The organism is Aeromonas sp. 55A, assembly GCF_051919665.1.
GTDB classification, from domain to species: Bacteria; Pseudomonadota; Gammaproteobacteria; order Enterobacterales; family Aeromonadaceae; genus Aeromonas; species Aeromonas veronii.
On sequence record NZ_JBQBEH010000008.1, the window covers coordinates 3963318 to 4020988 of the forward strand.

Genomic DNA, 57671 nt, shown 5'->3' on the forward strand with positions numbered 1-57671 from the left:
CGTGACCCAGTACAAATCCCACAGCCTGTTGCGCCATCTCCAATCGGGCTGGTCTTTCCTGCGCTACCAGATGAACGAGTTTATCGATCTGCTCCCTGCCCAGCAGCGGGTGGATGAGGTGAACTGGTATCGGGGTACCGCCGATGCGGTCTACCAGAATCTGGATATCATCCGCGATCACGCCCCCAAATATGTGGTGGTGCTGGCAGGCGATCACATCTACAAGATGGATTACGCCGCCATGCTGCTCGACCACGTCAATATGGGCGCCAAGGTGACCGTTGCCTGCATCGAGGTGCCACGCAGTGAAGCAAGCGCCTTCGGGGTAATGGCGGTGGATGATGATCGCAAGATCAATGCCTTCGTCGAAAAGCCTGCCAACCCGCCCGCCATGCCGGGCAAGGCCGACACCGCGCTGGCCTCCATGGGCGTCTATATCTTCGATGCGGAGTATCTCTATCAGCTGCTGGAAGAGGACATTGCCAACGAGCAGTCCCATCACGATTTCGGCATGGACGTGATCCCCCGCGTGGTGAAAGAGGGCACCGCATTCGCTCACCCGTTTGGCATGTCCTGTGTCGGCTGCTGTCCGGATCGCCGCCCCTACTGGCGCGATGTGGGTACCGTGGACTCCTTCTGGGAGGCCAATATGGATCTTGCTTCCGTCACGCCTGAGCTGGATATCTACGATCAGGACTGGCCCATCTGGACCAGTCAGAACATGACTCCTCCCGCCAAGTTCGTGCAGGACCGAAACGGCCAGCACGGCATGACCATCAACTCCATGTTTGCCGGGGGGACCATCGTCAGTGGCTCTTTCATCCTGAGTTCGGTGCTCTTCACCAATGTGCGGGTCGACTCCTTCTGCACCCTGGATCAGGCCGTGATCTTCCCAGGTGTGGAGATAGGTGCCGGTTGCCGACTGCGCCGGGTGGTGATCGATAAAGGGTGCAAACTACCGGAAGGCACGGTGATAGGTGAAAACGCCGATGAAGATGCACGTCGCTTCCACCGCTCCGAGCAGGGCATAGTGCTGGTCACCCAGGGGATGCTCACTCGCCTGAACAAAGAGCTGCAGGGAAAACAGAAGCGCTGATCCGCAGCCAGACGGGATCCCCGTTCCTACCGCAAAGGGAGCCACTATGGCTCCCTCTTTCTATGGCTGACCAGATAGCCACCTCACACCATCATTGCCATCGCGTTGCAGTCTCCCAGAGATACCATTTACTGTGGGTAAACAGCTGGGCAACGCAGCCCTAAATTCGTAAACATTAAATTACACAAAAACCATTAACCCTCCGAAAACCTCTCTGTATTATTCCTGTTCGCGCTATATAGCAGCTCCTTTATCTGACTTTTTAGCGGTAAACCCGCTAGTTTCACTTGATTGTTTGTTTTTCCTTGGTAAGGTGAGGGCGGTTGCGTAACAAAGCAGGTACCAACGTAAACATATCGGTACAATCGCTTTTAGCTTAATACAGTAGAGAGAATGAAATCATGCAAAGAGACCCCCTGAACAACATCCATATCCAGTCCGAACAAGTGATGATCACGCCTGCCCAGCTCAAGGAGAAGTTACCCATCTCCGACAAGGCGCTGGCATTCGTGCAAGGGGCCCGTAATACCATCGCCGATATCATTCACCGCCGCGATCACCGGCTGCTGGTGATCTGTGGTCCCTGCTCCATCCACGATATGGACGCCGCCAAAGAGTACGCAACCAGACTCAAAGCGCTGCATGATGCCTATCAGGACTCTCTCTACATTGTCATGCGGGTCTACTTTGAGAAGCCGCGCACCACGGTCGGCTGGAAAGGCTTTATCAACGACCCCAATCTGGATGGCACCTTCGATGTGGAGCTGGGGCTGCATCGTGCCCGCGAGCTGCTCTGCTGGCTGGCGGAGCTGGAGTTGCCGCTGGCCACCGAAGCGCTCGACCCCATCAGCCCGCAATACCTGGCCGAGCTCTTCTCCTGGTCAGCCATCGGCGCACGCACCACCGAATCCCAGACCCACAGGGAGATGGCATCCGGCCTCTCCATGCCGGTCGGCTTCAAGAACGGCACCGACGGCAACCTGGGGACTGCCATCAATGCGTTGCAGGCGGCTTCCTCCCCTCACGCCTTTATGGGGATCAACCAGCAGGGCCAGGTTGCGCTGCTGCAGACCCAGGGCAACCCGGATGGCCACGTGATCCTGCGCGGCGGCAAACATCCCAACTATGACTCGGTCAACGTGTCGCTGGCGGAAGAGGCGCTGGAGAAAGCGGGCCTGCTGCCGAGCCTGGTGGTGGATTGCAGCCACGGCAACTCCAGCAAGGATCACCGTTTGCAGCCCAAGGTGGCCGACAACGTCATCCACCAGATCCAGGAGGGCAACCGCTCCATCATCGGGGTGATGCTCGAATCCAACCTGTTTGAGGGTAACCAGTCCAGCGAGCAGCCCAAGCAGCAGATGCGCTACGGGGTCTCCATCACAGATGCCTGCATCGACTGGGACACCACCGCCACCCTGCTGGCCCGCTGCCACAACCAGCTGGCTGACCCCCTCAAGGGCAGAACTGCGCGGTAACCCGTGGTATCTTGTCGTAACCTATTGAACAATCGAGGTATCACTAGTGGTGGCATCAAACCGCTCATGCCGTGATACCTTGTTGCATCTTGATTTTCAGGGCGCCGCTGCGGCGCCAGCAGGGACTGGATATGGCTGAAGAGTTGAATGTACTCAGGGACAAGATAGATGCGGTGGACAAGCAGCTGATCGATCTGCTGGCCGCCCGTCTGGCCCTGGTGGGAGAAGTGGGTGAAGTAAAGAGCCGCCACGGCCTGCCCATCTATGCACCGGATCGGGAAGCGAGCATGCTGGCCCGCCGCCGCGCCGAGGCCGAGCAGTTGGGGGTGCCCGGCGATCTCATCGAAGACGTGCTGCGCCGGGTGATGCGTGAATCTTATGCCAGCGAGAAAGATACCGGCTTCAAATGCATAAAGCCGGATCTTGGCAAGGTGGTCATCATCGGCGGTCAGGGCCAGCTTGGCCGCTTGTTCGGCCATATGTTCAGCCTCTCAGGCTATCGCGTCGAGACGCTGGAACAAGCCGACTGGCCGCGCGCTGACGAGATCCTCGCCGGAGCCGGTCTGGTGATGGTGGCGGTGCCCATCGATATCACCTGCCAGATCATCGACCGCCTCGGCAACCTGTCCGCCCACTGCCTGCTGGTCGATGTCACCAGCGTGAAAGCGGTGCCGCTCGAACATATGCTGGCGGCGCACCAAGGGCCGGTACTGGGACTGCACCCCATGTTCGGGCCTGATGTGGCGAGTCTCGCCAAGCAGGTGATCGTCTGCTGCCAGGGTCGTGACCCCGCCGCCAGCCAATGGCTGCTGGATCAGATGACCATCTGGGGCGCCCGCTTGCAACAGGTGGAAGCCAAGGCCCACGATGAGGCGATGACCCTCATTCAGGCACTGCGTCACTTCGCCACCTTTGCCTATGGCTGGCACCTCTCCCGGGAGCAGGCCAATCTGGATCGCCTGCTGAGTTTGAGCTCCCCCATCTACCGGCTGGAGCTCGCCATGGTGGGGCGGCTGTTCGCCCAGGATCCCCACCTCTATGCCGACATCATTTTGTCGTCACCGCAGAATCTGGCGATGATCCGTCGCTACTACCAAAACTTCGGCGAAGCGCTGGGGCTGCTGGAGCGGGGGGACAGAGCCGGATTTATCGACGCCTTCTCGCAGGTCTCCGGTTTCTTCGGCGAACATGCCGACCAGTTCCTGCGTGAAAGCCGCATGCTACTGGCCCAGGCCAACGACCGCCGCCAACACGGCTGATCCTGCAAAAGCCGCTAACTCATATCGCCAGAATGGGAAGATGCCTGGGCATCTTCCCATTTTATTTGTTACCGATTTAAACACTGACGTCAGTCACGTTCGGCCTTACGTCGCCCCCCCCTGACTGGCCTCAATATCCTACTCTGGCGCGGCCTCACATCCAGCAAGTATGCCTCCTCAATATCCACGCAATCCGCGCAAATAGCACCGACCCTTGCAAGGGCTGCCAGATACTCACGGTCAAACCAAGCTGCTGCGAGCAAGGCTGTACGAGGCAAAAGAAAACAAGTGCCTCCCATCAAAGAGATAAGCAGGAAGCAGGAAGCAGGAAGCAGGAAGCAGGAAGCAGGAAGCAGGAAGCAGGAAGCAGGAAGCAGGAGAGATTAATCGAGACAGATGGTTTGCCAAATATCACGTAACACAGCAATCCGGCGATTCATCATGGCGCCAGTACGTAGTCGCCAAAAAAGAAAATGGCCGAGATATCATCTCGGCCATTCGTAGCTTGGTCAAAGACTCAAGCCTGGATATTACTCATGTGCAACTTATTAGAAGTTGTACTGCAGAGCAACAGTCCACTCGTCGTCTTGCTTGTCGATGCCCTGGATCTTGTACTCGGTGTAAGCTTTCAGCTTCGGAGTGAAGGCATACTGAACACCCAGCAGGGTCTCGTCAACCAGATCCTTGTAAGTAGAACCGGCAGCTTGAGCGTTAGCCTTGCCTTCTTTGAAGTTGTAGCCAGCCAGGAAGGTCCAAGCGTCTACGTTGTAAGAAGCAGCCAGCTCGTAACCACGGCCGTCATCTTTCATGCCCAAGCTCTTGTTCTTCACTTCGCCTTCAGTGTAAACACCAGCGAAGTAGAAACCATTGATAGCGTAGTGCGCGCCCACAGCCCACTCGTCTTTCTTACCAGTATGGCCATTAACTTTGTTTTGCAGGTCAGAGTAGGCATAACCGGCATTGAAGCCCAGACCGAAGTCAAAGTCATAACCAGCAGCTACGCCGTAAGCTTTCTTACGCTTAACGTCGGAACCAAAGATGGCATCTTCTTTGACCTTCTGACCAACGTCAGTGATCTTGACCGCTACGTCATCGTTGGTTTGGTAGGAAACTTTACCTTTGAAACCACCGAAGGTGTTGGAGTAGATGATTTGACCTTCTTGACGACCGTCATAGAAGTTACCGGCATCGCCCCACTCGTTGAAAATATCGGTCGGCTCGAGTACGTCGTAGAAAGCGGTGTCGGTCTGACCGAAGATGATTTTACCGTACTGGGAACCATCAAAACCGGCATAGATGTGACGCGGATCGATGTCGCTGGTATTGCTACCAGAGTTTTCAGCAGCTACTTGCCACTCGGTTTTAGCAATGGCAGACCAAGTGTTGTTCAGAGCTACTTTACCAGACCAGCCCAGACGGGTTGCACCAACCAGTTCTGCTGATTTGTCGTTAGCTTCGCCGTAGTAGTTAGCCTGTACACGGCCGTACACGTCGAAAGTGGTACCGTCTTTGTCATAGATCACTGCGGCGTTAGCGGCGGATGCAAACAGAGCCGGAATAGCAATAGCCAGAATTGTCTTTTTCATAGTTTCCAATGCCTACTGTAATTAAACACTAAGTTGTTGTTATTCCCTGTGTTAGCGATGTTCTTTGCATCACTATGCCGCCGAGACTAGCACCGGATTTTTTGAACCGCAATGAAAAAACTTGGAACTTTTTACGCAAACCATAGTCACGGAGGCAAAAATGTGAGCCAAGTCTCACCTGACGGCAAGGCAAAAGGAAAACGTTTACAATGAATCCTGCTGATTATTTGGACTCAAATAGTCTATTTTGCATGCAAATGACGCTAACTACCTGATAAACAACCAAAGTGGTCTGATCAGCGTAAAACTGCCGTGATAATGGCTGTTGCCTCGACCTCACCGAGGGGTTGCGGGTATCCTTGTTTTTCGATTAACCCCTAACTGGCCTTCTCTTCATGCTCTCTACTCGCCTTAAAACCACCATTCGTCAAACCTATCGCCAGATTTCGGATGGATTACCCGGTTTTGTGCCGCGCAAAGAGCAGAACTTTCTGGTGGCTGAGATAGCAAAAACCCTGACCGGCGAGTACGACAAACAGCGCCGTATTCTGGTGGCCGAAGCGGGCACCGGTATCGGCAAATCTCTTTCTTATGCGCAAGGAGCCATCCCGGTGGCGCGGCTCACCCAGAAGAAGCTGGTGATCTCCACCGCCACCGTGGCCCTGCAAGAGCAGCTGATCCACAAAGACCTCCCTTTTTACCATCGCCACAGCGAGCTGCCGTTTCGTTTTATGCTGGTCAAGGGGCGTCAGCGTTACTGCTGCGAACATCTGCTGGAACAGGCAGCCAGTGGCGCCGAGATGGCCAACTTCGAGCTCGACTTTGGCAGTCTGAGCAAAACCAAACCATCTGACAGCGACAAAGCTCGCTACCAGGCCATGTGGCAGGCCTACACCAATGGCAAATGGGACGGGGATCGGGACAACTGGCCGGAGCCCATTCCCGACACTTGCTGGGATCGCATCGCCGCCGACCGTCACACCTGCAACAAGGCGCTGAGCCATCACCAGCACTGCCCCTTTCATCGCGCCCGCAACGATATGGAAAGCGCCGATGTGCTGGTGGTGAACCATGCGCTACTGCTCTCCGATCTCACCATGGGCGGTGGCATCATTCTGCCTCCCCCCGATGAGTGCATCTATGTGCTGGATGAGGCCCATCACCTGCCCACCATCGCCCGGGATCACGGCGCGGCGTCGGCCAGCGTCAAAGGCTCACGTCGCTGGCTGGAGAAGCTGGTACAAAGTGCAGGCAAGCTGGCGCGGACTCTTAATAAGGAGAGCCTGCTCGACCCCCAACTCAAACTGCAGGATGCGCTGGCCTCCATCCAGCCCGACCTGAAGGCGGTCGAGCAGTGGCTCAGCGCCAACGATCGGCTGTTTGGCGCGGAACCCCACTACCGCTTCGCCGAAGGGGTATTGCCTGATCCCCTGCCCATGCTGGCGGAGAATCTCAAGGAGTCGAGCAAGAAGGCGCTGCGAGCGCTGGATCGGATGCAAGGGGCCATAGGTGAAGCGCTGAAAGATGGCGAGATCCGCCGCAAGGAGGCCGAACCCCTGCTGGCAGAGAGCGGTTTTCATCTGCAACGGCTGGAGAGTTTCTGCGCCCTCTGGGAGATGCTGGGGCGCCATGTGCCGACCGGTAAAACCCCGCTCGCCCGCTGGATGGCCAAGAGCGATGACGGCGATATCTGGCTGCACGCCTCACCGATTGAGGTAGGCTATCTGCTGGAGGAGTGGCTCTGGTCGAAATGTCTGGGAGCCGTTCTGGTCTCTGCGACCCTCACCGCCCTCTCTTCCTTTAGTTATTTTCGCCATCAGGTGGGGCTCAAGGAGCACGACGGTACCCGCTATCTGCGCCTGCGCTCCCCCTTTGATTATCAGAAAGCCGAGCTCTATCTGCCCAAGATGGAGCACGAACCCAACTCGCCGGCCTTTACCAACGAACTCATCAGCGTGCTACCACGTATTCTTGCGGGCAAGGAGGCGAGTCTGGTGCTCTTCTCCTCCTACCGCCAGATGAATGAGGTGGCTGTTGGCTTGCGAGCCAAGGGACTGTCACTGCTGGTGCAGGGGGAAGCCTCCCGCAATGCCCTGCTCACCCTGCACAAACAAAAATGCGATGGCGGTCAGGCCAGCATCCTGTTTGGTACCGGCAGCTTCTCGGAGGGGCTGGATCTGCCGGGTCACTACCTTACCAATCTGGTCATCACCAAGCTCCCCTTTGCGGTGCCCAACTCGCCGGTCGAGGAGGCTACTGCCGAGTGGGTGGAGCAACGAGGCGGCAACCCCTTCCTGCAACTGACGGTCCCGGAGGCATCGCGCAAGCTTATCCAGGCCTGTGGCCGCCTCATCCGCAAAGAGGCTGATCGGGGACGGGTCACCATTCTCGACCGCCGCCTGCTGACCAAACGTTATGGCAAGGGGTTGCTCGACGCCCTCCCCCCGTTTACACGGCGGATCGAATAAATAAGTCGGTCGCTATTGATAAACAAACTGACAGCAGCGCGAACATCGACCACCAGAAAGAGCCATTGCCGCAGTAGGCCAAACCTGTAAAAATGAGCCCCTGTTTTCAGTGGGCAATCGCCTGACTGTTCAAGGAGATGAAATGAAACTGACTGTTCTGGTACCGGCGCTGGCTGGTCTGTTGTGGGCCGGTAGCGCTCTGGCTGATGCCCAATTGGAAGTGACCACCCCTTATGTCGTCCAGCTGATCGATGGTCAATCCATCAACCCCAAGCTGCTCGACAAAACCAGCACCTTCCCCCTCTCTGCCGGCAAACACCAGTTGGTCGTCGCCTTTGAAGGCAACTACTCCAGCCGTAACGAAATCAAGCTGGTGACCGCCGAGCCGCTGGTGCTGAACTTCACCGCCGCCGACAATCAGCAGCTGGTGCTGGACTATAAAAAGCCCCGCAACGAAGCCGAAGCCAAGCAGTTTGTCAAAGATCAAAAAGTGGCGCTGAAAGACAAGGTCAGTGGTCAGCAAGTGAGCAGCGAACAGTTCGTGATGCCGAAAGTAGAGGGCTTCCAGCTGACCCGTGACTATCAGCAAGAGCTGATCAACATGGGGAAAGCCTTCAACCAGCCCAAAGCAGTGGCCGTCTCTTCTGCTGCCGTGATGGCTGCCGCCAGCGCACCGGTTCAGGTTGCCCCCAGCAAGGCTCAAAGCAATCCGGAAGCGCTGACCCAGTTGCAAAACTGGTACAACAAGGCCGATGCGGAAACCCGCAAAGCCTTCCAGATCTGGGTTATCCAGCAGCAATAAGCCGGGCTGGGATATTGACTGAAAGGGGAGCCAAGCTCCCCTTTTCCACATCTTGCGGTCTTACTCACGACGCGTCTTGATTTATGCGCTGCCACTTCCCCTTTATATAGGGAGTACATATATGGATTCATCTGCTGATTTCATATATAGAAAGCGCCACCTTGCCAGGGAGAATGGCACCATGTCGTTGCGCATTTTCTATCACCCTCTCTACTCCTCCCTGACGCTACCCGAGCGCCATCGCTTCCCGCTGGCCAAGTATCAGGGGCTGTTTGAGCGCCTGCAGGTGCAGGGTTACCCCCTTGGCGAAGCGCCATCGGCCACCCGGGAGCAAATCTGTCGCATTCACGATGCCGATTATGTCGCGGCGGCCCTGAGCGGCCAGCTTGAAGAGCGCGCCATCCGCAAGATCGGTTTTCCCTGGTCACCCATGCTGATGGAGCGCACCTTGCGCTCAGTCGGAGCCACTATTGCTGCCAGCCGCTATGCACTTGAGCAGGGCTGCGGCTTGCAGATCTCCGGCGGCTATCACCACGCCCATCGCGATCACGGCAGCGGTTTTTGCCTGTTCAACGATCTGGTGATTGCGGCGCAGGCTTGCCTCGACGAAAAGCATTGTGAACAGGTGCTGATCATCGATCTCGATGTGCATCAGGGAGATGGCAGTGCGACCCTGTGCGCCGGACGGCGCGATATCATCACCCTCTCCCTCCATGAGGAGCACAACTTTCCCCATCACAAAGCCGCCTCTCACCTCGACTTTCCACTGCCAAGCGGCATGACGGACGATGCCTATCTCACCACACTGCAACAGGCACTATCGCTGGCGCTGCGGCTCTATTCGCCAGATCTCATCCTCTATCAGGCGGGGGTCGATGTGCATCATGCCGACGAGCTTGGCTATCTCTCCCTGAGCGATGAAGGGGTTCGCCTGCGCGATGCCATGGTATTTGACTGTGCAATCAAGCATGGGTTACCCATCGCGGCGGTGCCCGGTGGCGGCTATCGCCGCGACTGGCGACAGCTGATCCCGCTTCATATGTCGCTGTTTGAGACGGCGCGCCACCGTTTTGGCTGATGGCATGGCTTTATATGGCGCGGACACGCCATCAGAGTGGGAGGAGATTTCTCTAGATAAAACAGAAGAGGCGACCCCTGGGGCCGCCTCTTCATGTTTCGTCATCTGGGTCACACAAGCTCGCTCGTTGTCAGGCAAGCTCGGGACGCCTGAGGATAACTATTTCTGACGCTTGCGGGCGTACTTGCGACGGGCGCGGGCCTGACGCTCCTCTTCCCGCTCGGCCTTCTCTTTGGCTTTTTGCTCGGCTTCTGCGGCGGCTTCGACAATCTCGACGCTCACCATCTCCGGCGTCTCCAGCGAGATGCGGCCAAGCAAACCGGAGCGGAACTCGTTAATCAGGATCTCGGACGCCTTGTGCAAGTCGGCCAGCCCCCCTTTGCGCATAAACGCTCGCTGGCGGGCGATCATCTCCAGCAGCTCGATCTCGGTCTCGGGCAGCTCGTCAATCTGGTAGCGCGCCTTGATCCGCTCCGGATAGGCCTTGATGAAGTAGTCAGCGGCAAACATGGCGATATCGGCATAGTCGAACACAGTGTCTTTAATGGCTGCTGTGATGGCCAGACGATAACCACAGGAGGGCGGGTTGAGCTTGGGCCAGAGAAAACCCGGGGTATCGGTCAGGATAACGTTGTTATCCAGCTTGATCCGCTGCTGGGACTTGGTCACCCCCGCCTCGTTGCCGGTACGGGCGATGATGCGCCCCGCCAGAGTATTGATCAGAGTGGACTTGCCCACGTTGGGGATCCCCATGATCATGGCGCGCACGCCGCGCAGCTCCAGATTGCGCTCCGGCAGCATCTCGTGGCAGAGGGTCAGCAGTTGCTTGATCTTCTCGGGCTCCTGCTGGGTCAGGGGCAGCGCCTTGATCCCCTTCTCTTTTTCCATGTGCGCCACCCACAGATCGGTGATCGCCGGATCGGCCAGGTCCGCCTTGTTCAGCACCTTGATCACCGGGGTATCACCACGCAGCTCGGGCACCAGCGGGTTTTCGCTGGAGAAGGGGATGCGGGCATCGAGCATCTCGATGATCACATCGACCTGGGGCATGACCTCGGCAATCTCTTTGCGGGCCTTGTGCATGTGACCGGGGAACCAGTTGATGGACATATCCGTTACTCTCTGTGGGGGCTGCGGGCGCGCGCATGGAACAACAGGCGCTCTGCCGCGGGCATCGAACGAAGGGGGCGCATTTTACCTGCTGCGGGCCTCTTTTGACAGGTCATTCTAACCATCACCTCATCAAATCAGCAAACCGCCGAGGCGGAGCAACCTTGCCGGAAGCGACCGGACCAACTGGCTCAATTGATAGATAACATATTGATATAGTGTAACATTTTTATCACTTTTTCACACAACCGTCACCGATAGTCAGTAAAAGTGTCATCTGCCCCCTCTAGGCTGCGCTCAGGTTTTACAAGGAGCGAACCCCAATGAGAAAAATGGCAGGACTTGCAGTGATGATCGGCGCCGCCCTGGCTGCTGGCTGCAAATCAGACAATGACACGGTGGCGACCAAGCCCGCAGCCCAACCCACCAACGTCATCTTCTTCCTCGGTGACGGCATGGGCCTCAACACCCTGACGGCCGCCCGCATCTACGGTGTCGGCGAAGAGGGTGATCTCACCATCGATACCCTGCCAGAGACGGCCTTTATCAAGACCTTCTCCCACGATGCCCAGGTCACTGACTCGGCCCCCTCCATGGCGGCCTACATGACCGGGGTCAAGAGCAACAACGGCGTCATCAGCATGGACGGCGACGCCACCTATGAGAGCGACTGCAGCAAGAGCGCCGGCAAGCCGGTGACTACCCTGCTGGAGCTGGCCAAAGCCGATGGCCGCGGTACCGGCGTGGTAACCAGTACCCGGGTGACCCACGCCACCCCGGCGGCTACCTATGCCCATATCTGCAACCGGGATCTGGAAGCGGATATCGCCGTCCAGCTGGTACCGGACGGCAAAGGCTACAACAGCGCCCTCAAGGAGGGACTGGATGTGGTGCTCGGTGGCGGCAGCAGCTTCTTCCTGCCCAAAGCCGACAAGGGCAAGCGGGAGGATGGCCGCAACCTCATCAGCGAAATGCAGGCCAAGGGCTACCAGTTTGCCAGCAATCTGGATGAGCTGAACAAGGCCGATGCGGGCAAGCCGCTGCTGGGTCTGTTTGGTTCCAGCCATATGAAATATGACCTGGACCGCCCCGCCAGCGAGCCGTCACTGGCCCAGATGACCCTGGCCGCCATCAAGCAGCTCAAGGGCAAGGAGAAGGGTTACTTCCTGATGGTGGAAGGGGGCCGCATCGACCACGCACTGCACGACACCAACGCCAAGCGTGCGCTGCAAGACACCATCGCCTTCGACAACGCCATCAAGGCCGCCATCGACGAGGTGAAAAAGAGCGACCCCGAGCTGAAAAACACCCTGATCGTGGTCACCGCCGACCACGACCACACGCTCGTGCTCAACGGCTATGCCAAGCGCACCGGCAAGACCACTGCCGACAACCCCGGCGTACTCGGGCTGGTGAAGAACTACGAGACTGGCGAGCCAAGCAAGGATAGCGAGGGCATGCCCTACACCATCATAGGTTTTGGCAACGGCTACAACCGGGTGGATGGCCCGCGCAGCAGCGTCGCCCCGCTCGACGATGCCACCGTCTCCGCCAATGACTACCACCAGGAAGTAGTGGTCAAGGTAGGCGAGATCGGCAACGAGACCCACGGCGGCACCGATGTCTTCCTCGGCGCCATCGGCAAGGGGGCTGACAGCTTCCATGGCTCACTCGATAACACCGCCGTGTTCGGCAAGATCAAGGCTGCGGCCAAGCTGTAAGGAGCACTTTCATGAGCAAACAGATGAACACATCCATCAAGCACACGCTGGTCTGCGCAGCCCTGTTCAGTGCGCTGGGCGCAACCTCCCAGGCACAGGCCGCTGATGCCAAAAACGTCATTCTCTTTATCGGTGATGGCATGGGGCCCACCGTGCTCACCGCCACCCGCCTGTTCAAGGTGGGAGAAGAGGGCAATCTGGAGATGATGAAACTGCCGCGCAGTGCCCGCATCAAGACCTTCTCCAACGATGCCCAGACCACCGACTCGGCCCCCTCCATGGCGGCCTACACCACCGGGGTCAAGATGAACAACGAGGTGATCGCAATGAGCAGTGACACCAAAGCCGTCGCCCCCGGCAAAGACGTCAATGGCAACAAAACCGTCAACAATTGCAGCAGCGATAACGGCAAGCCGGTGCCCACCATCCTGGAGCTGGCCAAGGCGGCAGGCAAATCGGTCGGAGCCGTCACCACCACCGAGCTGACCCACGCCACCCCGGCGGCCACCTACGCCCACATCTGCCATCGGGATGCTGCCTATGACATCGCCGCACAGGCCGTCCCGGGGGGCGCTGGTTTCAACCAGGCGCTGGGGGATGGGGTCGATGTGCTGATGGGCGGTGGTGCCAACCACTGGACCCCCTACAGCGCCAGCAACAAGGGCGGTCGCAATGACAACCGCGACCTGACCGCCGAGATGAAGGCGCAGGGATACAGCTATGTCACCACCCAAAGTGAACTGGCCAAGGTCACCAGCGGCAAGGTGCTCGGTCTGTTCAGCAGCAAATCCCACCTGGACTACGAGCTGGATCGGGTCGCCAAGGGGGCTGCCAATACCCAGCCGTCCCTCTCCGAAATGACCGCCAAGGCGATCGACCTGCTGAGCAAGAACAGTCAGGGTTACTTCCTGATGGTAGAGGGTGGCCGTATCGATCACGCCCTGCACGGCACCAATGCCAAGCGCTCGCTCACCGACGCAGTGGCTCTGGATGAGGCGGTCAAGACGGCGCTGGGTAAAGTGGATCTCAACAATACCCTGATCGTGGTCACCGCCGACCATGACCACACCATGACCATTAACGGCTACTCCGCCAAGGGCAATCCGGTGCTGGATCTGGTGAAAAATGGCGATGGCTCGACCCAGAACGACGTGGATGGCAAGCCCTTCACCACCCTGGTGTTCGGTAACGGCCCCAACCGCCCCGATGTGCGTCCCGTCCTCACCAGCGATCAGGTGATGGCCAATGACTATCTGCAGGAGACCGGCGTCAAACTGACATCGGAAACCCACGGCGGCGGCGATGTGATGCTGTTTGCCGATGGCGCCGGCAGCAACCGCTTCAAAGGCACGCTGGATAACACCAAGGTGTTTGGCAAACTGCGGGAGGCGCTCGGCCTGTAAGCAGCAGGGGCCCGGGTGCATCTGAGCAATGGACTCAGCGGCCCGGGCCCCGGCTCTTTCGAGCGACAGATGATGATGCGACTTTTGCTTTCGTTATGGCTGCTTGGCAGCACCCTCGCCTTCCCCCTGCATGCTGACGACACGCCCCCGGATCTCGCCGCCCGGATCAGCTATCACGACCGGAACACCGGCAGCGATGGCATCGCCAGAGAGAGTGTCTGGCAAGAGAAGTGGCTGCGGGTGGGCAATCAGGTGTGGAGCCAGCGGCTCATTCCCCTCCCCCTTGCCCGTGCCTATCACGCCACTCACGATGCCACCCCCGGCCACAAGCACTTTACCCACCAGATGGCAGCCCGCTGGGTCAGTCGCAGTGATGAAGGTGAGTTGCAACTGCGTTATGCCGACAGCTGGCACAACCAGCTGGTTGAGGTGCCGGTGGAAGAGTATGGCCAGGTGGCCTTCAAACCCGACTGGCCACGGATCCGCCATCTCGTCAACCCGGCGCTGATCGAGGGGATGACCCCGCTGGATGAGGCCGCCCCCGAGCAGGCCCGCTGGTATGAGAAGCGCGAAGGGCAGCAACGAACCCGCATTCTCTGGTCGAGTCAGTGGCAGCTCCCGCTGGTGGTCGAATCGGCCAGTCTCGACGGCTATCGCAGCTACCGGATGGAGGTGACCCTGCGCAAGCTGCCTGCTCAGCTCCCCTGGCAGCAACTCGCTGATTACGAAGTGCGCGATCTGCGCGATTTCTTCGACTGAGATCCCAACCCCTCAGCGAGCCCAACGACAACGCAGGCAGGAATGTTACACTCTGCATATTCGACTCTGGCTCACGACCTTGATGCGCGCTCTCTGCCTGCCCTTTTTTGCACTGCTGTTGTTGCTGGTACACACCGGTGCCCAGGCTATTGTGCTGGTGGCGGCCGAGCTGCCCCCTTACGTCATTCGCTCCTCTCACGGCAAACCAAGCGGTGTCGCCATCGAGATCATGGAAGAGGCCGCGCGACGCCTTAAAGAACCGCTCACCATCGAGTTGATGCCGCTGGCCCGAGCCCTCACCCAAACCGCCCATCGCAAGGATGTACTGCTGATACCGCCAGTACGCAGCTCTCAACGGGAGCATCTCTACTACTGGGTTTCCCCCATCCTTGATGAAGAGTTCCTCATTGTCAGCAATCGCCACAAGCATACCACCCCGCTCATGATAAACGCGCTTCCTTCACTCAAGGTGGGCACCTTGCGTCACTCCTTCGGCCAGTATCTGCTCAAGCAGAGGCTGAATCTCGCCAGCCAAACCGTCGCCACCGAAGACCTCAATGCCCTCAAACTGCAACGAGGACGCATCGATGCCTGGGTCGCAGCCTGGAACGTCATCCTCTACAACCAGCAGACGGGCGGATTTTCCATCGATGAGATAGTAAAAGGCGAATCCTTGATGCGTACCCAGTTATTTATCGCGGCCAGCAAGGATTTTCCCTTCACCGAAGGGCGTCGCTGGCAAGCCGTGATTGACGAGATGCGCCATGATGGCACACTGGCGCGGATCATCCGTCAGTACAACTATCAGGTTCCTGAGTAGTCACTCAATCACGGTTGCCAAGGCCGGCCAGAATGGTTATGGTAGCCCCATGAAAATACTCGCTATTTCCTCGCATTTGCTCACACCCTGCTGAGCCCCCGCCTCGCTCCTTCGGCCGCGAGTCGCTTGGGGGCATGGCATTTTCAATCGATTGAACCTGTTGAATCCATTTTTGTAACACTTTGCGTGATGGCCAACCTGCACCCGCCGGTATGGGCCTATCCGCTATTGATAAGGAATATCTTATGAAACAACCTCATCTGGTTATCTCCAGCCTTGATCTGGACCGTATCGAACAACTGCTCGGCAACCATCCGCAGCATCTGGCCCTGCAAGAGGAGCTGGACCGCGCCGAGATCCGCGAACCGGCCGACATGCCGCCGGACGTGGTCACCATGAACAGCAAGGTACGCTTCAAGATGCAGAGCAGCGGCAACGAGTTCTGCCTCACCCTGGTCTACCCGCGCGATGCCAAGGGCGACGAGAGCAACATCTCTGTACTGGCGCCGGTAGGCAGCGCCCTGCTCGGCCTGAAAGTGGGCGACAGCATCGCCTGGCCGGGCCCGGCCGGTCGCACCATCGAGGTAGAAATTCTGGAAGTGGTCTATCAGCCGGAGCGCGCCGGCGAACTGCACCGCTGAGTCCCCCGGGCTGGTCATCTCCCTGTTGATCAGCCCGCTTGCTCGCTCTTGCCAGCTGATCCCGATCAAGCTTTGCGCACCTTGCCCCCCGGTTTTTAGCCCCTTTTCCTGCTGCTGCTTGAGCCTGACTCGGGGGGCAGGTATCTTGTTGGCCGCGTCATGGTCATGACGCACCGAATTTCAGGCTGACATCATGATAAAAATTGCCCTTATCGACGATCACCAGATCGTCCGATCCGGTTTTGCCCAACTGCTCAATCTGGAGCCCGACCTGCAGGTGGTCGCCGAATTCGGCTCCGCCAGCGATGCCCTTGCCGGCCTGCCCGGCAGCGGGGCGCGGGTCTGCGTCTGCGACATCTCGATGCCCGACCAATCGGGGCTGGATCTGCTCAAGCAGCTCCCCTCCGGTCTCGCGGTGGTGATGCTCTCGGTACACGACAGCCCCGCCCTCATCGAGCAGGCACTGCAGACCGGTGCCAAGGGATTTCTCTCCAAGCGCTGCAGTCCGGACGAGCTGATCGCCGCCGTGCGCACCGCCGCACAGGGGGGGTGTTATCTGACGCCGGACATCGCCCAGAAACTGGCCAGCAGCAGCCGGGATCCCCTCACCAATCGGGAGCGGGAGATTGCCCAGTTGCTGGCACAGGGGCTGGAGGTGAAAGCCATCGCCGAGCAGCTTGGACTCTCCCCCAAGACGGTTCACGTCCATCGCGCCAACCTGATGGACAAGCTCAAGGTCAGCAACAACGTCGAGCTGGCCCACCGCATGCTGGATAGCTGGTGATCTCCCGTCTTGCCAGCTATGTCGCCATCGCGCTGGCGGCCTGCTTCATCTTTGCCGCCGGCTGGTTTTGCCTCTGGAGCATCAGCCTGCATCTGGCGGGTGGCCCAGCGCTGGCGGTGCTGCTGTTCCCCTTCGGCCTGCGCCTCGGGTTGCTGCTGCAAAGTCCCGGCCACTACTGGCCGCCGCTGTTGCTGTGCGAAGGGCTGCTGCTCTACTGGCTCAATCTGGAAGTGGGGCTGCCCCACTGGCCTTGGCTGGTCGCGGGCAGTCTGCTGACCCTGCTACCGCTGCTGATTGCCCGTCACCGGCAGGTGCGCAACGACTGGCAGCAACTGTTGCTGCTGCTCGCCACCGTCACGGCGGCGGCGCTGCTGCAAGCCCTGCTCTGGCATCTGGCCGGGGAAGATGGCCTCTCGGCCCTGCTGCTCAGCCTGACCGGCGGGCTGACGCTGACCTCCACCTGTATGCTGATCTGGCACTACCTCACCCGCGCCACCTGGGTGCCGCTGGGGCCTGCGCTGGTGGATCAACCGGTGGAGTGGCGCTTTCGCCATCTGGTCTGGTATCTGCTGCTGTTCGTATTGAGCCTCTGGCTGCAACTGGGATTGCCCAACTCGCTGGTACGCTTCACCCCGTTTTGTCTGGCCATCCCCATCATCGCCATGGCGTGGCGCTACGGCTGGCAAGGGGCGCTGCTCGCCACCCTGATGAACACCATCGCCCTGCTGGCCAGTCAGGCCTGGCATGATCACCCGCTGGATCTGCTGCTCTCCCTGCTGGCCCAGAGCCTCACCGGCCTGCTGCTGGGTGCCGGGATCCAGCGCCAGCGGGAACTCAATCAGGCGCTGACCCGCCAGCTCGCCCACAATCGCCAGCTCACCGAGCGGCTGCTGGAGACCGAGGAGAGCATCCGCAAGGAGGTGGCGCGCGAGCTGCACGACGACATCGGCCAGACCATCACAGCAATTCGAACCCAGGCAGGGATCGTGCGCCGCCTCGCCCCCGATAATGCCGGGGTGGGCCAGAGCAGTGCCCTGATCGACACGCTATCGCTCGGGATCTATGACGCGGTGCGCGGTCTGCTCGGGCGGCTGCGCCCGCGCCAGCTCGACGACATGACTCTTGAACAGGCGGTACGGGCACTGCTGCGGGAGCTGGAGCTGGAGCGTCACGGCATCGTCACCCGTCTGGAATGGCAACTGGCAGATGGCGATCTCTCCGATGCCCAGCGGGTCACCCTGTTTCGGGTCTGTCAGGAGGGGCTCAACAACGTGGTCAAACATGCCAACGCCCACTCGGTCACCATTCGCGCCCGGGCCAGCGGCGAGCAGTTGCAACTGGTGCTGGAAGATGATGGCCGCGGTCTGCCGGAAAGCCGCCCGCAGCAGGGCTATGGCCTGCTCGGCATTCGCGAGCGGGTACAGGCCCTAGGGGGCAGTCTGCAACTCTCCTGCATCCACGGCACCCAGCTGACGGTCAATCTGCCCAGTCGCAGACGGGAAGAGAGTCATGGCTAATCACCACCAGAGGGCCTGCCTGTGCTGAGTTTTATGAGAAGCGCGCCGCCCCGGCCCCTTATCCGGGATCAGGCCGAGATCGATGCCACCTATCGCCACTGGCGGCTGCACCTGCTGCTGACCATGTATCTGGGCTATGCGGTCTTCTACTTCACCCGCAAGAGCTTCAACTTCGCCATGCCGGACATGCTGGCGAGCGGCATGCTGGACAAGTCCGATATCGGCATGCTCTGGACCCTGTTCTACATCACCTACGGCTGCTCCAAGTTCTTCTCCGGCATCATCAGTGACCGCGCCAACCCGCGCTACTTTATGGGTGTCGGACTGATAGCCACCGGCGTTATCAACATACTGTTCGGCCTCTCGTCGGCACTCTGGATGTTTGCCGCCCTCTGGGTCGCCAACGCCTTCTTCCAGGGCTGGGGCTGGCCCCCCTGCTCCAAGCTGCTCACCAGCTGGTATTCGCGCACCGAACGCGGGGTCTGGTGGTCGGCCTGGAACACCGCCCACAACGTCGGCGGCGCGCTCATCCCTCTTATCGTCAGCACCATCGCCCTGCAGCATGGCTGGCGCTACGGCATGATAGTGCCCGGCCTTATCGCCATCATCGCGGGATTGTTCCTCTGCTGGCGACTGCGGGATACCCCGAGCGCCATGGGATTGCCAACGGTGGGCGAGTGGCGCAAGGATGCCATGGAGCTGGCCCAGCAGACCCAGGATGCGGGGCTCTCCCACCGCCAGATCCTGCGCAAATATGTGCTGGGCAACCCCTATATCTGGCTGCTCGCCTGCTGTTACGTACTGGTCTATGTGGTGCGCACCGCCATCAATGACTGGGGCAATCTCTATATGACCGAGCAGCGCGGCTTCAATCTGATGAGCGCCAACTCGGCCATCTCCATGTTCGAGGTGGGGGGCTTTATCGGTGCGCTGGTGGCGGGCTGGGGATCGGACAAGCTGTTCAACGGCAACCGTGGCCCGATGAACCTCATCTTTGCGGTGGGGATCCTGCTGGCGGTGGGGTCGCTCTGGCTGATGCCCTTCTTCAGCTATGTGATGCAGGCGGCCTGCTTCTTTACCATCGGCTTTTTCGTGTTTGGCCCGCAGATGCTGATCGGCATGGCAGCGGCGGAGTGCTCCCACAAAAACTCGGCGGGGGCGGCCACCGGCTTTGTTGGTCTCTTTGCCTACATGGGGGCGGCGCTGTCAGGCTATCCGCTGGCCAAGGTGATGGAGATCTGGCACTGGAACGGCTTCTTCGTGGTGATCTCGGTGGCGGCAGGCGTCTCGGCCCTGCTGCTGCTCCCCTTCCTCAAGGCGCAGGCACCGAGAACAGCTCAAGCTCCGTCAGAGTAATGGACGGCAGCTGACGAGCTATATCCGGCAAGCAGAAACAAACAGGGCGCGGATCACCGCGCCCTGCTGTTATTCCTGAACCTATTCCGGCATCAGGCAGCCTGACAGACCCGGTTCTTTCCTTCCCGCTTAGCCCGATAGAGAGCGTCATCCGCACGGCTGAACAGGCTGTCAAAGTGCCACTCCCCCTGCCAGTGAGCAACACCCATGCTGACGGTGATATGGATCCCCTCCACCTCGCTGGCCGCAAGCTGAACCCGCAGTGACTGGCACCGGGCGATCGCCTCTTCTGCGGTGGCATGGCGAAATAGCAGCACAAACTCCTCGCCCCCAAAGCGACTGGCCAATACTCCTTCCAGCTCGCGCAGTGCCAACCCGACCCGCTCCAGCACCCGATCCCCCACCTCATGACCATGCCGATCGTTGATCTGCTTGAAGTCATCCAGATCGAGCACCGCCAGCGCCCCCTGCTGTGCAGGGCGTCCCCGGGCCAGACGCTCCATAAAACCACGGCGATTGAACAAGCCGGTCAACGGATCATGACTGGCCTGATAGCGCAGCTCCAGCGCCCGGTGCTGGTTGCAGAGCAGCAGCACCCCGAAGGTGAGCATGGAGCTACCCACCAGCATGGAGACATAGGGCAACACGTTGAACAGCTGACGCTGGAACGGGCTTTCGATCACCTCGCCCCACACGGTAAAAATCCGCATCAGGGTCATGGCAATCAGCACCAGATTGAGGCCAATCAGCACCCATACCGCCACCTGATAATCGGGTCGACCATGACGCCAGAGCTGCCAGATGATGAGCGTACTGAGCACGATGAAGGTGGCGCTGCTTATCATCACCCGTACCGCAATCCGGCCATCGATGGCGACCGACCAGGTCATGACGGCGGCAAACAGCAGGATGAATCCCCAGCAGGCAGGCCAGCCCGGCGATTGACGGAAGAAACAGCGTTGGGCGACCAGCAATAACGACACATGAAAAATCAGGAAGACATTGCCCACCCAGGAGCCATAGGGGGTGGGTGTCAGCAGCAGACTGGCAAATCCCGCCTGACCCAGCATGGCAAACAGACTGGACCACCACCAGACCCCGACGCCGGGAATATCGTTGTGGGTAACGCGAATGATGGTGAGAGTGAGGAAACCGAGACAATAGCCGCACAAGGCCATGATCATCAAGGTAAAAATATCCAGCTTAAGCAGTAGTGAGGCGTCCATACCAAAGCCATGCAGAGAGGGTAACTGAGTATATGAGAAGCGTTTGCCAAGACCCAGTGCGACTTGATGGTTTTCACAATAAAGCCCGTTCGTTTGCTGACAAACAGAGCAATGCGTGTGATATCCCACCAATGCGTATTCGTATCAGCCCCACAAAAAGCCTCTTACGGAGCCCAATAACTCAATAAGAGTCGCAAGCGGCGCCCTGAGTTTGTAACAAAATGTCTTGGGGATAATTTGGGCTTGAACCCACCCCATTAGATAGATATGTTGTTTTCGTGTGATTTTATGAATGAAGCCATGAGCAATAAATGTCTCTAACCTGTTGAGTCTTCTGACACAATCTGTTTTTGGTACATTTTTCACTCAACCACTATTCATAGCATCTCATATGGGGCTTTTGTCCCGCTCAAGACATTCATCCTGTCTTGCCTGTTGCCGGATGCAGCAGTCTCTTGTGCCACGGAGTCGCACGGGATCAGGTTCAAGGCCGAACACACCACCGACAGAGACGTCACTTATGATCAAAAAACTGATTCTTTCTACCCTGCTGTTTTGCGGGATCGCCACGGCGGCCCCGACCCCAGCCCCTACCTCCACCCTGGATGCCGTGCTCGAACGCGGCGTGCTGCGAGTCGGTTTCGATGCCGGCTATCAACCCTTCGAGATGACCAACAAGCAGGGCCAATACATCGGCTTTGACGTGGATCTCGCCAAGATGGTCGCCAAAGAGATGGGCGTGAAGGTCGAGTTCGTCAACACCGCCTGGGATGGCATCATTCCGGCGCTGCTGACCAACAAGTTCGACGTCATCATGGGCGGCATGACCGTCACTCCCCAGCGCAACCTGCGGGTCAACTTCGCCGATCCCTACATCGTGGTCGGCCAGACCATAGTCCTGCGCAAAGAGAAGGCGGGCGAAATCAAATCCTTCACCGACCTCAACGACCCGAAATACAAGATCGCGGTCAAGCTCGGTACCACCGGCGAGCAGGCAGTCAAGCGCCTGATCCCCAAAGCTACCCTGCTGCAGTTTGAAACCCAGGATGACGCCAAGCTGGAAGTGATCAACGGCAAGGTCGATGCGTTCGTCTATGACCTGCCCTACAACGCTATTTTTGCCTCCCAGAATCAGGGCGCCGTAGTACACCTCGACAAGCCGTTCACCTTCGAGCCGCTGGCCTGGGCCATCCGCAAAGGGGATCAGGACACCCTCAACTGGTTCAACAACTACCTGCGCCAGATCAAGGGCGATGGCAGCTACGACCGTCTCTACAAGAAGTGGTTCGAATCCAACGCCTGGCTGAATCAGCTCAAATAACCTCCGGGGGGCGGCACATGCCGCCCCTGCACCACGCAGCTCCCCACACAATAACGAGAAGAGGTTGTGACTGTGCACACACCCAAACCGACAAGACAGATGGAAAAACAGCCCAATCAGCTGCTCTGGCATGGGGTTTTCCTGCTGATGCTGCTGGTTGCCGTATTCGGCATCTACAAGGCTGTCCAGTCAGTGGATTACACCTGGCGCTGGGAACGCATTCCCCAATACATCGCCTATCAGGCGGAGCAGAAGAATGTCGCCGAATTTGACGGCACCGTGATGGCGGGCACCAGCGAGGCCGAGAAGGGCAAGCTGTTCCTGCAAGACGATCTCGACCCCAATGTGCGGCAAGCCATCGCCAGCACCGGCGTACAAGTCGCCGAAGGGGATACCGTTTTTCGTGGCGATACCCTCGACACCCAACTAAGCTGGACCGCAGGCCCCATCGCATGGGGCGTCTGGGTCACCGTCAAGCTCTCGCTGGTAGCAGGCATCTTCGCCATCCTGCTCGGCACCCTGGCCGGACTGGCCCGCCTCTCCCCCAATCCGGCCCTGCGCAATCTGGCGGTCACCTACGTTGAGCTCATCCGCGGCACGCCGCTGCTGGTGCAGATCTTCATCGTCTACTTCTTTATCGGCACCGTGCTGAACCTCGACCGCTTCACCGCCGGGGTCGCCGCGCTGGCCGTCTTTACCGGGGCCTATGTGGCGGAGATCGTCCGCGCCGGTATCAGCTCCATCCACAAGGGGCAGATGGAGGCTGGCCGCAGCCTGGGTATGACCTCCGCCCAGACCATGCGCTATGTCATTCTGCCGCAGGCGTTCAAGCGGGTACTGCCACCGCTGGCAGGCCAATTCATCAACCTGATCAAGGACTCCTCGCTGGTCTCGGTCATCTCCATCACCGACCTGACCAAGGCGGGTCGCGAGGTGGTGAGCTCCACCTTCAGTCCCTTCGAGGTGTGGTTTACCGTCGCCCTGCTCTATCTGGTGCTGACCGGCACCCTCTCCTTCCTGGTACGCCGTCTCGAGGTGAAATATGCGAAAAGCAACTGATCCCATCATCAAAGCGACCGGCGTAGAGAAGTTCTACGGTAGCGAAGTGCACGCCCTGAAAAATGTCAGCACCGAGGTGGCCGAAGGGGAAGTGGTGGTGATCGTCGGCCCCAGCGGCTCGGGCAAATCCACCTTCCTGCGCACCCTCAACCAGCTGGAGACCATCAACGACGGCAATATCGTGGTCGACGGCATCTGCCTGACCGAGCCGGGCGATGTCAACAAGCTGCGGGAAGAGGTAGGTATGGTGTTCCAGTCCTTCAACCTCTTTCCCCACCTGACGGTGCTGGATAATATCTGCCTCGCCCCTCAGAAGGTGCGTGGCCTGTCGCGCCGTGAGGCCGAAGACAGAGCCAAGGCGCTGCTGCTGAAAGTGGGGCTGTCGGTGAAAGCGGCCAGCTATCCCTCCCAACTCTCCGGCGGTCAGCAACAGCGGGTGGCCATCGCCCGGGCGCTCGCCATGCAGCCACGCATCATGCTGTTTGACGAGCCCACCAGTGCGCTCGACCCCGAGATGGTGGGGGAAGTGCTGGATGTGATGAAGGGGCTGGCTCGTGAGGGGATGACCATGGTGGTGGTGACCCACGAGATGGGCTTTGCCCGTGAGGTAGCGGATCGGGTGCTTTTTATGGAGAGTGGCGAACTGCTGGTGGATGAAAAACCGGCCGATTTCTTCGACAATCCCCCCTCCCCACGCCTGCGCCAGTTCCTGAGTCAGGTACTGTAGCCAACACGCTCTGCTGGATAAACGAAGAGGGACCGCAAGGTCCCTCTTCTTGTGCGTCACGCTGAGCAGGCTTAACCCAGCTGAACCCGAGTGCCCCTCTCATCGGCTCAGCGCGGGGACTTTCCCAGATAGCGCTCCACGATCACTTTCACTCCGTCACGTTTTTTGAGCTGATAGAGCTCCTTGTCAAACTGGTCGATAAAGGCCTGTTTGTAGGGATACTCTCCCTTGCGGCTGTAGCCGAGAAACCCCTGCTCCTTGCTGAGCACCGGCCCCTGTTTGAGCAGGGACATATCGGCCACCGCCAGCTGATCGGCCTTTATCATGTTGAGCAACTCATAGAGCAGGGAGAGGCGATCATTGATGGTGCAATCGACCCGGCCGCGAACAATCTTGAGCAGGTTCTCCCGATTGCTTTTCACCTCCTCCACGTCGATCTGCTTCTCTTTTACCGCCAGCCAAAAGGCATCGCCGCCGACGGCAAAACCGGCGTTCATGCCAAAGCGTAAACCATGATAGTCGAGCGGAAATCTGGCCTGCGGGGTATTGGCCGCCACACTGGCGCCGCACATCACCACCAGCTCTTCATCCAGCATCGGCTGGGAGTAGGGCCACATATAAGGGCGGGTATCGGGCATGTAGTAGGGTGGAAAGATGGCGAAGGCGGCCCCCTGTTCCACCATGCTCAGACCGCGCCGCCACGGCATGGGCTTGAGCACCACCTCATAGTCAGGCATGGCAGAGGTCACCTCGCGGATGATGTCAGCATAGATCCCCCTGACCTCCTCCCCTTCCTGCCAGGAGTAGGGGGGATAGGCGGCATCCGCCAGGATCTCGACCCGGGTCTTGGCGTGCGCCATCATGCACAACCCCAACAACAAGCAACACCAGACGCGCATAAGCCAGCACCTCCTGAAAAAGCCTGCATCAAGCATAGCCATCCACTGCGCCTTCCTCTGCTGGCGCGCCATATTTCATGCCATCTCTTCGTTGGCTGAAAAATGTTAATGAAATATTAAAACCATCCTTTATGCTGGAGAGCAATTGCTCTGAATGGATGGCCGCATATGGATGTGCAACTGCTTTTGCTCTACCTCTCCCCGATTTTTCTGGCCTTTATCGGCTGGGAGATGCTCTACCTGCGCAAACATGGCTCGGCCTTTCCCACCGCCACCTACCAGTGGCGGGATCTGTTCGCCAACGCCACGCTGGCCCTGATGCACCAAGGGGGCGATGCCCTGGCGGCCATCGCCATTGCTTATCTGTATGACACCCTCTGGGGCTGGCGACTGTTCGATATCGAGCTGAATCTCTGGAGTGTGCTACTGCTGTTCCTGTTGCAGGATCTCTGCTACTGGCTGTTCCACTTCACCAGCCACCATGTGCGCTGGCTGTGGGCTTCCCACGTGGTACATCACAGTTCGGAGCGGCTCAATCTCTCCACCGCTTTTCGCCAGAGCCTGATGTATCCAATCTCCGGCATGTGGCTGTTCTGGATCCCGATGATTGTCATCGGCTTCCCGCCCGAGGCGGTGGTCGCCACCGTGCTGCTGAGTCTGGGTTTCCAGTTCTTCGTCCACACTCAGGTGGTGGGCAAGCTCGGCTGGCTTGAGTGGATCTTCAACACCCCCTCCCACCACAGGGTGCACCACGCCAGCAACGCCAAGTACATAGACCGCAACTTTGCCGGCGTGCTGATTATCTGGGATCGACTGTTCGGCACCTTTGTCGAGGAGGATCCTGCCGAGCCATGCCGCTTCGGCATCACCAAGCCGATCCACAGCTTTAACCCCCTCACTCTCACCTTCCATGAGTGGCGCGACATGCTGCGTGACGCCCGTGGCCTGCCATGGCGACAAAAACTCGCGGTGCTGTTTGGCAAACCGGCCGGACCTGCCAGCAGCTGAGCCTTCGCCCCGGATAGCAAGCCACTGATAACCAGTCCCTGATAATAAGAGAGCGCCACAGTGGCGCTCTCTTTTATGGTCAGTCATATCTTCGATATCAGAGATGGGCGAACGACCAGACGGCGGGGATCAGGCTCAGCAAGGTCACGCCGGCCAATAGCCGTTCGCGACCACTCAGGCAAAGACCTGCGCCCAGCTGGCGGCGGCTGTAGAGAAACAGCAGCAGACCCGGCCCGTAGAGCAGCAAGGAGAGCAGCAGATACTCCACCCCGGCAGCATAGAGCAGCCAGAAGCCGTAACCGCTCGACACCAGCGCCACTGCCCGCATCAGACCGCTGCCCTGCCCACTCTCCCCCTCCTTGCTGAACGAAAGCTTGAGCAAAAACAGCCCGATCAACAGGTAAGGCACCAAAATCATCGAGGTCGATATAAGCAGCAGACTGGTGTAGCCCTTGCCGAGCAGCCACACCAGCAGCAGGCATGTTTGCACCGTCAGGCTGGTGAGCCAGAGCGAGGCGATAGGCGTCCCGTTGCGGTTCTGGCGCCGGAAGATGGCGGGAAACGCACCGTGGCGGGCCGCGCTGAACGGCACCTCGGCCGAGAAGAGGGTCCAGCTCACATAGGAGGCGAGCACCGAGACGATAAGACCGAGGCTGATGAGCAGCTTGCCCCAGGAGCCGGTCATCTGGGCCATCAGCCCTGCCATGGAGGGGTTGGGTAGCGCCGCCAGCTCGGGCCGACTCAATATCCCCAGCGCCAGCACCGAGATAAGCACATAGAGCAGCAGCGCCAGCACCACCCCAAGCACGGTGGCAGTGCCCACATCCTGCCGGTTTCGAGCGCGGGCCGACAGCACCGCTGCCCCCTCGATACCGGTGAAGACCCAGAGGGTGATGAGCATGGTGTTGCGCACCTGCTCGGAGACCGGCACCGCCAGGGTGCTGCCCTGCTGATCCGCCACGAAGGTGACCGGATCGAACCAGTAGCAGGCAAACAGAATAAACAGCAGCAGCGGCAGGCTCTTGGCCAGGGTCGCCACCAGATTGAACAACGCCGCCTGCTGCACGCCGCGGGCCACCAGCAGGTGCACAGCCCAGAGGATGCAGGACTCGCCGACAAACGCCGCCAGGGTATTGCCGTCACCAAACCAGATCTGCTCCGGCGTATCGACGAAGCTGCCCAGCGCCGCAAAGGCAATGACCAGATAACCCACCACGCCGATGGTGGCGCAGAGCCAGTACCCCCAGGCGGAGAAGAAGCCCACCAGATCGCCAAAACCGGCGCGGGCGTAGCTGTAGATGCCGCCGTCGAGATCCGGTCTGAGTCGCGACAGATAGAGAAAACTCATGGCGAGCGCCAGGATGCCCACACCCGTCACACCCCAGCCGATCAGCACGGCGCGGGCGCCTGCCACCTCGGCCATATTCTGGGGCAGGCTGAAAATCCCCGCCCCCACCATGGAGCTGAACACCAGCGCGGTGAGAGACCAGAGCCCAATCTTGTTCTCTTTCATGAAAGCTCCTTAGCGCAACCGGCTGCTCAGCGCCTGAATATGCTCGGGGCCGATACCGCAGCAACCGCCGATCAAGTTCGCACCGGCCGCGCGCCAGCGCTCGGCCCAGCCGAGATAATCCAGCGGCCCCAGATCGGCGCGGATCTCGTCCAGCCCATCGTTGGCGGTGGCCTCTTTGGGTTGCGGCGGGAAGGCGTTGGCGTAAGCACCGAGGCGAATGTCTGCGCGGCCCAGCGCCTGCAATCGGGCGCGAGCAACCTCGAGGGCACCCTCGATCACCTCGGGCTGACAGCAGTTGAACAGGATGGCATCGACCTCGGCCGCCACTAACGTGGTCACCGCATCAGCCACCTGCTCGCCGGAACGCAGTCGCGGTTCGTTGCCCGGCGCCTCATCTTCCAGCGTGAAGGAGACCCAGAACGGCTTGCCGTCATCAGGCAGCAGCGCTTTCAGGGCCAGTGGCTCGGCAATCAGGCTCATGGTCTCGGCCAGCCAGATATCCACATAAGGGGATAGCGCCCGAATAAGCGGCATCGCCAGCTCGCTCACCCGGTCCGCCTTGAACAGGTCGGCACGGTAGGAGCCAAACAGCGGTGGCAGAGAACCCGCCACCTGCACGGCGCCCTTCTGCGCGTCAGCCACCTCACGGGCCAGTTGTCCGGCCAGCGCTGCCAGCCCCTCCCCGTCGGCAAAGAAACGCTCATCGCCGATATGAAACGGCACCAGCGCATAGCTATTGGTAGTAATGACCCGGGCTCCGCTCGCCACATAGGCCTGATGCACGTCGCGCACCGTCTCTGGCGCCTCCATCAGGGCCAGCGCCGACCACTCCGGCTGACGAAACGGTGCACCCCGCCGTGCCAGCTCGCGCCCCATACCCCCATCCAGCACCCACAATTCCCTGGTTTCCATCTGTCGTGTCTCTTAGTTATGTGCGTTGTTTATTTGCGTATTTATCTGTTTGTTTTGTTGATCTGCGGTTTCGCATCGAATCGCTGCAGATCGTCCCGCTTCATCCTGGGAAGCCCTTTTATTATGCAGCCATAAAAACATATAGATGTTTAGATGGCCAAAGCAAGATAAAACAAAGTGCCACGGGCGGCAATCAGTATCAGCAGAAATCAGCGTGCAAACGGCGAGGCAAACGCAGAAATGCAAGAGGCCACCCTAAGGTGGCCTCATCACAATCTTGATCCGCTGGCAGCTTAACGCCCGGCCAGCACGCGCTTGATCTGTTTGACCCAGTCGGAGACCCGACCCTGCTGCGGCAAACCGCGCCAGATCTGCTCCCACTGGGCAGGGCTGAGCGGACGACCGAGGCGACGTTGCACACCCGCATAGAGGTAGTCATGGGCCGTGGTGGCCGCATGCTCGGAGGTGAGGAATTTGGAGACCGGATCGGTCAACCGCACATCCCGCATGCCGAGCAGCGGATAGTCGTTGTGCACCGCCGCCAGCATGGTCTCGCGCATGGCGGACTCGATGTAACCTCGGGCAAACAGGGCGGTCACCGACTCCAGCGACCCCTGATCCGGGCCGTGGTACTGCTCATCAAAGACCGGGCTCGGCTCTGCCATGCCGCTTTGTACCACCGCATCGGGATCCGGCTGCGGCACCACCACAGCAGGCTTGGGGGCAACCGGCTTGGCTGCCACTGTGGCTTTGCGCGGCGCACTCTGGCTACAGGCACCCAGTGCCAGGGCGAGCGCGACACAGGCCAGCGCACGGGAATGAGACTGCATCTTCATGACTCTTATGTCGCTCCTTTTACGATTCCTGAGCTGGCTTCTCGGCCACAGCCGGTTCGACCCGGGTAACCAGCAGCTGATCAATCTTGTAACTGTCGATATCCACCACTTCGAACTTGTAACCGGCATATTTGACCGAGTCAGTACGCTTGGGGATCTTGCGCAGCATATACATGATAAAGCCGGCGATGGTCTCGTAGTTCTGGTTCTCGGGGAACTCTTCGATATCGAAGGCGCGCATCACGTCGGAGATGGGGGTGACCCCGTCTACCAGCCAGGAGTTCTCGTCGCGCTGGACGATCTGCTCTTCCACCACGTGGGTCGCCCACTCGCCCATGACTGTGCTCATCAGGTCGTTCATGGTGACAATCCCCACCACCAGCGCGTACTCGTTCATCACCACGGCAAAGTCACCACGATGATTCTTGAAGTACTCCATCGCCTCATAGAGGTTCAGGGTATCGGGGATGATGATGACGTTCTGTACCAGGTTGCCACCGATCAGGTCGATGCTCTGGCCACCGATAACGCGGATCAGCAGCTCTTTGGCATCGACAAAGCCCTTGATGCTGTCGAGGTTGTGGTCACAGACCAGAAACTTGTTGTGGGGATGTTCGGCGATCTTCGCCTTGATGCTCTCTTCACTCTCTTGCAGGGTGAAATAGATCAGGCTCTCGCGGGCCGTCATGGCAGAGGTGACACCAAGGGACTGCAACTCGAACACGTTCTCGATGAGCTGATGCTCCTCGCGCTGGATAACCCCCGCCTCGGCACCGGCATCCATCACCGCATAGATATCGTCGGAGGTGATCTCGTCGTTACGCACCGTGGAGACGCGCATCAGACGGAACAGGGAGTTCGCCAATCCGTTGAAGACCCACACCAGCGGCATCAACACGGTGACGAAGAAGAGCATGGGGCGCACCACCACCACGGCAATCTGCTCGGGCATGGTCATGGCCAGACGCTTGGGCATCAGATCGGCGATCAGGATAAACATGCCGGTGACGAACACGAAGGAGGCACCGGAGCTGATCTCGCCAAGCCAGGGCCCTTGGTAGAACTGGGAGACAATCCCCTTGATGGCGGGGTTGAGGGCAGACTCACCCAGGATACCGCCCAGAATGGCGACGGTATTGAGGCCAATCTGCACCACAGTGAAAAAGTTGCCCGGCTGGGCCTGCAGGGCCAGCACCTTTTCGGCCTGGCGATTACCTTCATCCGCCATTACCTGCAATTTGATTTTGCGAGACGCGGCGAGAGAGATCTCGGAGAGGGAGAAGAACACACTGCCGCCAACCAGCAGCATTAAAAAGAACAAACTATCGGCAAAACTCATGATTAACCTATTGCTACACCCGCCTTAGCACAAGACGGCAAACTGGGCCCGGGAGACCGGACCGTGAGCCCATCCGGGACTCACACAGGGGGAGTATTCTATCAGAAAACAGCCAGTTGGGGGCTTTATCTTACTCCGACCAGTTATGCAACAAAAAAGGCGCTTCACGCGCCTTTTTATTCACTTCCGGTTAGCCCTTGCCCAGCAAGGTGCCCAGATCGTCCGCCTTGGTGTGGCGCACATCCTTGCCTTTCACGTAGTAGACGATGTACTCGCAGATGTGCTGGCAACGATCGCCGACCCGCTCGATGGCCCGCGCCGCCCACAGCACGTTGAGCACCTGGGGGATGGTGCGGGGATCTTCCATCATATAGGTCATCAGCTCGCGGATGATGGACTCATACTCGCGGTCTACCTTGTCATCTTCCTTGTAGACCGCCAGCGCTGCATCCAGATCCATGCGGGCGAAGGCGTCGAGCACATCGTGCAGCATCTTGATGGTGCGACGGCCCATGTTCTCCAGCGACACCAACGGCGGCTGCGGCTTGTTGGCGTTGTCGGTCAGCATGCGGGCGATCTTGTCGGCCACATCGCCAATGCGCTCCAGATCGGTGATGGTCTTGATAATGGCCATCACCAGTCGCAGGTCGGAGGCAGTCGGCTGACGCTTGGCGATGATGCGGGTGCACTCCTCGTCGATCGCCACTTCCATGGCGTTGACCTTGTGGTCGTTGGCCACGATCTTGCGCGCCGCATCGAGATCCTGATCGTGGATCGCCGCAATGGCGTCGGTGAGCTGCTGCTCTACCAGACCGCCCATCACCAGCACCTGGTTGCGCACGCTCTCTAGCTCGGCATTGAACTGACCGGAGATGTGTTTATTGAGGTTCATATTGTCCATACAAATAATCCTTGATTGCTCCGATTATGCCTTAGCCGTTGAACCGACTGCCAATCTGTTTGCTGAGATTCATCCTCTCCTCTCCTTAGCCGTAACGACCGGTAATGTAATCTTCGGTCTTTTTCTTGGCCGGGGTGGTGAAAATGGTGTTGGTATCCGAGTACTCGATAAGCTCGCCCATATACATGAAGGCGGTCTGATCCGACACTCGCGCAGCCTGTTGCATGTTGTGGGTCACGATCACCACGGTGAACTGGCTCTTGAGCTCGTTGATCAGCTCCTCGATGGTGAGGGTGGAGATGGGGTCGAGCGCCGAGGTCGGTTCATCGAGCAGCAACACTTCCGGCTCGATGGCGATGGCACGGGCGATCACCAGACGCTGCTGCTGACCACCGGAGAGACCGAAGGCGTTGTCATGCAGACGATCCTTCACCTCGTCCCACAAGGCCGCACCGCGCAGGGAGCGCTCGGCGGCCTCATCCAGAGTGCGACGATCGTTGATCCCCTGCAGGCGCAGACCATAGACCACGTTCTCGTAGATGGACTTGGGGAACGGGTTCGGACGCTGGAACACCATGCCCACCTGACGGCGCAGGGCGGAAACATCGACGTTCTTGTCATAGATGTTGTGGCCGTGCAGCTGGATTTCCCCCTCGATGCGGCAGATCTCCACCAGATCGTTCATCCGGTTGATGCAGCGCAGCAGGGTCGATTTGCCACAGCCTGACGGGCCGATAAAGGCGGTCACCTGCCCTTTGGGGATCTTCATGTTGACGTTGAACAACGCCTGCTTGCTGCCGTAGTACAGGTTGAGATCCTTCACCTCCAGCGCGGTCTGCTCCGGGCTCAGGTTAAGCAGGTCCAGCGCGGTGTGCTGGGTAGACGTGGTCGTTACGTTGATCATCTGTTACCTCAAAATCTGTCGGTGGCGGCGGGCAATCTCATCGCCCGCGGCCGGAACGCTTGGCTGGCAGGGAACCCTGTCCCCTGCCCGTCTCTGTGGTGGCTGGCCTATCAATGTTCCAGCGACCGGAATTTCTCGCGCAAGTGGTTACGAATACCGATAGCGGTCAGGTTCAGACCCACGATCACCGTCACCAGCAGGAAGGAGGTGGCATAGACCAGCGGGCGGGCCGCCTCGACGTTGGGGCTCTGGAAGCCGACGTCATAGATGTGGAAGCCCAGGTGCATGAACTTGCGCTCCACATGCAGATACGGGAAGTTGCCATCCATCGGCAGGGTCGGTGCCAGTTTCACCACCCCCACCAGCATCAGTGGCGCCACTTCACCGGCTGCACGGGCAATCGCCAGAATAAGGCCGGTCATGATGGCCGGGCTCGCCATCGGCAGCACGATGCGCCACAGGGTCTCGGCCTGGGTGGCGCCCAGTGCCAACGAGCCCTGACGGATGGTGCTCGGGATCCGCGCCAGCCCCTCTTCGGTGGAGACGATCACCACCGGCAGGGTCAGGATGGCCAGGGTCAGCGCCGACCAGATCACGCCGGGTGAACCAAAAGTCGGGCTCGGCAGCGCTTCCGGGTAGAACAGCTGGTCTAACGAACCGCCGAGTGTGTAGACGAAGAAGCCCAAACCAAACACGCCATAGACGATGGAGGGTACACCCGCCAGGTTGATCACCGCGATGCGGATGATCTTGGTCAAGCTGTTTTTGCCCGCATACTCGTGCAGGTAGACCGCTGCCACCACCCCCAGCGGGGTGACGATGATCGCCATCAGGAACACCATGAAGACGGTGCCGAAGATAGCCGGGAACACCCCGCCCTCGGTATTGGCCTCACGGGGATCGTCGGAGACAAACTTGCCGATCTGGTGGAACCAGTGACCCACCTTGGCCAGCAGGCTCATGTCGTTGGGCCATACCACATCCAGTACCCTGGACATGGGCATGGTCACCAGCTCGCCACGCATATCCTTGACGGTGATGCTGTCCCGGTCAGCCTGACTGCGCAGGGAGAAGAGCTCTTTTTCCAGCACCAGATAACGATCGTTGAGGGCCTGACGTTCACGCTCCAGCTGAGCTTTCAGCTGATCGGTCAGCTTCTCTTCCAGCTCGGCTTTGCGCTCTTTCAGGCGCAGCCGCTCCAGCTGATAGTTGATGCTGCCGATGTCCCCTTTTTGCAGATCGTTGGCCTGTTCGGAGAGGGCATTGGCTCGCGCCAGCACCCGCTGCAGGGCAGGATGCAGATCCGAAGTCAGCTCGCGGCCATCCTCTTTTACCCCGACGATGTAACCGTAGAAGTTACCGTTGGTGGCACGCTCAACCATGGCCAGCTCGGCTGGCTGGCTCTGGGACTTGATGTCCGTCTCCAGTACCCAGCGAAAATCGAGGTCGACGAACTCACGGTTGCCGGTCTTGACCAGATAGCGGGTCAGCAGCTCGCGCTCTTCCCCCTCCAGCGGCAGACCTGCGGCGCGCAGCCGCTCCACCGGCACCAGCTCGCGATCGTTGATCTCGCCGATCAACACGCTCTTGTTGCCACTGGCGTCCTCCAGCTGCCACTCATAGATTGGGTGCGGCCAGAAGTAGACCAGACCACGCCAGCCGATCAGCAGCAGCAGACCCAGTACCGCCACCAGACTCAGGCTGACGGCGCCGCCGGTCATCCAGATCCAGGGGGCCCCTGATTTAAACCACTTACCCATTGTCGATTCCTTGTCCATTACAGAGCCGCCCCTTACATCGAGCTGTATTTTTCACGCAACCGCTGACGGACAAACTCGGCCAGGGTGTTGAACATAAAGGTGAACACAAACAGGACGAAGGCCGCGAGGAACAGTACCCGATAGTGGGAGCTGCCCACTTCCGACTCCGGCATCTCCACCGCAATGTTGGCGGCCAGAGTACGCAGCCCCTGGAACATGGAGAAGTCCATGATGGGGGTGTTACCGGTGGCCATCAGTACGATCATGGTTTCGCCCACGGCACGGCCAAGGCCCATCATCACCGCCGAGAAGATGCCCGGGCTGGCAGTGAGGATCACCACCCGGCTCAGGGTCTGCCACGGGGTAGCCCCCAACGCCAGCGAGCCCTGGGTCAGATGCTTGGGCACCGAGAAGACCGCATCTTCGGCGATGGAGAAGATGGTGGGGATGACCGCAAAGCCCATGGCGATACCGACCACCAGCGAATTGCGCTGGTCAAACTTGATACCCATTTCGTGGGTCAGCCAGATGCGCGAATCACCGTGCATAAAGGCATTCTCGATGAGCGGGCTCAGGGCGAAGGCCCCCCAGCCAATCAGCAGCAGCACTGGAATAAGCAGGATGGCGTGCCACCCCTCCGGCAGCCAGGACTTGCCTCGCTCCGGCAGATAGTTCCAGATAAGCGCAGTCAGCAGCATCCCCATCGGCAGCAGCACCAGCAGCAGGATCACCCCGGGCAGCGCCCCCTCTATGATGGGTGCCAGCCACAGACCCGCCAGGAAGCCCAAGATAACGGTCGGCAGCGCCGCCATGATCTCGACCGTCGGCTTGACGTATTTGCGCAGCCCCGCCGACATGAAGTAGGCGGTATAGATGGCACCGGCCACGCCGAGCGGCACAGCAAACACCATGGCGTAGAAAGATGCCTTCAGAGTACCGAATACCAGTGGCACCAGGCTCAGCTTGGCTTCAAAGTCGTTGCTGGCGGAGGTGGATTGCCACACATACTGGGGCTCCGGATACCCTTCATACCATACCTTTTGCCACAGGGCCGACCAGGTCACCTCGGGGTGATCGTTCTCCACCGAGAAAAGCTTGAAGGTCTCCCCTTGCTGCATCAGCAACAGGTTGTGACGGGGGGAGATGGCCAGAGCAGAGAGTTCACCCCCTTCCACCGTCTCGGTCAGCAGCTTGGTCTCGCCAGTGGCGTGGAAGAAGCTGATGATGCCGTCCTTGTCGGCACTGATGAAGGCTTTGCGATAGTGCTCGGGGGTCAGAAGATCCACCGCGCCATCGCCCTTGAAGTCACGGATCTGAGTGAACTGGCGTTTGCCATCTTTTGCCACTTCAAACCACTGGGAGATGATGCCGTTGTCGTTGCCCACCAGCAGGGAGGAGGCACCGGAGAGCAGCTCGACCCGGGTCACGTTGGCATCTGGCGCATTGATCTCCAGCACGTTGCGCACGGATATATTGCTCAGGTCATGAATGTCATAGACAGAGAGACGATTGCCTTCCCGCACAAAGAGGATCCGCAGATTGGGGGTCAAAAGCATCTGATCCACATGGCGCGGCAGGGACGGAATGGTGTAGTTCTCACTGCTCCACTCAATCTCGCCGGAGAGGAAGTTCTCCTCACCGCTCATCACCATCAGTACGCCACGACCATCTTCGGTCACGGCGGCGGTCGCCATCTTGTCCTTGGTGGCCTCAAACACCATGGCACTGAGCGCTTTGCCCTGCGGATCGACCACTACCGGCTCCTCGCCAAAGGGATATTGCAGACTGGGTTCGATCACCCGCACATCGTTGGGATAGGAGACCTTGAACGCAGGCTGGACGACCTGCGCCTTGCCATCGGCGAAACCGTAGGCGATCAGCTTCTGACCAGGGGACGGTGGCGCCACCGCAGTGACATCACCGGTGACCTCAGCATGACCAAGGGATTGCCCGACCTTGATCTTGTCATCTCCCTGCACCGCAAAGAAGTTGACCTGCCCTTTATCGCTGAAGCGATAGCCGATCTCGTTCTGCTCTTCCACGCCGAGCCAGGCGGTCTTCCCTGCGGCAGGCAGGGTAAACGAGGCTGTCGGCTCCATGGAGGCGCCATTGAAGATGGGTTTCACCACATACAGCAGATAAAAGAAGATAAGCAGCAGCGCCACCAGTACCAGGGCTCCGCCTGTGGTGACGCCATATTTGGCCAATTTATCCTTGATCCGGCGTTTTCTACTGCCCGCCATGACCAGGTTTAACGATTCCGATGACATGCAAGACCTCAATGTAAGCTAGGCTTCGCGGCATTATATGGCGGTTGCATGACAGTTTTGTTACATCGAGAACGCTTTAACAGAGGTTGTTAGCGGAAAAATGGGCGGGGATCCCTTCGAAGGCGGGCGAGCGTAATATATTGTTTATAAAGGGATATTTATGCTGATAATCAGCAAGGGCAGCCTGCGCTGCCCCCGAATGATTCAGGAAAGGGTATCGTTTGATTGTTGCAGCGCCAGTTTGGCCGCCTTTTTCTCGGCGCGACGGCGCTTGAAGAAGGCCGACAACTGGGCCGAGCAGGCATCGGCCAGCACACCGCCGGTCAGCTCGACACTGTGGTTGTGGCGCGGGTCCTGCAAGATCTCGAACACCGACCCCGCGGCACCGGTCTTGAGATCTCGGGCGCCGTAAACCACCCGCTTGACCCGGCTATGGATCAGCGCACCGGCACACATACAGCACGGCTCCAGCGTCACATAAAGAGTGGTGTCGAGCAGCCGGTAGTTCGCCAGCTGCTTGCCCGCCGCCCGGATCGCCATCACCTCGGCATGGGCACAGGCATCGTGTTCGCTGATGGAGCGGTTCCACCCCTCTCCCACCACCTGACCATCCAGCACCAGTACGGCACCGACCGGGATCTCGCCAATCCCTTCGGCCCGGGCGGCCAATGTCATGGCATGGCGCATCCACTGTTCGTCCTGCTCGGTTTGACTCGGTATATCTGGGACCTCTGATGGTTTCACGCCCATCCCCTCTTTATATTGTTCAATTGTGCTTTTTACATTCCAGCTATCCATACCTGTCAGATGAATCCATAGATAGCAGGCATGATAGCTCGCGGTGACAGGGCGGCGATTATGCCAAATCTGCACGTCAGACCCAAGCCGCATCCCGACTGAGCAATAAAGAAGCAATCGGCATCTCTATGATAAAAAAGGAGTTGCACCCGTTTGGTCATGCTATTAGACTTCCTTCCCGTCAGCCGAGTCTGACTCCGTCGGTGTGTAGCGCAGCCAGGTAGCGCATCTGCATGGGGTGTAGAGGGTCGGAGGTTCGAATCCTCTCACACCGACCATTTTCCCCGAGAATAGCCCAGTCAAACGACTGGGCTATTTTTTTGCCTCCGATTTATCCTCCTGACAGCGCCAGCCTACCAAGAACAAAAAACACCCAGAACCACTTGAATCTTTTTTCAGAACTCATTAAGATGCGCAACTTTCCGCCGGTAGACAACACAGGGAGGTGGAAACACGAGTGAAGGGATCACTGTCCGGCTTGCGTGCAACACAGGACCAGGCATGAACCAGAACACCGATTTCGCACCCGCCATTACGCTTTACTCCGTTCCTCACGACACCCCTTGCCACACCGAAAGCGAAAATGAACAGGTCATCCAGCTGGATGTGATCGATCTTGCCGAACCGGATGATGACTATTGAGCCCGGCCAGATGGCCGCTCAATCACTGGGGCATCGCCTGTTCAACACACTCAGTTTCACACCCTTGGCGAGAAATCTGCAAAAAACGACAAACTGCTAATTCTATCAAGGATGGCAGTATTATTGACTAATGCGTCTCCCCCTTCCCTCTCCATCATTCCCCCCGGCAATTGATACAAACCTACGTTATTGCGCTTCACTTTCCATCGTTGCAACCGCTGGTGCCAACAGAGCCTGCGTCACCACACCAAGTTTAAAACGCACGTTCACCAACTAGGTCTAGCAATAGCAAAACATTCATTGCCACATTCAAACGCAATTTATACGGCTGTTTTGGCAAAGCCTGGAGTTAGGTCGGGATTTGTTTTTGCATTTGTAATTTTATTACGTAATAAGTTACAAAATGAGGGGCAGGGTAACGGCCCAAATTAGCCGTTGTCCGATGGGAAAAAGCAGGAGCATAACCATCTGCGTAGAGCTTTTACACCAACCCAATAAAGCAATAAAAAACATCAACTTAACCATATCCAAAAAACAGGTGTTTAAAAAAAACTGTTGACGTACTCAACAATATTTCGCACCTTATCAATCGTGTTACCCCGTTGTTTCGGGAACGTTTCAGGAACAGGGATTCGACTTTAGTCGTAGTTAGTAAGTTCAAAATGTAATTCTCAAAGGAGTGAACCTTATGTCGGCACCGGCTCAGACCCACTGCAGCGCCCGCCTTCGCATCCAGGGCGAGATGCAACCCGAATACGCGCAAATTCTGACGCCGGACGCGGTGGCTCTGGTCTCCGAATTGGTGGAACGTTTTGCTCCCCAAAGAGGGGAATTGCTGAAACAACGTGTGGCACGTCAGGCCCGTATCGATGGCGGCGAGCTGCCGGACTTCCTGCCGGAAACCGCCCACATCCGTGAAGGTGACTGGACCATTCGCGGCATTCCCGCCGACCTGCAAGACCGCCGTGTGGAGATCACCGGCCCGGTCGAGCGCAAGATGGTGATCAACGCCCTCAACGCCAACGTCAAGGTGTTCATGGCGGACTTCGAGGACTCACTGGCTCCTGCCTGGAATAAGGTGATCGAGGGTCAAATCAACCTGCGCGATGCGGTCAACGGCACCATCTCTTACACCAGTCCGGAAGGAAAGGCTTATACCCTGACCCCCAATCCGGCGGTACTCATCTGCCGGGTACGCGGTCTGCACCTGCCGGAAAAACATGTCACCTTTGATGGCGAGCCCATCCCAGGTGGCCTGTTCGATTTTGCCCTCTACTTCCTGCACAACTATCAGGCGCTGCTGGCCAAAGGCTCCGGCCCCTACTTCTACGTGCCCAAGTTGCAGAGCCATCTGGAAGGGCGCTGGTGGAGCGAAGTATTCGCCTGGACCGAGGACAAGTTCGGTCTGCCCCGTGGCACCATCAAGGCCACCGTGCTGATTGAAACCCTGCCAGCCGTATTCGAGATGGATGAGCTGCTCTATCAGATGAAGGATCACATCGTCGCCCTCAACTGCGGCCGCTGGGACTACATCTTCAGCTACATCAAGACCTTGAAGAACCATCCGGATCGCGTCCTGCCCGACCGCCAGGTGGTAACCATGGACAAGCCGTTCCTTTCCGCATACTCGCGGCTGCTGATCAAGACCTGCCACAAGCGCGGTGCGTTGGCGATGGGTGGCATGGCCGCCTTTATTCCGGCCAAGGACGCGGCCGTCAACGAGCAGGTCTTCGCCAAGGTCAAGGCCGACAAGGAGCGCGAAGCCAACAACGGCCACGACGGTACCTGGGTCGCCCACCCTGGCCTGGCCGATACCGCCATGGCGGTGTTCAACGCCACCATTGCGGCTGGTGCCAAGAACCAGATCGGCGTGCTGCGTGAGCAGGATGCCCCCATCACCGCCGCCGACCTGCTGGCACCCTGTGAGGGCGAGCGCACCGAGGCAGGGATGCGCACCAATATCCGGGTTGCCCTGCAATATCTGGAGGCCTGGATCAACGGCAACGGCTGCGTGCCCATCTACGGTCTGATGGAAGATGCCGCCACCGCCGAGATCTCCCGTACCTCCATCTGGCAGTGGATCCGCCACGGCAAGAGCCTGTCGAATGGCAAGGTGGTGACCAAGGCGCTGTTCCGCCAGATGCTGGCCGAGGAGCTGGAGGTGGTCAAAGCCGAGGTGGGCGCCGCGCGCTGGCAGGCAGGACGCTTTGCCGAGGCAAGCGAACTGATGGAAGAGATCACCTGCGCCGATACCCTGATCGATTTTCTGACGCTGCCCGGTTACGAGCGGCTCTGAATCACGGGCCCCGGGCGGGGCTCGCCAATAACAAGTCAATGGAAACGTGAAATCAATGAAAGAGGGAACTGATATGGCACTGACCCGTGAGCAACAGATCCAGGCTATCGAGAAAGACTGGGCGGAAAACCCCCGCTGGAAAGGGATCAAGCGCGGCTACAGCGCCGAAGATGTGGTGAACCTGCGCGGCAGCTTGCAGCCGGTGCACACCCTGGCTCAGCGCGGTGCCGACAAGCTGTGGGGCCTGATCCACGGCGACGCCAAGAAAGGCTACGTCAACTGCCTCGGCGCCCTGACCGGCGGTCAGGCGGTGCAGCAGGCCAAGGCGGGGATCGAGGCGATCTACCTCTCCGGATGGCAGGTGGCGGCGGACAACAACTTGTCCTCCACCATGTATCCGGATCAGTCCCTCTACCCGGCCAACTCCGTACCGTCCGTGGTGGAGCGCATCAACAACTCCTTTGCCCGTGCCGACCAGATCCAGTGGGCCAACAAGGTAGGACCGCAGGATGAGGGCTTTATCGACTACTTCCTGCCCATCGTGGCGGATGCGGAAGCCGGTTTCGGTGGCGTGCTGAACGCCTTCGAACTGATGAAGGGAATGATTGAAGCGGGCGCCGCTGGCGTGCACTTCGAAGATCAGCTGGCATCAGTCAAGAAGTGCGGTCATATGGGCGGCAAGGTACTGGTGCCGACTCAGGAAGCGGTGCAGAAGCTGGTTGCTGCACGTCTGGCAGCCGATGTGTGCGGCACCACCACCCTGGTGATCGCCCGTACCGACGCCAACGCCGCTGACCTGTTGACCACCGATGCCGACCCGTACGATGCAGACTTCCTGACTGGCGAGCGCACTGCCGAAGGATTCTACAAGGTGCGTGCCGGTATCGATCAGGCCATCGCTCGCGGTCTGGCTTACGCCCCCTACGCCGACATGGTGTGGTGTGAAACCGCCAAGCCAGATCTGGACGAAGCGCGTAAATTTGCCGAAGCAATCAAGGCCAAGTTCCCGGATCGCATCCTGGCCTACAACTGCTCCCCGAGCTTCAACTGGAAGAAGAATCTGGACGATGCCACCATCGCCCGCTTCCAGCAGGAGCTCTCCGACATGGGCTACAAGTACCAGTTCATCACCCTCGCGGGTATCCACAACATGTGGTTCCACATGTACGAACTGGCCTACCAGTACGCCCGTGGCGAAGGGATGAAGCACTACGTCGAGATGGTGCAGGAGCCGGAATTTGCTGCCGCCAGCCGTGGCTACACCTTCGTGGCCCACCAGCAGGAGGTCGGTACCGGTTACTTCGACAAGGTGACCACCGTCATTCAGGGTGGCCAATCCTCGGTGACCGCACTGACCGGCTCTACCGAAGAAGATCAGTTCCACTGATAGACAGAGCCCTCTTGAGATAGCAAAACCCCGGCCTGATGCCGGGGTTTCTTTTTATCTGCCATTCAAACGAAAGTCAGGCCACAACCGCACACCGCAGAGAGGATCAGAGCTCGAGGATCTCTTTGACAAAGGGAATGGTCAGCTTGCGCTTGGCGCGAAATGAGGCATTGTCGAGCTGATTGAGAGTGGTGAGCAGGGTTCGCATATCGCGGGAGAGTCGGTTGAGCAGGAAGCGGCCCACATCGATGGGCAGTTTGAAGCCCCGCAGCTCGGCACGCAGCTGCAGGGCACTGAGCTTGCCTTCGTCATCCAGCTCTTCGAGATGGAAACTCACCCCCCAGTCGAGGCGCGAAGCGAGATCCGGCAGTTGCAGTCCCAGTTTGCGCGGTGCGCTGCAGCCGGTGACCACCAGCGTCCCCTCCCCCTTCTCCTGCCAGCGATTGTAAAAGTCAAACAGCGCCCGCTCCCACACGGCATTGCCGGCGATCGCCTCAAGGCTGTCGAGACAGACCAGCGGCAAGCTTTCGAGGGCATCGAGCATGCTGGGATCGAGCTGTTCAAATTGATCGAGGGAGAGATAGGCCGCCGCCGCATCGCGGGCGTTGACCTCGGCACAGGTGGCGTGGAGCAGATGAGAGCGTCCGGATCCCTTGGCTCCCCAGAAATAGAGGAAAGGCGATCCCTGACCGATGGCCGCGTTTTTGAGGGCGGTGATCAGATGAGCATTGTTGCCGGGATAAAAACTGACAAAGGTTTCATCATCCGGTAGTTGTACGGCTAAAGACAGTTGGGCCGGTTGCTTCACTCGTTGGGCTTTGACTGTGACATTTGTGGCTAAGTGTATCATCGCAAAGGCAGATAGAGAACCGCCCGGACAAGCCGGGCGATCTACAAAAGCCTTATAAAATCAGGGCTGCGACCATTGGTAACGCAAACCGCTGCCATTATCGTCAACCTTGCGCAAACGACTCTCGAGCTGCAGTGCCCGCACCAGTTCGGCCTGATCCCCTTGCAGGGTAAAGTTGAAGGTGACCTGGTCCCCCTCCAGCTTGCCGATCGCCACCTTGCTGACGTTGGCCATCCCCTGCAGCATCTTCTGCACGGCGATCATGCTGTCCACTTCGGAGAGGCCATCTACCACCAGGGTCTGGCTGGTTGCCGGACCCGAGATACGGGCACCGTAGTTTTTCACCAGCCAGGCCGCCAGGGTATCAGCAAACCCTTGTGCCACTTCGGCCTGAGTGCCGGTGCTATTGCCACGGGTCAGCTCGGTCACTTCACCGGCCGCTTTGGGGCCGTAGAGTCCCCAATCGATGCTCCACTTGTCACCTTCCGGTGTCAGCTTGCCCAACACCACCATCTCGGCGCCATAGCGCTGACTTGCCTGCAAAATCGGGTCGGCAAAGCGTCCCCAGACGTCGGTGGCACTGACCGCCATGTTGTCATCGAGATCCATCAGCGGAATGCTGATGGGTAGCCCCAGCGTCTGGGCCTGCTCGCGCAAGGCTTGCGCCCAACCATCGCTGGATTGATCCGCCAGCAGGCGACGCTCCCCCTGATCCACCACCAGCCAGATCGCCATCTGGGGACGAGCCGGGCCAAGCAGGGCATACTGGCTCTCGGAGACCAGGCTGTTGACCTTGTCACTCTTGAACTCGGCTTTCAGATACTTGACGGAGTCCTGATCCTGATAGCCATAGCTTTTGACATAGTCGCCCGGGGCCGCCAGCGCCTTGACCACCACAGGTTGGGTGAGGATGTCGCGCTTGCCGGTGACCTTGATCAGCACCTGACCCAGTGCCTGCCCTTGAGCGGCCACCATGTCGCCACTGGTCGGGGCCTTGCCCTGATAGAGGTCGGTCACCTGAGCGGCCGAAGCCATGAATGACAAGCCGCAGCAGAGGGCGGTCACAACACGTTTGAACATGAACAGAGTCTCGAAATGGGAGAGTGTGCTTATGGTAGCGGCAAGGCGCGTCCTGCGGCAAGGCTGGCACAAGCGGCCACAAACAGCAGAGCCGGCGATGCGCCGGCTCCGATCACCCCTTCCACATGGGAAGCAGGTCAAGGCATAAACTTATTTGGTACCGAAGATCTTGTCGCCTGCATCGCCCAGACCCGGCACGATATAGCCTTTATCGTTCAGCCCCTGGTCGACAGAAGCGCAGTAGAGCTCTACGTCAGGGTGAGCCGCTTCCAGCGCCTTGATCCCTTCCGGCGCGGCAACCAGTACCAACACCTTGATGGATTGGCAGCCTTTCTTCTTCAGCAGATCGATGGTGGCGATCATGGAGCCGCCGGTGGCCAGCATCGGATCGATGACCAGCGCCAGACGCTCTTCGATGTTGCTGACGATCTTCTCGAAATAGGGAACCGGTTGCAGGGTCTCTTCATCGCGGTAGATACCGACCACGCTGACGCGGGCGCTCGGCATGTGCTCCAGCACGCCATCCATCATGCCAAGGCCGGCACGCAGGATGGGTACGACGGTTACCTTCTTGCCTTTGATCTGGTCAACTTCTACTGGCCCATTCCAGCCATCGATGATAACCTTCTCGGTTTCGAAGTCAGAGGTCGCTTCATAGGTCAACAAACTGCCCACTTCTTTGGCCAGTTCACGGAAACGCTTGGTGCTGATATCGCCTTCACGCATCAGACCGATCTTGTGTTTGACCAGGGGGTGTTTGACTTCAACGACTTTCATTATTATCTCCTCTAACCTGCCGCAAAAAAAATCGCGGAATCATACAACAAAAGCCACCACTTGTAGAGCATTTCCGCGCAAAAACGCGCAAACGATTTCCTTTCTGGTTTTTCACCGCCACTGTTAGAATACGCCCCGAATTTTACCCTCCACTTCTTTACATGACGGGGAATACTCGTGACTGACAAAACCTCACTGAGCTACAAGGATGCTGGCGTAGATATCGATGCCGGCAATGCACTGGTTGAACGTATCAAGGGCGTGTCAAAGCGCACTCGTCGTCCTGAAGTCCTTGGTGGTCTTGGCGGCTTTGGGGCCTTGTGTCAAATCCCTGCGGGCTACAAGGAGCCGGTACTGGTCTCCGGTACCGATGGTGTGGGCACCAAGCTGCGGCTGGCCATCGACCTGAAGAAGCACGACACCGTGGGCATCGATCTGGTGGCCATGTGCGTCAATGACCTGATCGTACAGGGCGCCGAGCCGCTGTTCTTCCTCGACTACTATGCAACCGGCAAGCTGGACGTGGACACCGCAGCCGCGGTGGTCACCGGGATCGGTACCGGTTGCGAGCAGTCAGGCTGTGCCCTGGTGGGCGGCGAGACCGCCGAGATGCCGGGTATGTATGAAGGGGAAGACTACGACATCGCCGGTTTCTGCGTCGGTGTGGTGGAGAAGAGCGAAATCATCGACGGCAGCAAGGTCGGTGAAGGGGATGCCCTGATCGCCCTGGCCGCCAGCGGCCCTCACTCCAACGGCTTCTCCCTGATCCGTAAAATTCTGGAAGTCTCCAAAGCCGACGTGCATCAGCCGCTGGGTGACACCACCCTGGCAAACGCCCTGCTGGAGCCGACCCGCATCTATGTGAAACCTGTGCTCAAGCTCATCAAGGAGTGCGAGATCCACGCCCTCTCCCACATCACCGGCGGTGGCTTCTGGGAGAACATCCCCCGTGTCCTGCCCGCCAACACCCAAGCGGTGATCGACGAGCAGAGCTGGCAGTGGCCGGCAGTGTTCAGCTGGTTGCAGCAGGCTGGCAACGTCACCCGTCACGAAATGTATCGCACCTTCAACTGCGGCGTCGGCATGATCATCGCCCTGCCCGCCAACCAGCTGGAGAAGGCGCTGACCCTGCTCAAGGCGGAAGGCGAGAACGCATGGCACATCGGCCATATCGCCAAGGCAGCAGACGGTGAGGAGCAGGTCGTCATCAAATGATGCGGATCCTCGTCCTAATCTCTGGCAGCGGCAGCAACCTGCAGGCGATCCTCGACCACTGCGCCAGCGGCAAGATTGCCGGTGAAGTGGTCGGCGTTATCAGCAACAAGGCCGATGCCTATGGTCTGGTTCGCGCCAAAGAAGCTGGCGTGGCGACCTCCATTCTGGCCCAGCAGCAGTTTGCCAGCCGGGAGGAGTATGACGCCGCCCTGCTGGCGCTGATGGCAGACTATCAGCCGGATCTGGTGGTGCTGGCCGGGTTTATGCGGATATTGAGCGGCGATCTGGTGCGCCATTTCGCCGGGCGGATGATCAATATCCACCCCTCCCTGCTGCCCAAGTATCAGGGCCTGCACACCCACCAGCGCGCCATAGATGCCGGTGACAGTGAACACGGCGCCAGCGTCCACTTCGTGACCGAAGAGCTGGACGGGGGCCCGGTGATCCTGCAGGCCCGCGTACCCATCTTTGAAGGGGACACTGCGGACGAGGTAGCGGCACGGGTGCAGGCGCAGGAGCACAGCATCTACCCGCTGGTGGTGCGCTGGTTCTGCGAAGGCAGGCTGCAGATGGTAGATGGCGCCGTGCGACTGGATGGCGCCCTGCTGGGCCCCGCTGGTTACGCCTGCGAGTAAGCAGACGTCTTGTCGAAATGTGAAAAAGGAGGCCGATGGCCTCCTTTTTATTTCCTGAATTTTCCCACCACAGGCACAGGCTTAAACCTGTTCACGACCTGCAGCGAGAAACCGTCAACAAGGTGAAGAGCAGCACATGAGCCTTGATCACGGTTTCGTAGCCAGATCGCGGACAGGTTTAGACCGGATTGTCGATATCGATAAAGGTGACATCCAGCCCATGCACGGTCGCCAGCCACTCCCCCAACGCCTTGACGCCGTAACGCTCGGTGGCGTGATGGCCCGCGGCGTAGAAGTGCATCCCCATCTCGCGAGCGGTGTGAATGGTCTGCTCTGAGGCTTCGCCGGAGATAAAGGCATCGATGCCCTGCTCCGCCGCCAGATTGATGTAGCTCTGACCGCCACCGGTGCACCAGGCCACGGAGCGGATAAGCTCGGGGCCGCTGTCGCCACAATAGAGTGGCTCGCGGCCAAGGCGCTCGGCAATCAGCTTGGCAAAGTCGGCACCACTCATCGGCTGCTCCAGCTTGCCCACCATGGCGACGCTCTTGCTGTTCCACGGCTCCAGACCGCGACGCACCTTGATGTCGAGCAGCTTGGCAAGCTGGGCGTTGTTACCCACCTCGGGATGGACATCCAGCGGCAAATGGTAGGCAAACAGGTTGATATCGTGGGTCAGCAGGGTCTTGAGCCGACGCTGCTTCATGCCGGTGATCTGGGCCGGTTCACCGCTCCAGAAGTAGCCGTGATGAACCAGAATGGCATCGGCCTCGGCAGCCACCGCCGCGTCGATAAGCGCCTGACTGGCGGTGACACCGGTCACTACCTTGCGAATACGCTCACGCCCCTCCACTTGCAAGCCGTTGGGGCAGTAATCCTTGATGGCGTGCGGTTCGAGCAGATGGTTCAGTACGGTTTCGAGTTTTCGATGAGAGATCATAGGGGTCCTTTATTAAGGCTCGGTCCCCTGCTTTACCAATAAAAACAGGGCCCAGGCTCAAAGCGCCAAGGGCCCCATGATAATCGAGCCGGGCCATCAAGACCATGACAGCCCCCACACAGTACGGTTTCCCTCCCGGCCTCAGGCTGGCAGATCGATCCCCGCCTCCCGCATCTGGGCCAGCTTGTAGCGCAGGGTGCGCGGGCTGATGCCGAGTCGGTCGGCCACCGCCTTGCGGCTGCCGTTACAATCTTGCAGGGTGTCGAGGATGATCTGGTGCTCCTGCTGCTTGAGCTCGCTGCCGAGGCGATCGCCTCCATAGCTGCGCTCCACGCTGACAAACTCCATCTCCTGCTCGTCCAGCTCCTCCAGAATGAGGTGGTCACAATCAATGACCCCGTCCGGGCTGAGGATCAGGGCGCGCTGTACCACGTTGTCCAGCTCCCGCACGTTACCGGGCCAGGGGTGGGCCAGCAGCCGATCCCGCGAGGCGTCCGTCAACTGTGGTGTCGGCAACCCCTGCTGACTGGCATGAAGCGCCAGCAGATGTTCCGCCAGCGGCAGAATGTCACCGGGCCGCTCGCACAGGGCAGACCAGCGCAGCGGGAAGACGTTGAGGCGATAGTAGAGATCTTCGCGAAACAGGCCATCCTGCACCGCTTTTTTCAAATCCCGGTTGCTGGTGGCGATGACCCGCACATCCAGCGGGATCATCTTGCGACTGCCGAGCCGCTCCACCTCTTTCTCCTGCAACACCCGCAGCAATTTGGCTTGCAGCCCCTGATCCATCTCGGTGATCTCGTCAAGCAGTAGGGTGCCCCCCTGCGCCTGCTCGAACTTGCCCGGGCACCCCTGCACCGCGCCGGTAAACGCCCCCTTCTCGTAGCCAAACAGGGTCGCCTCCAGCATGTTTTCCGGAATGGCGGCGCAGTTGATGGCGACGAAGGGCTGCTCGGCGCGGCTGGAGTTATCGTGAATGTAACGGGCCAGCACCTCTTTACCCGTCCCGCTCGGGCCGGTCACCATCACGGTCGCTTCGCTTCTGGCAACACGGGTCGCCAGCTGGAACAGCTCGGCAGTTTTGGGGTCCCCGTAGACCACGGCGCGTTTCTCCACCTTCTGGGCGGGCACATAGCGACTGACCTGATTAAGCAGCACCTCCGGCGAAAATGGCTTGGCCAGATAGTCGATGGCCCCTTCACGCATGGCGCGCACCGCGCCGTCGATGTTGGCGTAGGCGGTCATCAGCAGCACAGGGATCTGCGGATATTGCTGGCGGATGGTGGCCAGCAAGGTGAGACCGTCCATCCCCCCCATCTGGATATCGGAGATCACCATGTCAAACGGCTGACGGGAGAGGGCCAGCAGAGCCCGCTCGCCGCTGTCCGCTTCACGGCACTCATAACCGCCGAGCAAAAGGGTATCCACCAGCGCTTCGCGCAGGCCATTGTCATCTTCAACTACCAGGATCCTGGCCTGTGTCATGCTACACCTCCAAGCTGCACCGGTTGCTGGTGCAGGGGGAACGACAGAGTAAAGCAGGTGCCTTCACCGGGAACCGAGGCCACACCGACCTCCCCCTGATGGGCACGCACTACAGATTGCACCACCGCCAACCCGAGACCAGTGCCTTGGGAGCGAGTGGTAAAGAAGGGTTCGAATACCTGACCGAGCTGATGGGAAGGGATCCCCTTGCCATTATCGATGACCCGCATCTCCACCCGAGCTCCGCTGCGCACCGCGCTGACCAAGAGTGAGGTGGCCCCTGCCTGCTGGGCATTGGCAATCAGGTTGTTGATGGCCCCCGCCAGCGCACTGCTGTTGGCCAGCAGACAGAGATCGGGCTCCGGCGCCTCCATGTGCAGCTCGCAGCCCTGCTGCTGGCAGAAGGCCTCGGCTCCTGCCTGCACTTCGGCCAGCAGCCCTTGTACCGAGATGGGGGTGACCACCTGATTGTCACCGTTGCGGGCAAACAGCAGGATGTCGTTGATCTGCTTCTCCAGATCCTGCAAACGGGCCATCAACTTTTGCTGAAACTGAGTGCGAGATTCCGGCTTGAGGGTGCGGTTGGCCAGGTTGGCGGCATAGAGCATGGCGGCAGAGAGCGGAGTACGGATCTGGTGGGCGAGCGAGGCCGCCATATTGCCCAGCGCCGACAGCCGCTTCATGTGGTTGATGCGGTCTTGCAGTTTACGGGTTTCGGTCAGGTCATTGATAAAAACCAGCTGGCCGGGCTGATCCGGCAGCGGTTGGGTCGAGAGCTGGACCCGGCGCCCGTCACGCAGGGAGATCTCGTGGCCATCATCCTCGCGCGGCTCGAAGCAGCGGGCAATGATGTGACGCCAGAGCTCCCCTTCCAACGGCTCCCCCAGCAGGGAGATGGCCGCCGGATTCGCGCGGGTGACCACCCCGGCCCCGTCAAGCAGCAACACCCCGGTGGGGAGCGCCTTGAAGATGGCATAGAGCTGGCTCACTTCGTGGGACTGGAGTGGCATGTCCTGCTGCTGGATTGTCATAAACCTGACCTCAAACTGGCTATTGGGTCAGGTTATTCAATTTCCATGCCACAAATTATATGAACTAAAACAATGGATTGCGTATTTGCGTCAAGGCTTTGACCCTCAGACGTCCTTGCTCATCCCGTACTTTTTCATCTTCTCCACCAGGGTAGTACGCCGCATGCCTAGCAGATCGGCGGCGCGGGCCACCACCCCGTCCTGAGACTCCAGCGCCTGACGGATCAGCTCCACTTCAAGGTCAGCCAGCATCTCTTTGAGGTTGACCCCCTCCTCCGGCAGCTGCATGGTGCGGGCCGAGGCGAGGGCGTGATCCAGCTCGGGCGGATCCTGAAACACCGCCGCCAGCGCATCCCGTTCATCCATCTCGGTCAGCCGCTCATCCCGCGGCTCGCTCGGCAACAGGCGATAACGGCTCGGCAGATCGGCCACATCGACGATCTGGTGCGGGTAGAGGATCAACAGCCGCTCCAGCAGGTTGGAGAGCTCGCGTACGTTACCGGGCCAGGGGTACTGCATCAGCGACTCCAGCGCCCGCTGGGTCAACCGGATAAAGCCGTGGTGCTGCTCGGCATGGCGGTTGAGCAGCTCCTGCAGCAGCAGCGGGATGTCATCGATGCGATCCCGCAGCGGCGGCGTCTCAATGGGGAAGACGTTGAGGCGGTAGTAGAGATCTTCACGAAAACCCTGAGTGCGGATCATCGCCTCCAGATCCCGGTGGGTCGCCGCTATGATGCGCACATCGGCCTGAATGGGCTTGCCGCCACCGACCCGGTCGAACAGCCGCTCCTGCAACACCCGCAGCAGTTTGACCTGCATCGGCATCGGCATATCGCCGATCTCGTCGAGAAACAGGGTCCCCCCCTGCGCCAGCTCGAAGCGACCGCGACGGGCTGCGATGGCGCCGGTAAACGCCCCCTTCTCGTGACCAAACAGTTCGCTCTCCAGCAATTCGGCCGGAATAGCGCCGCAGTTGATGGGCACGAAGGGGCCACTGCTGCGGGAAGAGAGTTCGTGGATAGCGCGAGCCACCACCTCTTTACCAGTGCCGGACTCCCCAAGGATCAGCACGTTGGCATCGGTCTCGGCCACCTGGCTGATGAGGCGGCGTACCTCCTGGATCCCCTTCCCTTTACCCACCAGCAAGCGCAGCAGGGCCTGCCCCTTGTCATGGGTCTGCTGACGGGGATGCAAGGAGACGAACGCCTGACAGAAGTGCAAATGACGGGTAAGGGATTCATAGGTAAAGGGCGAGAGCGCGACCCCGATAAAGTTGCTGTTAGGCAGATCGGCCTCAACCAGCGAGAGGAAGGGGGTACGGGGGAAAGCGGCCAGCAGCTCTGACAAGGGACGGTCGGTCAGCTCACCCACCAGCACCCCTTGCAGCGGTCCGGAGGATTCGATGGCCACATCCAGATCGCTTTGTGCCACCTCCTGCCACGGGATCCCCATAAACGAGAGCACGGTTCCCAACTGTTGGCGCCGCTGCGCATCGGCATCAACAATCAACACGCCCATCTCCACCATATCCATTCCTCGCGATGTCCTGAACTAACTTATTGTTTTATTTGATGATAAAACAGCTACCGACTGTCTTTTTGCTGGCACACAAAGTGCCAAAATTCCGACACATTGTCAAAAATTGTCGTATTCAGGCTAAGTGTATCGACAGAAACGAGAGATTAGATAAATTTTGCCGAGGAATTTTCTGCCTTGGCGCCGTTAACAAACGCAGCCAAAAGCGGAAAGAAAACTGCCCTCGTCAGAGGGCAGCATGGGACTCGGTGAAGCGCATTCAGTGGCGATTATGGTGGTGCGGCGCCGCGTAACGACACTCGGGAAAACGGCTGCAAGCCAGAAAGAGCCGACCGGCGTGGGGGCCTTTTTTCGCCTCCCGCTCCACCAGCGGCGCATCGCAACGGGGGCAGTGGTGTACTTCATGCTCCTCGTCATCCTCTACATCGGCGAACAAGCCATCGACCAGCTCCCCCTCACTCTGTGGCGCCTCCACCATCCCCTTGGCCTGAATGACGGGCTCGTGGAGCGACGCAGGCGAGATGGCCTCGGCATGGGCAGTGCGGCCACGCATCCCGGCACCGACATCCACGCCGTCCAGCAGCAGAGGGTTGAAGGTGGGCTCGCGGCGCGCCCCTTGCGGCAAATCGTCGATCAAGGGTTCACTGGTTTTGACCAGCAGCGGCAGGATCTGTTCGCGCAGCTCTTCCACCAGATAACTGGCACTTGCCGGGATCTGTAGCAAGGGCAGACCGGCGCTGTCGCAGGCGGTTTTCAGAAAGAGATCCCGCGCCTTGCGCTTCTGATGGCGGTGGGAGCTGTCATCGAGTTCGATGGCACAGATAAAGGAGAGATCAGAAGGGTGGCAAAGCAGATAGTCGAAATGCTTGGCGCTGATCTTGTTGAAGTGCTGCTGCCATTTGCTCTTGCCGATCCTGGCCTGCGGCGTCAGCACATCGGCCACTCTTACCTTGGCAAAGACCCGGGCCTTGTCACCCACCGCCAGATCCAGCACCCCGAGAAAGGATCGTTCGGCGGGAGTGAACAGGGTCTCCTGCATATCATAGGGCAGGCGCTTTTGCTGTCTGCCTCTGCTCCAGAAGATCGCCAGCACAAGCAGCGCCAGCAACAGCAATCCCGATAGGACAAGGGTATTCATGAGAGCACGATCCAGTTCACAACACGAAAGGGGCCCCACTTTACCACAGCCGCTACCGGGCGAGTCAGCAGACAAGCGTATGGGAAGTGTAAAAGTCCCTGCTTTTTATCTATTTGCTCATGGGCGGGGGTTCATATGGCCTGCTACAGCAGGCACAATGGAGAGCAAGAGAGAAATCCCATTTCAAGGAGAGCAGGATGCAAAAACAATTGGTGGTCACCGTGATCGGTGCAGACAAACCGGGGATCGTCGAGAGTCTGGCAGCTGTCATCAGCCGCGAGCAGGGCAACTGGCTGGGCAGCGCCATGAGCGAACTGGCGGGCCAGTTTGCCGGTATCCTTCATGTCTCTGTCCCCGATGAGCACTATCGCAGCCTGTGCGAAGCACTGGCCCTGCTACCGGGTCTGACCATCAGCTTTGCCGAAGGCACACCTACCACCGAGCCAGCCCATCAAGTCATGATGACAGTGACCGGCAACGACCGCCCCGGTATCGTCCACGAAGTTGCCAGCATCCTGCGCCAGCTCGAGATCAACGTGGCCGATCTCACCACTGGCTGTGAACCGGCGCCCCACTCCGGCGCCCCTCTCTTCTATGCCCATGCGCTGGTTGCACTGCCCGACGGGCTCGCGATGGATACGCTTATCACCGCGCTGGAATCCCTCTCCGACGATCTGGTGGTCGACATCGACGAAGCGTTCAGCGAGCAGTAACAATACTGTCATTTATTTGTCATATATTAACGCCATAACTGCCGCGCAGACGCGACCTGAAACAGAGGCACAAGATGAGCACCGACAAGCAGTATGAAGAGAAAGAGCTGAGCTGGCTCTCATTCAATGAACGGGTGTTGCAAGAGGCAATGGACAAGACGGTGCCCCTCATCGAGCGGGTTCGTTTTCTGGGGATCTTCTCCTCCAACCAGGATGAGTTCTTCAAGGTACGGGTATCGGACGTCAAGCGTCGCATCCTCATCAATGAAGTACATGGTGGCGACGATGAAGCGAAAGTGCTGCTGCGCGCCATCCAGCAAAAAGTGATGGCGCTCGGTGAGGCGTTCGACAACACCTACAAGGAGCTGTTGATTGCGCTGGCTCGCCACAACATCTTCCTGGTCAACGAGAACCAGCTCTCCGATGCCATTCAGAAGTGGCTGCGGGTCTTCTTCAAGGAGAAGGTGCTGCGTCACATCATCCCGATCCTGCTCAACAAAGAGGTCAATCCGGTCAAATTCCTCAAGGATGAGTACACCTATCTGGCCATCGAGATGAAGAAGAACGGTCAGGTGATCCAGTACGCCCTGGTGGAAGTGCCGACCGACGACCTGCCCCGCTTCTTCCAGCTGCCGCCGGAAGGGACCCGCCGCAAGAAGCAGATCATCATTCTGGATAACGTCATCCGCTTCTGCCTCGACGAGATCTTCAAGGGCTTCTTCGACTACGACGAGATTGCCGCCTATGCGGTGAAGCTGACCCGGGATGCCGAATATGATCTCTCCGACCAGCTGGACTTGAGCCTGGTGGACAAGATGAGTGATGGCTTGAAGCAGCGCCTCACCGCCATGCCGGTGCGCTTCGTCTACGAGCGGGAGATGCCCGCTGCCATGATTAGCTTCCTCAAGCTCAAGCTGCAGATCAGCTCCTACGACGCCATCATGCCGGGCGGGCGCTATCACAACTTCAAGGATTTCATCGGCTTCCCCAACGTGGGCCGTGACTATCTGGAAAACCCCAAGCTGCCGGCGCTGGATTGCCGCGATTTTGACGGCTTCGTCAACGCCTTCGATGCGATTACCAAGCAGGATATCCTGCTCTACTACCCGTATCACAAGTTCCACCACTTCACCGAGTTGGTACGCCAGGCGGCGTTCGATCCGGCGGTGAGCGCCATTCGCATCAATATCTACCGGGTCGCCAAGAAGTCGCGGATCATCCACTCCCTCATCGATGCCGCCAACAACGGCAAGAAGGTGACCGTGGTGGTCGAGTTGCGCGCCCGTTTCGACGAAGCGGCCAACATAGACTGGGCCAATATTCTCACCGATGCCGGGGTCAAGGTGGTGTTCGGGGTGCCAAGCCTCAAGATCCACTCCAAGCTCTGCCTCATCACCCGCCACGAAAATGGCGAGGCGGTGCGCTACGCCCATATCGGCACCGGGAACTTCAACGAGAAGACCGCCAAGATCTATACCGACTTCTCGCTGCTGACCCGCAATCCGGATATCACCGCCGAAGTGGAAGGGGTATTTGAATACATCGAGTACCCCTATAAGCGTTACAAATTCAACCACCTGCTGGTCTCCCCCATCAACAGCCGCCGTCAGCTCTATCGCCTCATCGACAACGAGCTCTCCAACGCCAAGGCGGGCCAGCCGAGCGGCATCATCCTCAAGATCAACAATCTGGTGGACAAGGATCTCATCAACCGCCTCTATGCCGCCGGGCAGGCGGGAGTACCGATCCAGATGATCATCCGTGGCATGTGCGCCCTGCGTCCGGGCGTACCGGGCCTCAGTGACAACATCAAGGTGATCAGCATCATCGACCGCTTCCTCGAGCACCCGCGGGTGATGGTGTTCCACAACAAGGGCAACCCCCAGCTCTATATCTCCAGCGCTGACTGGATGAGCCGCAATATCGACGGCCGTATTGAGGTGGGCACCCCCATTTATGATGAGCGGCTCAAGCAGCGCATCATGGACATTCTCGAACTACAACTGAGTGATACCTGCAAGGCGCGGGTCATTGATGCCGACCAGCAGAACGAATATGTGAAGCGGGGCAACCGCCGCAAGATCCGCTCTCAGGTGGCGATTTACGACTATCTCAAACGTATCGAGTCAAACAATGGACAATAGTCTCTATGCCGCCGTGGATCTCGGCTCCAACAGTTTTCATATGGTGATCGCCCATCTGAGCGAAGGGCGTTTTCGCATCGTCGATCGCATCAAGGAGCGAGTGCGGCTGGCGGAAGGGATGGATGAGCAAAAACGCATGAGCCCGGAGGCGATGGAACGCGGTCTCGCCTGCCTGTCGCTGTTTGCCGAGCGGCTCACCAACATCAAACCGGATCAGATCCGCATCGCCGGTACCTACACATTGCGCCGTGCCAGCAACGCCCGCGAATTTGTGAGTGAAGCAGCCAAGGTGCTCAACCACCCCATCGAGATCATCAGCGGGCAGGAAGAAGCACGCCTCATCTATCAGGGTGTCGCCCATACCCAGCATATCGAGGGTCAGGTACTGGTGATCGATATCGGCGGCGGCAGCACCGAACTCATCATCGGTGAAGGGTTTGAACACAAGGCCCTCACCAGTCGCAAGATGGGCTGCGTCAGCTTTACCCAAAGCTTCTTCGCCAGCGGCAAGCTGAGCGACAAACACTTCACCAATGCCGTGCTAGAGGCGCAGCACCAACTCGCCCCCATCGTCAACCAGTACCGCAAGCTGGGCTGGCAGAGCTGCCTTGGCAGCTCAGGCTCCATTCGTACCGTGCGCGACGTGCTGCAGGGGGAAGGGCTGACTGACGGCAGCATTACGCTGGAGGGGCTGGAGCGGCTCAAGGCGCTGATGATTGAGCGCAAGCGAGTCGATAACCTCAAACTGGTCGGGCTTACCGAGGAGCGTCAGGAGGTGTTTGCCGCTGCGGTCGCCATCCTGCTCGGGCTGTTTACCTCGCTGCCCATAGAGCGGCTCGACTACTCCGATGGTGCGCTGCGCGAAGGGTTGCTTTATGAATTCGAGGAACGCTTGCAGCACCACGATATTCGCGAGCGTACCGCGCAGGCGCTCGGCACCCACTACCGGATGGACCGCAAACAAGCAGCCCGGGTTGAGCAGAGCGTACTGACCCTGTTTGATGCCCTGCAAGAGCCCTGGCAGATGGAGATTGAGCCCTATCGCGCCATCCTCGGCTGGGCAGCGCGGCTGCACGAAATCGGCCTTGCCATCAACTACAGCGGCATTCATCGCCACTCAGCCTATATCCTGCAACACACCGACCTGCCTGGCTTCAACCAGGACGATCAGGCGCTGCTGGCTGCGCTGGTACGCTTTCAGCGCAAGGGGCTCAAGCTCTCCGAGCTGCCGCCCCTACCCAACCACGACATGCAGACGGTGCTGCGCTGCATCCGCATCCTGCGCCTCGCAGTCGCCGCTCACCACAAGCGTCAGGACAACCTGCTGCCTGAGTGGAAAGTCGCAGTGCAAGGGGATAAGCTGGTCGTGACCCTGCCGATCGACTGGTGCGAGGAGAACCGTCTCCTGATGCAGAATCTGGAGAAGGAACACCGCTACTGTCAGGAGCAGGGCTGGCCACTGCTGTTCCAGCTCGGCTAAACCGGAAAGATAAATGCAAAAGGCAGCCCACTGGCTGCCTTTTGCATCTCAATCTCCCTGTTACTGCAACTCGGGCAACAACCACTTGGCCATCTCGAAGTAGATGATAAGGCCGGTACCATCCACCAGCGTCGCGATGAATGGCGCAGAGACCACCGCCGGATCGATGCGGAAACGACGCAGCACCATGGGAATAATGGACGCGACCGTGGCACTCCAGAGCACGATAGCGATGATGGTAAAGGTCACCACCATGCCAATCTGGGGACCGACGCCAAGACTCCATGCCCGCACCCAGGCCGCCATGGCAATGGCACCCGAGATGAGCAGACCGGTGGAGAGCTCCTTTTTCAGCACTGTGCCGAGATTGCGCAGACTCACCTCCCCGACCGCCATGGCTCGTACTATGGTGGTGGTGATCTGGGTGCCGCTGTTACCGCCAGTACCGATCAGGAGTGGAATGAAGAAGGCCAGCGCGATAGCCGCTTCCAGCTGCTCCTCAAATGCCCGCAACACTGTGCCGGTGTAAGCTTCCGCCACAAACAGGATAAGCAGCCAGCCCACCCGTTTGCGCCACAGCTGCCAGGGCGTCGCCTGCAAGTAAGGGGTATCGAGCGGTGATGAGCCACCCTGCATCTCGGCATCCTCGGTGGATTCAAGCTCCAGAATGTCGGCGGCATCATCGACGTGGAAAATACCGACCAGTCTCCCCTGATCCTCGACCGGCAATACCGACAGGTCGCGGTCGATCAGCAGGCGCGCCGCCAGCTCCTGATCAGCCCGAGCGTTGATCCGCACCGTCTCCCGGTCCATCAGGTTAGCGACACTGGCCTCGGGGTCAGCAATCAGCAAGCTCTTGAGCGAGATACTCCCCTGTAGACGGCCATCCACGTTGACCACATAGATGTGGCGGAACAGCTGGGCATTGTCCCAGGCATCGTGGATCAGCTGCTTGGCCTTGCCGACTGAATCCT

General features: G+C 59.1%; 48 protein-coding genes and 1 tRNA gene (2 of these 49 cut by a window edge). 27 read left to right on the forward strand and 22 right to left on the reverse strand.

Annotated elements, in window-relative coordinates:
* The 3 genes from glgC to tyrA form a co-directional block, all read left to right on the forward strand.
* Positions 1–1096, forward strand: partial view of a glucose-1-phosphate adenylyltransferase gene (glgC, locus tag ACTG2G_RS22180; protein ID WP_005334047.1) — the 3' portion only. Its footprint begins 206 nt before the window's first position; the window shows 1096 of its 1302 coding nt (coding positions 207–1302); its start codon lies off the left edge, out of view; it ends in the stop codon at positions 1094–1096.
* A 401-nt stretch (positions 1097–1497) separates the two neighbouring features.
* Entirely contained in the window at positions 1498–2571 is a 1074-nt protein-coding gene (locus ACTG2G_RS22185) for a 3-deoxy-7-phosphoheptulonate synthase (protein WP_005344622.1), read from the forward strand.
* A 131-nt stretch (positions 2572–2702) separates the two neighbouring features.
* Positions 2703–3830, forward strand: a complete 1128-nt coding sequence (tyrA, locus tag ACTG2G_RS22190) for a bifunctional chorismate mutase/prephenate dehydrogenase (protein ID WP_421386000.1) — start codon at positions 2703–2705, stop codon at positions 3828–3830.
* Between the two features lie 548 nt (positions 3831–4378).
* Here the strand turns inward: tyrA and ACTG2G_RS22195 are convergent.
* Positions 4379–5416 (reverse strand): porin, encoded by a 1038-nt coding sequence (locus ACTG2G_RS22195; protein ID WP_421386001.1) that lies wholly within the window; start codon positions 5414–5416, stop codon positions 4379–4381.
* Between the two features lie 395 nt (positions 5417–5811).
* Between ACTG2G_RS22195 and dinG the strand changes: the two genes are divergently transcribed.
* The 3 genes from dinG (at position 5812) to ACTG2G_RS22210 (ending at position 9764) form a co-directional block, all read left to right on the forward strand.
* The gene (gene dinG / locus ACTG2G_RS22200) at positions 5812–7884 is read left to right on the forward strand and encodes an ATP-dependent DNA helicase DinG (protein ID WP_421386002.1); all 2073 of its coding nucleotides are present in this window, start codon (positions 5812–5814) and stop codon (positions 7882–7884) included.
* 142 nt (positions 7885–8026) lie between these two features.
* A complete protein-coding gene (locus ACTG2G_RS22205; protein WP_042655856.1) occupies positions 8027–8686 on the forward strand; it encodes a YccT family protein in 660 nt (219 codons plus the stop codon).
* 181 nt (positions 8687–8867) lie between these two features.
* The gene (locus ACTG2G_RS22210) at positions 8868–9764 is read left to right on the forward strand and encodes a histone deacetylase family protein (protein WP_421386003.1); all 897 of its coding nucleotides are present in this window, start codon (positions 8868–8870) and stop codon (positions 9762–9764) included.
* Between the two features lie 159 nt (positions 9765–9923).
* On the opposite strand, the gene ylqF is transcribed toward ACTG2G_RS22210, so the two are convergent.
* The gene (gene ylqF / locus ACTG2G_RS22215; RefSeq protein ID WP_199428690.1) at positions 9924–10874 is read right to left on the reverse strand and encodes a ribosome biogenesis GTPase YlqF; all 951 of its coding nucleotides are present in this window, start codon (positions 10872–10874) and stop codon (positions 9924–9926) included.
* A gap of 323 nt (positions 10875–11197) precedes the next feature.
* On the opposite strand from ylqF, the gene ACTG2G_RS22220 reads away from it, so the two are divergent.
* From ACTG2G_RS22220 to ACTG2G_RS22255, 8 genes are all read left to right on the forward strand, one after another.
* Positions 11198–12595, forward strand: coding sequence for an alkaline phosphatase (locus tag ACTG2G_RS22220; RefSeq protein WP_421386004.1), 1398 nt, complete (start codon positions 11198–11200; stop codon positions 12593–12595).
* Positions 12596–12606: 11 nt separating this feature from the next.
* Positions 12607–13998, forward strand: coding sequence for an alkaline phosphatase (locus ACTG2G_RS22225; protein ID WP_421386005.1), 1392 nt, complete (start codon positions 12607–12609; stop codon positions 13996–13998).
* 72 nt (positions 13999–14070) lie between these two features.
* Complete coding sequence (locus tag ACTG2G_RS22230) at positions 14071–14757, forward strand: hypothetical protein (RefSeq protein ID WP_107685200.1); 687 nt, start codon at positions 14071–14073, stop codon at positions 14755–14757.
* Positions 14758–14839: 82 nt separating this feature from the next.
* Positions 14840–15577, forward strand: a complete 738-nt coding sequence (locus ACTG2G_RS22235; RefSeq protein ID WP_421386006.1) for a substrate-binding periplasmic protein — start codon at positions 14840–14842, stop codon at positions 15575–15577.
* A gap of 245 nt (positions 15578–15822) precedes the next feature.
* Positions 15823–16218: a nucleoside diphosphate kinase regulator gene (gene rnk, locus ACTG2G_RS22240; RefSeq protein WP_005334070.1), complete on the forward strand. Its 396-nt coding sequence runs from the start codon at positions 15823–15825 to the stop codon at positions 16216–16218.
* A gap of 193 nt (positions 16219–16411) precedes the next feature.
* On the forward strand, positions 16412–17002 hold the full coding sequence (uhpA, locus tag ACTG2G_RS22245) for a transcriptional regulator UhpA (protein WP_005334071.1): 591 nt from the start codon (positions 16412–16414) through the stop codon (positions 17000–17002).
* A complete protein-coding gene (uhpB, locus tag ACTG2G_RS22250) occupies positions 16999–18519 on the forward strand; it encodes a signal transduction histidine-protein kinase/phosphatase UhpB (RefSeq protein ID WP_421386007.1) in 1521 nt (506 codons plus the stop codon). The genes uhpA and uhpB overlap by 4 nt, the downstream gene beginning before the upstream one ends.
* A gap of 21 nt (positions 18520–18540) precedes the next feature.
* Positions 18541–19875 carry an MFS transporter gene (locus ACTG2G_RS22255; RefSeq protein WP_204382968.1) on the forward strand — a complete coding sequence of 445 codons (1335 nt, stop codon included), beginning with the start codon at positions 18541–18543 and terminating at the stop codon, positions 19873–19875.
* A 92-nt stretch (positions 19876–19967) separates the two neighbouring features.
* On the opposite strand, the gene ACTG2G_RS22260 is transcribed toward ACTG2G_RS22255, so the two are convergent.
* A complete protein-coding gene (locus ACTG2G_RS22260) occupies positions 19968–21101 on the reverse strand; it encodes a GGDEF domain-containing protein (protein WP_204382967.1) in 1134 nt (377 codons plus the stop codon).
* A 520-nt stretch (positions 21102–21621) separates the two neighbouring features.
* Here ACTG2G_RS22260 and ACTG2G_RS22265 point away from each other — a divergent pair.
* The 3 genes from ACTG2G_RS22265 (at position 21622) to ACTG2G_RS22275 (ending at position 24208) form a co-directional block, all read left to right on the forward strand.
* Entirely contained in the window at positions 21622–22422 is an 801-nt protein-coding gene (locus ACTG2G_RS22265; RefSeq protein WP_005334079.1) for a transporter substrate-binding domain-containing protein, read from the forward strand.
* 99 nt (positions 22423–22521) lie between these two features.
* Positions 22522–23481, forward strand: coding sequence for an amino acid ABC transporter permease (locus ACTG2G_RS22270; RefSeq protein WP_041235028.1), 960 nt, complete (start codon positions 22522–22524; stop codon positions 23479–23481).
* Positions 23465–24208 (forward strand): amino acid ABC transporter ATP-binding protein, encoded by a 744-nt coding sequence (locus ACTG2G_RS22275; RefSeq protein WP_158113263.1) that lies wholly within the window; start codon positions 23465–23467, stop codon positions 24206–24208. The genes ACTG2G_RS22270 and ACTG2G_RS22275 overlap by 17 nt, the downstream gene beginning before the upstream one ends.
* Before the next feature lie 107 nt (positions 24209–24315).
* Here the strand turns inward: ACTG2G_RS22275 and ACTG2G_RS22280 are convergent, their stop codons facing one another.
* Positions 24316–25107: a substrate-binding periplasmic protein gene (locus ACTG2G_RS22280; protein ID WP_042053220.1), complete on the reverse strand. Its 792-nt coding sequence runs from the start codon at positions 25105–25107 to the stop codon at positions 24316–24318.
* A gap of 168 nt (positions 25108–25275) precedes the next feature.
* On the opposite strand from ACTG2G_RS22280, the gene ACTG2G_RS22285 reads away from it, so the two are divergent.
* Entirely contained in the window at positions 25276–26115 is an 840-nt protein-coding gene (locus tag ACTG2G_RS22285) for a sterol desaturase family protein (protein WP_252656781.1), read from the forward strand.
* Positions 26116–26212: 97 nt separating this feature from the next.
* Here the strand turns inward: ACTG2G_RS22285 and ACTG2G_RS22290 are convergent, their stop codons facing one another.
* From ACTG2G_RS22290 to tadA, 9 genes are all read right to left on the reverse strand, one after another.
* Positions 26213–27628 (reverse strand): basic amino acid/polyamine antiporter, encoded by a 1416-nt coding sequence (locus tag ACTG2G_RS22290; protein WP_201955785.1) that lies wholly within the window; start codon positions 27626–27628, stop codon positions 26213–26215.
* Between the two features lie 9 nt (positions 27629–27637).
* Positions 27638–28540: a homocysteine S-methyltransferase family protein gene (locus ACTG2G_RS22295; RefSeq protein WP_421386008.1), complete on the reverse strand. Its 903-nt coding sequence runs from the start codon at positions 28538–28540 to the stop codon at positions 27638–27640.
* A 293-nt stretch (positions 28541–28833) separates the two neighbouring features.
* On the reverse strand, positions 28834–29376 hold the full coding sequence (locus tag ACTG2G_RS22300; RefSeq protein ID WP_069555291.1) for a hypothetical protein: 543 nt from the start codon (positions 29374–29376) through the stop codon (positions 28834–28836).
* 19 nt (positions 29377–29395) lie between these two features.
* Entirely contained in the window at positions 29396–30715 is a 1320-nt protein-coding gene (locus ACTG2G_RS22305) for a hemolysin family protein (RefSeq protein ID WP_005334094.1), read from the reverse strand.
* 190 nt (positions 30716–30905) lie between these two features.
* A complete protein-coding gene (gene phoU / locus ACTG2G_RS22310; protein WP_005334097.1) occupies positions 30906–31616 on the reverse strand; it encodes a phosphate signaling complex protein PhoU in 711 nt (236 codons plus the stop codon).
* An 85-nt stretch (positions 31617–31701) separates the two neighbouring features.
* Entirely contained in the window at positions 31702–32520 is an 819-nt protein-coding gene (gene pstB, locus ACTG2G_RS22315) for a phosphate ABC transporter ATP-binding protein PstB (RefSeq protein ID WP_421386009.1), read from the reverse strand.
* Positions 32521–32630: 110 nt separating this feature from the next.
* The gene (pstA, locus tag ACTG2G_RS22320; RefSeq protein WP_421386010.1) at positions 32631–34280 is read right to left on the reverse strand and encodes a phosphate ABC transporter permease PstA; all 1650 of its coding nucleotides are present in this window, start codon (positions 34278–34280) and stop codon (positions 32631–32633) included.
* Between the two features lie 32 nt (positions 34281–34312).
* Positions 34313–36550 carry a phosphate ABC transporter permease gene (locus ACTG2G_RS22325; protein ID WP_421386011.1) on the reverse strand — a complete coding sequence of 746 codons (2238 nt, stop codon included), beginning with the start codon at positions 36548–36550 and terminating at the stop codon, positions 34313–34315.
* A gap of 204 nt (positions 36551–36754) precedes the next feature.
* Positions 36755–37300 (reverse strand): tRNA adenosine(34) deaminase TadA, encoded by a 546-nt coding sequence (tadA, locus tag ACTG2G_RS22330; protein WP_371878947.1) that lies wholly within the window; start codon positions 37298–37300, stop codon positions 36755–36757.
* Positions 37301–37549: 249 nt separating this feature from the next.
* Here tadA and ACTG2G_RS22335 point away from each other — a divergent pair.
* The 4 genes from ACTG2G_RS22335 (at position 37550) to aceA (ending at position 41673) form a co-directional block, all read left to right on the forward strand.
* A tRNA-Pro gene (locus tag ACTG2G_RS22335) sits at positions 37550–37626 on the forward strand.
* Positions 37627–37849: 223 nt separating this feature from the next.
* The gene (locus ACTG2G_RS22340; RefSeq protein WP_005334106.1) at positions 37850–37990 is read left to right on the forward strand and encodes a hypothetical protein; all 141 of its coding nucleotides are present in this window, start codon (positions 37850–37852) and stop codon (positions 37988–37990) included.
* A gap of 688 nt (positions 37991–38678) precedes the next feature.
* Positions 38679–40286: a malate synthase A gene (aceB, locus tag ACTG2G_RS22345; RefSeq protein WP_429204935.1), complete on the forward strand. Its 1608-nt coding sequence runs from the start codon at positions 38679–38681 to the stop codon at positions 40284–40286.
* A 73-nt stretch (positions 40287–40359) separates the two neighbouring features.
* Entirely contained in the window at positions 40360–41673 is a 1314-nt protein-coding gene (aceA, locus tag ACTG2G_RS22350; protein ID WP_005344572.1) for an isocitrate lyase, read from the forward strand.
* Positions 41674–41779: 106 nt separating this feature from the next.
* Here aceA and hda read toward each other — a convergent pair whose 3' ends face one another.
* The 3 genes from hda to upp all read right to left on the reverse strand — a co-directional run bounded on the left by hda (position 41780) and on the right by upp (position 44380).
* Positions 41780–42481, reverse strand: coding sequence for a DnaA inactivator Hda (gene hda / locus ACTG2G_RS22355; protein ID WP_013723920.1), 702 nt, complete (start codon positions 42479–42481; stop codon positions 41780–41782).
* Positions 42482–42583: 102 nt separating this feature from the next.
* Positions 42584–43603 carry a DUF2066 domain-containing protein gene (locus tag ACTG2G_RS22360; protein ID WP_042052926.1) on the reverse strand — a complete coding sequence of 340 codons (1020 nt, stop codon included), beginning with the start codon at positions 43601–43603 and terminating at the stop codon, positions 42584–42586.
* Between the two features lie 150 nt (positions 43604–43753).
* Positions 43754–44380 carry a uracil phosphoribosyltransferase gene (gene upp, locus ACTG2G_RS22365; protein ID WP_019446695.1) on the reverse strand — a complete coding sequence of 209 codons (627 nt, stop codon included), beginning with the start codon at positions 44378–44380 and terminating at the stop codon, positions 43754–43756.
* A 177-nt stretch (positions 44381–44557) separates the two neighbouring features.
* On the opposite strand from upp, the gene purM reads away from it, so the two are divergent.
* Together purM and purN are read left to right on the forward strand one after the other, a co-directional pair.
* Positions 44558–45595 (forward strand): phosphoribosylformylglycinamidine cyclo-ligase, encoded by a 1038-nt coding sequence (purM, locus tag ACTG2G_RS22370; protein WP_005334116.1) that lies wholly within the window; start codon positions 44558–44560, stop codon positions 45593–45595.
* The gene (gene purN / locus ACTG2G_RS22375) at positions 45592–46230 is read left to right on the forward strand and encodes a phosphoribosylglycinamide formyltransferase (RefSeq protein WP_421386013.1); all 639 of its coding nucleotides are present in this window, start codon (positions 45592–45594) and stop codon (positions 46228–46230) included. The genes purM and purN overlap by 4 nt, the downstream gene beginning before the upstream one ends.
* 178 nt (positions 46231–46408) lie before the next feature.
* Here purN and ACTG2G_RS22380 read toward each other — a convergent pair whose 3' ends face one another.
* The 5 genes from ACTG2G_RS22380 to ACTG2G_RS22400 form a co-directional block, all read right to left on the reverse strand.
* Positions 46409–47170, reverse strand: coding sequence for a Nif3-like dinuclear metal center hexameric protein (locus ACTG2G_RS22380; RefSeq protein WP_216963524.1), 762 nt, complete (start codon positions 47168–47170; stop codon positions 46409–46411).
* Between the two features lie 141 nt (positions 47171–47311).
* Positions 47312–48655, reverse strand: a complete 1344-nt coding sequence (locus ACTG2G_RS22385) for a sigma-54-dependent transcriptional regulator (protein ID WP_110302912.1) — start codon at positions 48653–48655, stop codon at positions 47312–47314.
* Positions 48652–49686, reverse strand: a complete 1035-nt coding sequence (locus ACTG2G_RS22390; protein ID WP_005334126.1) for a sensor histidine kinase — start codon at positions 49684–49686, stop codon at positions 48652–48654. Before ACTG2G_RS22390 ends, ACTG2G_RS22385 begins: the two co-directional genes overlap by 4 nt.
* 105 nt (positions 49687–49791) lie before the next feature.
* On the reverse strand, positions 49792–51213 hold the full coding sequence (locus ACTG2G_RS22395) for a sigma-54 dependent transcriptional regulator (RefSeq protein ID WP_031227792.1): 1422 nt from the start codon (positions 51211–51213) through the stop codon (positions 49792–49794).
* A gap of 268 nt (positions 51214–51481) precedes the next feature.
* Positions 51482–52360, reverse strand: a complete 879-nt coding sequence (locus ACTG2G_RS22400; protein ID WP_421386014.1) for a DUF2726 domain-containing protein — start codon at positions 52358–52360, stop codon at positions 51482–51484.
* A 197-nt stretch (positions 52361–52557) separates the two neighbouring features.
* Here ACTG2G_RS22400 and ACTG2G_RS22405 point away from each other — a divergent pair, with 197 nt between their 5' ends.
* From ACTG2G_RS22405 to ppx, 3 genes are all read left to right on the forward strand, one after another.
* Entirely contained in the window at positions 52558–53073 is a 516-nt protein-coding gene (locus ACTG2G_RS22405; RefSeq protein WP_005350673.1) for a glycine cleavage system protein R, read from the forward strand.
* A 74-nt stretch (positions 53074–53147) separates the two neighbouring features.
* Positions 53148–55217, forward strand: a complete 2070-nt coding sequence (gene ppk1, locus ACTG2G_RS22410; protein WP_005350671.1) for a polyphosphate kinase 1 — start codon at positions 53148–53150, stop codon at positions 55215–55217.
* Positions 55207–56697 (forward strand): exopolyphosphatase, encoded by a 1491-nt coding sequence (gene ppx, locus ACTG2G_RS22415; RefSeq protein ID WP_429204932.1) that lies wholly within the window; start codon positions 55207–55209, stop codon positions 56695–56697. Before ppk1 ends, ppx begins: the two co-directional genes overlap by 11 nt.
* 60 nt (positions 56698–56757) lie before the next feature.
* On the opposite strand, the gene mgtE is transcribed toward ppx, so the two are convergent.
* Positions 56758–57671, reverse strand: partial view of a magnesium transporter gene (mgtE, locus tag ACTG2G_RS22420; RefSeq protein ID WP_421386015.1) — the 3' portion only. It continues 430 nt past the right edge of the window; the window shows 914 of its 1344 coding nt (coding positions 431–1344); the start codon falls outside the window, past its right edge; it ends in the stop codon at positions 56758–56760.

Excerpts from the sequence above, each read along its gene's own strand:
- ACTG2G_RS22235 (WP_421386006.1), top strand. The coding sequence starts at position 14,840 with ATGCGCGCTCTCTGCCTGCCCTTTTTTGCACTGCTGTTGTTGCTGGTA.
- pstB (WP_421386009.1), bottom strand. The coding sequence starts at position 32,520 with ATGATCAACGTAACGACCACGTCTACCCAGCACACCGCGCTGGACCTG.
- ACTG2G_RS22305 (WP_005334094.1), bottom strand. The coding sequence starts at position 30,715 with ATGAGTTTTGCCGATAGTTTGTTCTTTTTAATGCTGCTGGTTGGCGGC.
- ACTG2G_RS22195 (WP_421386001.1), bottom strand. The coding sequence starts at position 5,416 with ATGAAAAAGACAATTCTGGCTATTGCTATTCCGGCTCTGTTTGCATCC.
- ACTG2G_RS22275 (WP_158113263.1), top strand. The coding sequence starts at position 23,465 with ATGCGAAAAGCAACTGATCCCATCATCAAAGCGACCGGCGTAGAGAAG.
- ACTG2G_RS22270 (WP_041235028.1), top strand. The coding sequence starts at position 22,522 with ATGGAAAAACAGCCCAATCAGCTGCTCTGGCATGGGGTTTTCCTGCTG.
- ACTG2G_RS22405 (WP_005350673.1), top strand. The coding sequence starts at position 52,558 with ATGCAAAAACAATTGGTGGTCACCGTGATCGGTGCAGACAAACCGGGG.
- ACTG2G_RS22385 (WP_110302912.1), bottom strand. The coding sequence starts at position 48,655 with ATGACACAGGCCAGGATCCTGGTAGTTGAAGATGACAATGGCCTGCGC.
- ACTG2G_RS22230 (WP_107685200.1), top strand. The coding sequence starts at position 14,071 with ATGATGCGACTTTTGCTTTCGTTATGGCTGCTTGGCAGCACCCTCGCC.
- ACTG2G_RS22290 (WP_201955785.1), bottom strand. The coding sequence starts at position 27,628 with ATGAAAGAGAACAAGATTGGGCTCTGGTCTCTCACCGCGCTGGTGTTC.
- ACTG2G_RS22210 (WP_421386003.1), top strand. The coding sequence starts at position 8,868 with ATGTCGTTGCGCATTTTCTATCACCCTCTCTACTCCTCCCTGACGCTA.
- ACTG2G_RS22265 (WP_005334079.1), top strand. The coding sequence starts at position 21,622 with ATGATCAAAAAACTGATTCTTTCTACCCTGCTGTTTTGCGGGATCGCC.
- purN (WP_421386013.1), top strand. The coding sequence starts at position 45,592 with ATGATGCGGATCCTCGTCCTAATCTCTGGCAGCGGCAGCAACCTGCAG.
- rnk (WP_005334070.1), top strand. The coding sequence starts at position 15,823 with ATGAAACAACCTCATCTGGTTATCTCCAGCCTTGATCTGGACCGTATC.
- ACTG2G_RS22390 (WP_005334126.1), bottom strand. The coding sequence starts at position 49,686 with ATGACAATCCAGCAGCAGGACATGCCACTCCAGTCCCACGAAGTGAGC.
- ACTG2G_RS22205 (WP_042655856.1), top strand. The coding sequence starts at position 8,027 with ATGAAACTGACTGTTCTGGTACCGGCGCTGGCTGGTCTGTTGTGGGCC.
- dinG (WP_421386002.1), top strand. The coding sequence starts at position 5,812 with ATGCTCTCTACTCGCCTTAAAACCACCATTCGTCAAACCTATCGCCAG.
- ppk1 (WP_005350671.1), top strand. The coding sequence starts at position 53,148 with ATGAGCACCGACAAGCAGTATGAAGAGAAAGAGCTGAGCTGGCTCTCA.
- ACTG2G_RS22325 (WP_421386011.1), bottom strand. The coding sequence starts at position 36,550 with ATGTCATCGGAATCGTTAAACCTGGTCATGGCGGGCAGTAGAAAACGC.
- ACTG2G_RS22260 (WP_204382967.1), bottom strand. The coding sequence starts at position 21,101 with ATGGACGCCTCACTACTGCTTAAGCTGGATATTTTTACCTTGATGATC.
- ACTG2G_RS22360 (WP_042052926.1), bottom strand. The coding sequence starts at position 43,603 with ATGTTCAAACGTGTTGTGACCGCCCTCTGCTGCGGCTTGTCATTCATG.
- ACTG2G_RS22225 (WP_421386005.1), top strand. The coding sequence starts at position 12,607 with ATGAGCAAACAGATGAACACATCCATCAAGCACACGCTGGTCTGCGCA.
- ACTG2G_RS22285 (WP_252656781.1), top strand. The coding sequence starts at position 25,276 with ATGGATGTGCAACTGCTTTTGCTCTACCTCTCCCCGATTTTTCTGGCC.
- ACTG2G_RS22380 (WP_216963524.1), bottom strand. The coding sequence starts at position 47,170 with ATGATCTCTCATCGAAAACTCGAAACCGTACTGAACCATCTGCTCGAA.
- ACTG2G_RS22220 (WP_421386004.1), top strand. The coding sequence starts at position 11,198 with ATGAGAAAAATGGCAGGACTTGCAGTGATGATCGGCGCCGCCCTGGCT.
- ACTG2G_RS22295 (WP_421386008.1), bottom strand. The coding sequence starts at position 28,540 with ATGGAAACCAGGGAATTGTGGGTGCTGGATGGGGGTATGGGGCGCGAG.
- aceB (WP_429204935.1), top strand. The coding sequence starts at position 38,679 with ATGTCGGCACCGGCTCAGACCCACTGCAGCGCCCGCCTTCGCATCCAG.
- ACTG2G_RS22280 (WP_042053220.1), bottom strand. The coding sequence starts at position 25,107 with ATGCGCGTCTGGTGTTGCTTGTTGTTGGGGTTGTGCATGATGGCGCAC.
- ACTG2G_RS22340 (WP_005334106.1), top strand. The coding sequence starts at position 37,850 with ATGAACCAGAACACCGATTTCGCACCCGCCATTACGCTTTACTCCGTT.
- pstA (WP_421386010.1), bottom strand. The coding sequence starts at position 34,280 with ATGGGTAAGTGGTTTAAATCAGGGGCCCCCTGGATCTGGATGACCGGC.
- aceA (WP_005344572.1), top strand. The coding sequence starts at position 40,360 with ATGGCACTGACCCGTGAGCAACAGATCCAGGCTATCGAGAAAGACTGG.
- phoU (WP_005334097.1), bottom strand. The coding sequence starts at position 31,616 with ATGGACAATATGAACCTCAATAAACACATCTCCGGTCAGTTCAATGCC.
- ACTG2G_RS22185 (WP_005344622.1), top strand. The coding sequence starts at position 1,498 with ATGCAAAGAGACCCCCTGAACAACATCCATATCCAGTCCGAACAAGTG.
- ylqF (WP_199428690.1), bottom strand. The coding sequence starts at position 10,874 with ATGTCCATCAACTGGTTCCCCGGTCACATGCACAAGGCCCGCAAAGAG.
- ACTG2G_RS22400 (WP_421386014.1), bottom strand. The coding sequence starts at position 52,360 with ATGAATACCCTTGTCCTATCGGGATTGCTGTTGCTGGCGCTGCTTGTG.
- ppx (WP_429204932.1), top strand. The coding sequence starts at position 55,207 with ATGGACAATAGTCTCTATGCCGCCGTGGATCTCGGCTCCAACAGTTTT.
- ACTG2G_RS22300 (WP_069555291.1), bottom strand. The coding sequence starts at position 29,376 with ATGAAGATGCAGTCTCATTCCCGTGCGCTGGCCTGTGTCGCGCTCGCC.
- upp (WP_019446695.1), bottom strand. The coding sequence starts at position 44,380 with ATGAAAGTCGTTGAAGTCAAACACCCCCTGGTCAAACACAAGATCGGT.
- uhpA (WP_005334071.1), top strand. The coding sequence starts at position 16,412 with ATGATAAAAATTGCCCTTATCGACGATCACCAGATCGTCCGATCCGGT.
- tyrA (WP_421386000.1), top strand. The coding sequence starts at position 2,703 with ATGGCTGAAGAGTTGAATGTACTCAGGGACAAGATAGATGCGGTGGAC.
- tadA (WP_371878947.1), bottom strand. The coding sequence starts at position 37,300 with ATGGGCGTGAAACCATCAGAGGTCCCAGATATACCGAGTCAAACCGAG.
- ACTG2G_RS22395 (WP_031227792.1), bottom strand. The coding sequence starts at position 51,213 with ATGGTGGAGATGGGCGTGTTGATTGTTGATGCCGATGCGCAGCGGCGC.